We start from the raw sequence: 57,671 nt of genomic DNA, 5'->3' as shown, positions 1-57,671 counted from the left end.
AGGAGTCTGCTGATACTACCCCGCTCGTAACCGAACCTGCTACAGCAACACCCACAGCTACGCAAGTTGAAGACGCTGATCCGCGAAAAGCAGCCGTTGCTGCCGCTATCGCGCGAGCAAAAGCACGCAAAGCCGCACAGGGAACTCAGGAGTCTGCTGATACTACCTCTGTCGTAAACAAGCCTGTTACTGCAATACCAGTAGCAGCGCAAGTTGAAGACGCTGATCCGCGAAAAGCAGCCGTTGCTGCCGCTATCGCACGGGCAAAAGCGCGCAAAGCTGCACAGGGAACTCAGGGATCTACTGATACTGCCCCAGTCGTAACCGAACCTGTTACGGCAACACCCGCAGCTACGCAAGTTGAAGACGCTGATCCGCAAAAAGCGGCCGTTGCTGCCGCTATCGCGCGAGCAAAAGCACGCAAAGCTGCACAAACTACGGCAGCACAAACAGATAACTGCAGTACCATTCATACTGAAATGCGTGAGGAAGAGACAAACCGATGATCTTTAAAATTGCCAGCTCCCCTTACACGCATAACCATCAAAGCACCAATATGCTGATGCGTCAGGTGATTATGGCCTGTATTCCCGGTGTAGCGGCACAGTGGTTTTTCTTTGGCTGGGGCAGCTTAATTCAGATTGCCATTGCTATCGTAACGGCAGTTATTGCAGAAAGTCTGGTGCTGTTTTTGCGGAAAAAACCTATCCGGCAAACACTGCAAGATAATACCGCCATACTCACCGGCTTACTGCTTGGAGTCTGTATTCCACCGCTAGCACCTTGGTGGATTATGGTAATCGGCATTATTTTTGCCGTAATTATTGCCAAGCAGCTGTATGGTGGTCTAGGGCAAAATCTGTTTAACCCAGCAATGGTTGGTTATGTTGTACTGTTAATCTCTTTCCCTGTACAGATGACATTATGGCTACCACCATTACATCTACAAACAGAGCCTGTGTCACTCACTGACAGTGCAATGGTGATCTTTAGTGGTCATACACTTGAAGGTAGTACTATGCACCAATTGTTGCTTGATGCGGATGGTGTGACTCAAGCAACCCCTCTAGACACACTAAAAACTAACCTGAAAAATGGCTTAACAGTACATGAAATTATGCAAAAGCCCTTTTTTGCACAAGGTGGCAGTGTTGGTTGGTTATGGACAAATATCGGCTTTTTGCTAGGGGGCCTCTACCTGCTATACCGCCGGACAATTCAGTGGATGATTCCCGTCAGTTTTCTGGCCAGTTTAACGGTAATTAGCACGCTTGGCTGGCTTATTTCAGCCGACTCTGCGGCAACACCGTGGTTTTCCCTTTTTTCTGGTGCCACCATGTTCGGTGCATTTTTTATTGCAACTGATCCAGTCACCGCCTCGACAACCGTCAAAGGTCGGCTGATTTTTGGTGCGTTAATTGGTTTATTAGTCTACCTGATTCGAACATTTGGCGGTTACCCTGACGGTGTTGCATTTGGTGTCTTAATTGCCAATATGGCCGTACCATTGATCGATCATTATACCCAACCTAGAGTTTACGGGCGCTAAGGATTTTACTATGTTAAACACAATGCGTCGTCATGGTATGACTCTCGCTATTTTTGCTCTGGTTACTACAGGAATGATTGTCGTTGTACACTCTTTAACTAATGATAAAATTGCAGCACAAGCTAAATTACAGCAAGCCAACCTGATTAATCAGGTATTACCACCAGAGCTATATGATAATGATCCGTTAAAAGAGTGTGTGTTAGTCACCAACCCTACTCTGCTCGGTACCACCGCTCCTCATAAGGCTTATTTAGCACGGAAAAATGGGCAGCCCGTTGCTATGGCGATAGAGAGCACCGCCCCTAATGGCTATTCCGGTGCAATTAAACTGATTGTCGGGGCTACACTGAGCGGAAAATCGCTTGGTGTTCGAGTATTAGAGCACCATGAAACACCGGGGTTGGGTGATAAAATAGAGCTACGCATCTCTGACTGGATTTTAAGTTTTAAAGATAAAGTACTCAAAAGTGATACTGATTCTCGCTGGGCTGTACGTAAAGATGGTGGTATGTTCGATCAATTTACCGGTGCAACTATTACCCCACGGGCGGTGGTTGGCAGTGTTAAAAACACGCTAATTTATACTCGCCAATACGGTGCAGCACTATTTAACCAAACACCAGATTGCGGTCAGTAAATACACACTAATTTAGTGGTTAATGGAGTGAACAAGTGAGTAACCCACAAGAAATTTTGTTGCAAGGGTTGTGGAAAAATAACTCTGCACTTGTACAATTATTAGGGTTGTGCCCTTTACTTGCAGTGACCTCAACAGCAACGAATGCACTGGGTTTGGGTTTGGCTACCCTGCTAGTGCTTATTTGTACCAATATTACTGTTTCAGCGATTCGCCACTGGATTCCTAGTGAAATCAGAATACCTATTTATGTGATGATCATTGCCTCAGTAGTCACCGTTGTGCAGTTACTGATGAATGCTTATGCCTTTGGTTTGTATCAATCATTGGGAATTTTCATTCCACTTATCGTTACAAACTGTATTGTTATTGGTCGAGCAGAGGCTTTTGCCGCTAAAAACTCTGTTGCTCACTCAGCACTTGATGGATTAGCTACAGGTTTAGGTGCAACATTGGCTTTGTTTATTTTAGGGGCATTACGCGAAATTATAGGTAAAGGCACACTCTTTGACGGTGCAGATCTTTTACTTGGCTCATGGGCTACCGTATTGCGTATTGATATTTTGCATCTAAACAATAGCTTTTTGCTCGCAATTTTACCTCCTGGTGCATTTATTGGGCTTGGTTTTATGTTAGCGGGAAAATACGTAATTGATCAAAAAATTAAAGTACGTGGTTATTCCACAACCTCTTTTGAACATGGTGAGTTGAAAAAAACAAACAGTTGCCATTAATCACTACTGTGCAAGAGAAGCCATATATGAATCAGAAAAAACGAGTCGAAATTCTACAGCGATTACGAGTACAAAACCCAAAACCAACCACCGAACTTAACTTTACTTCGCCATTTGAGCTATTAATTGCGGTAATGTTGTCAGCGCAAGCCACTGATGTCAGTGTCAATAAAGCAACAGACAAACTCTACCCTGTTGCTAATACTCCACAGGCTATTTTTGATTTGGGTGTTGATGGCTTAAAAAATCATATAAAAACTATTGGTTTATATAATACTAAAGCAGAAAATGTTATCAAAACCTGTCGAATTTTACTTGATCAGCATAATAGCCTTGTACCTGAGAACCGCGAAGCACTGGAAGCATTACCTGGTGTAGGAAGAAAAACAGCCAATGTAGTTCTCAATACAGCATTTGGATGGCCAACAATTGCTGTAGATACACATATCTTCCGTGTATCCAACCGTACAGGCTTCGCTCTGGGAAAAAACGTCAATGACGTTGAAAAGAAACTTCTTAGTGTTGTGCCTGCTGAGTTTAAACTCGATGTGCATCATTGGCTTATTTTGCACGGGCGCTATACCTGTATTGCACGAAAACCACGTTGTGGCTCATGTATCATTGAAGATTTGTGTGAATATACCGAAAAAACCGAATAAAAAATCACAAAGACATCCTATTCGCCGCACAAATAGATAACACTACAAGATGTAAAATCAGATAATATTGTCTTATCACAAATTGATTTTGTGGTAGATTAACCTCGTGTGTTGCGCATTTGCACTTATTTCTTCATGCTAACGCTTAGAGATAAATTGATTATTTATTCAGTGACGCATTAGTGCGTCACTTTTTTTACCCACAACCCTATAACATCGCTTCAGGTATTCACATTTTATTGGCGAATATGGTGAATGATACTTGTTACAATACCAACAATATGTAGTGTTGCATGGGTATCAAGATTTGGGTGATCTGGATTTAATGACAACAAACAGGCTTCATCACTACAGCTATCACGACTCTGTTGCATTTCGTACACGACCATCTCCCCTTGCTGCATAATCACCACTAAATCGCCCAGTTTTGGCAGTAATATACGATCAACGACCAGAATATCACCTGAACGAATACCCGTATTTGTCATTCCTGATCCAGTAATTCGCATAAAAAAAGTATCATCTGGTCGCTTAATACAATGCAGATTCAGATCAAGACGCTCACGTCCGGAAAAAGGGTGAGAAGAAGTCGGTGAACCTAACGCTGTATCATTAAAAAATGCCACAGGGCGGTAGGTGAACAGATCATTGGGGAGCGAAATGTTCAGTTCCATGATAGCCTCATCTATACTGTACGTTTATACAGTATAAGATAAGGAGTATCGGTGTTAGATGCAAGTATTTCTGAGCAACTAAGACAACTTTTTTATCTTATAGATAACAAGCATAAAAAAACCTCTGATATACAGAGGTTTTTAATATATACCCAAAAGAAATACTTAATCGGCTAATTCATTTTTAGCCGATATGTGTCAAACCGCCCATATAGCTGCGTAATACTTCAGGGATCTCAATTCGGCCATCTGCTTGCTGATAGTTCTCAAGAACCGCGACTAATGTACGCCCTACCGCCAAACCAGAACCGTTTAAGGTGTGCACCAAGCGTGGCTTTTTATCACTCTTAGAGCGGCAGCGAGCTTGCATACGGCGAGCTTGGAAAGCCCCCATATTAGAACATGAAGAGATCTCGCGGTAAGTATTTTGCGCTGGCAACCACACTTCTAAATCATAGGTTTTGTGTGAGCCAAAACCCATATCACCAGTACATAGCAGCATAGTACGGTATGGCAAACCCAACAATTGCAGCACTTTTTCTGCATGACCAGTTAACTCTTCAAGTGCCTGCATCGAGTCTTCTGGGCGAACAATTTGCACCATTTCAACTTTATCAAACTGGTGCATGCGGATCAGACCACGGGTATCACGGCCATATGAACCCGCTTCAGAACGAAAGCATGGTGTATGTGCGGTCATTTTCAGTGGCAATGACTCTTCTTCAAGAATATCACCACGAACCAAATTCGTTACTGGTACTTCTGCTGTTGGGATCAGAGCATAAGTCGGATCACCCTCTTCCAGCGGCATTGTATGGAATAGGTCTTTACCAAACTTAGGCAACTGGCCAGTACCGTACAGCGTTTCATGGTTTACCAGATACGGAACATATGTTTCCAAGTAACCGTGTTCTGTCGTGTGTAAATCCAACATAAACTGGGCAAGCGCACGGTGCAGTTTTGCAATCTGGCCTTTTAATACCACAAAGCGCGCACCGGTCAGTTTTACAGCGGCAGCAAAGTCCATACCACCGGCCATCTCACCTAGATCTACGTGATCACGTACAGTGAAATCATAACTGCGAGGTGTACCCCAACGGCGAACTTCACAGTTATCAGCTTCATCACGACCACTTGGCACATCATCTGCCGGAATATTCGGAATACTCAGCACAATATCACGCCATGCATCTTGTAACTGATCCAGCTCAACTTTTGCTGCATCGAGCTCACTTCCCATAGAAGCAACTTCATCTAGCAATGGCTGAATATCTTCACCGCGTGCTTTTGCTGCGCCAATCGCTTTTGAACGTGCGTTACGTTCAGCTTGCAGATTTTCCGTTTTCACCTGCAATACTTTACGTTTCTCTTCTAGCGCCCTTAGCGTTTCAACATCAATTTTAAAGCCACGACGTGCCAGCTTCTCTGCCACCACGTCAAGATCGTTTCGTAGCAAATTAGGATCGAGCATTTTTATCCTGCTTTTATCGTTATTTAAAGAATTTAATCTGAGCTATCTGTGCAACAGAGTACTCACCTATCTTATTTTCGCTGTTTTAGAGCATAGGGTCTATTGTAAATGGCAGTGAAGGTAATATATTTCGCCATTTGTTATCACTGCTCTGCATTTCTTTTAATTGTTAATCAAACAGATACAGTAAATTGCACGCAATACGATTTTATCAATACTATTGTCAGTGGGTTTAAAATTAAACGAGATACCGTACACATCTATTTTATACAGGAAATATAATACCTTAACGTAAAGCAATATATTACGGATAGCGTTTTATTGGGCTATTTTGATCTTGTTGTACTAACCAGCGTAGTTTTTCAGCAATTTTGCCCTCTAAACCCCGCTCAGTAGGATAATAGTAACGCGTTTGTTGTATCTCTTGGGGTAAGTAGCTTTCACCTGCAGCATAAGCATGCGGTTCATTATGCGCGTAACGGTACTCTGCACCTAATCCCATCTGCTTCATCATAGTTGTTGGTGCATTACGCAGATGATCGGGCACATCGTAATCGGGATGATTCTTGGCATCAGCCAGTGCAGCATTAAAAGCGGTATACACGGCATTACTTTTAGGTGCACATGCCAAATAAACAACTGCTTGTGCTATTGCTCTTTCACCTTCTGCAGGACCAACACGGGTGAAGCAATCCCATGCGGCCAACGCAATTTGCATACCTCTTGGGTCCGCATTTCCTACATCTTCAGAGGCAATAGCCAATAATCTGCGCGCAACATACAACGGATCACTGCCGGCGGTCAGTATTCTTGCATACCAATACAGCGCACCATCTGGTGATGAGCCTCGAATTGATTTATGCAGTGCTGAGATAAGGTCGTAGTAACGATCACCTTTATTGTCAAAACGCGCACTACGCTCTCCGACCACATCCGTTAACAATTGCGGGGATAGTACCTTCTGGCCATTGGCATTCTCTACAGCCATATCTACCATCAGCTCAAGACAGTTCAGCGCCATACGTGCATCACCATTGACCAGCCGCATCAGCTGTTCGCGAGTCTGAGGCAGCAGTTGCAATGGCTGAGTGCCTAAACCACGTGCGCTATCGTGCATCGCCTGATCAAGCACTGTTCCAATCTCCTCTTCCGTTAGGGATTTGAGCAGATAAGTCCGTGCACGTGATAACAGCGCGTTATTAAGCTCAAAAGAGGGATTTTCGGTTGTCGCACCAATAAAGGTAATCGTGCCATCTTCAATGTGTGGCAGGAACGCATCTTGCTGACTTTTATTGAAGCGATGCACTTCATCGACAAACAAAATAGTGCGACGAGCGCGATCACGGTTACTGTGTGCCCGCTCAATCGCTTCACGGATCTCTTTGATGCCTGATGTTACCGCAGAGATGCGTTCAACATCAGCATCGGCATAACGGGCTATCACTTCGGCCAGTGTTGTTTTGCCTGTGCCTGGTGGGCCCCACAAGATCATCGAGTGTAGATGACCTGCTTCAATTGCTCTACGCAGCGGTTTTCCCTGTGCTAAAAGGTGGGATTGCCCGATATACTGTGCCAAGGTTGTTGGGCGCATTCTTGCAGCCAGCGGTTGAAAGTCAGCAGCAAAATCTAACGATAAATTACTCACCGAATGGCCTTACTGACGCTGATCGTCAATTTCTACACCTTTAGGTACATTAAATGTATAGGTCGCTTTATTTACTGATGTGGTTGAGAGATTTGATAATGTGGTTTTACTGGTTTGGCCATCTTGTTCAACCACTGAAAAACCATTAATAATGCCCACAGAGGTCACATTTAACTGAAACTGTTTAATATTACCACTATTTTTAATAGGCTTTAGGGTAAATAGATCCCCTTTTTGACTGACGTTATACTGTGCCCAGTCAGACGGGTTATTACGGGTTAGCAAAACAAAAGGGGTATTACCTGTAACATCTTTTAAATTGCTGATAGTTACTTGCTCAACAAAAGGGTTAAAAAACCACACGGTTTTGCCATCTGTTACGAGTAGTGTTTCATCTGGCGTTTTGCTTTCCCAACGAAACAAATTGGGGCGAGATACTGAAAGAACACCATTCCCTTTTTGCAACGTTGTACCATTAGCAGCCTTAACCATTTGCGTAAACGAAGCACTAAAGCTGTTCACTTTGCTTAACCGGGTTTGTAGATCACTACGTGCATCAGCCCAAGCACTTGATGATATAAGACTCAGTGCCAAACCACAGACCATCACACCTGCGGCTATCACTGTTTTTATGCTTGCGGTTTTCCTGTTTGTTTGTGCTTTCATTGTGATTCTCACCTTTACGCTCAATCATATAACTTGCGATTTTGCACATTATTTTGCAGGTAACACCTCTGCATTCTGATCGTTATATGCACATTAAATATGTTGTGCACATCTGGTTCAGAATGCAGATTTTATTATTTTAATTTCTAATTCAGTGGCTACCCGTTTACTGATTTAACCTCGCACTGGTGGCGGTGCTAAAACTTCACGGTTACCATTGTGTCCTTGAGCACTCACAATACCCTGACTTTCCATCTGCTCAATAATGCGGGCAGCTCGGTTATAGCCAATTTTGAATTTACGCTGCACACCAGAGATTGAACCTCGACGAGTTTCAGTCACAAACGCGACTGCTTGATCAAACAGGGGATCGAGCTCTTCATCCATGCCATCGTAACCTGTACCACCTTCTGCACTGTCACCGGCTAAAATAGCATCAATATATTGCGGTCGGCCACGTGCTTTCCAGTCTTGTGCGACAGCATGCACTTCCTGATCGCGCACAAATGCGCCATGCACACGTTCAGGAATAGAGGAGTTTGGTGGCATATACAGCATATCTCCCATCCCCAGTAAACTCTCTGCACCGCCCTGATCAAGAATGGTACGTGAGTCAATTTTACTTGATACTGTAAACGCAATACGGGTTGGAATATTGGCTTTAATCAAGCCAGTAATCACATCCACTGAAGGGCGCTGAGTTGCCAAAACCAAATGAATACCGGCCGCACGCGCTTTTTGCGCAAGACGCGCAATCAGCTCTTCAATCTTCTTACCCGCCACCATCATCAGATCAGCAAACTCATCAACCATCACTACGATATAAGGCAGTTTGGTGAGTGCTGGTGGCATCGGTTCCATGCTATCTCCTGGTCGCCATAATGGATCAGGAATCGGCTGTCCCATCTGCTCGGCCATCACCACGCGCTCGTTATAACCGGTGATATTTCGAACACCAAGCAGTGACATCAGCTTATAACGACGCTCCATCTCGCCAACGCACCAACGCAGTGCATTCGCGGCATCTTTCATGTCGGTGACCACTTCAGTCAGCAGGTGCGGGATCCCTTGATAAACCGAGAGCTCCAGCATTTTCGGGTCAATCATGATGAAACGAACTTCATCAGGGGTTGCCTTGTACAAGATGCTGAGGATCATGGCATTAACACCGACTGATTTCCCTGAACCTGTTGTACCTGCAACCAAAAGATGTGGCATTTTTGCCAAGTCAGCCACAACAGGCTCACCGGCAATATCTTTACCTAATACCACTGTTAGTGGTGATGTGCTTTGGCGGAACGCATCACAATCAAGCACTTCACGCAAAAAAACAGTTTGTCGATTTTTATTTGGTAACTCTAAACCTACATATGATTTCCCAGGGATCACTTCAACGACACGTACAGCAGAGGTAGACAATGCACGGGCTAAATCACGCGATAAGTTGGAAATACGCGCTGCTTTAACTCCCGGAGCAAGGTCAAGTTCAAAACGGGTAATTACCGGCCCCGGTGAAATTTCTGCAACATCTGCTTTAATACGGTAGTCATTCAAACGCTCTTCAACCAAACGCGCTGTGGCTTCAAGCTCTTGATCACTGACTGGTTGTTCGGTATTGGTTGGTTTTGCCAGTAATTCGAGTGTGGGCAGCGGTGTAGTTGGCTTTGGCATCGCCTCTTCTTGCTGCATTAAAAAAGGGTGCAAAAAAGCTAAGTTCTCTTGTTCTGCACGTTTGCGCATGCGAGCTATCTCTGCAGCTTGCGCTTGATAGTGCAATGCTTCCTCTTCATCTTGCTGGTTTTGTTGATCTTGAACGTCTATTTTTTGTTCAATCGCTTGATCAAGATTTAGCGTTGCCAACGCCTGCAACGCTTTCTCTTGACTTTCTTGAGTTATACGATGCTCAGATGCCCATGATGTGCTCATTGTCGGCTCACTGCGCTCTGATCCTGCTGAATGCTGTGCCTGTTGTAGCTCTAACTTTGTGACTAACTCTGGCACAGGTTCAAATGTAAACAGAGGCTCAGGCTCTTTATCAGCAACAGGCTCAAACGTAAATGTCGGTTCTGTTCTGCCAAGCGATGCAGATGACACCGATGTCGATACCTGCAATGGCTTACGTACAGCATCAACCGCACGCTGTAAGCGAGCATTTTCATGTGCTTCAAATTCGGCCTGCAAACGTACATTGAGTGTCGCTTCATCATCAACATCATCAACACGGTCAGCCGTTTGAGTGTGTCTTACTGATGCACGGGTATCATTGTGTAAACGCTCAGAAGTACGTGCAACCGGTCTTTGTAAGGTTGATGGTGATGTGAATTGGCGATCTAGATTATCAGCCTTATTTTCTGTTGTTTTTTCGTCAGTAGACACAACAATGCTTGGTGCTTGATCTGTATGTTGAGCACCCGCCTCATCACGTGCTGTAAAAGAGTACCCATGTGCAGGATCACTCTCTTGTGGCTGAGTAAAAAAGGTTGGAACATCTACACCCGGTATCAGTGGATTTTCACGTTTGAGCGAGTCCTCAATCTGTTTATGCTGTTCACGCTCTTGCTTTTGTTGCTCAATTTCACGTTGACGTTGTTCAGCTATACGCTCAGAGGGCAATTTAATACCTAGCGATGCTAATGTACGACGCGTTGGAATTTTGACCGGATTTGGACGCGGCATTTCAGGCACGTTAGGCTTAACTTGTGGTTTTGGTGTGTATGCTGTATCGCTATCATCATTACGCTGCGCACTAAAGCTGTGAGTAGATATATCATGAAGATGGTTACTCTCTGTTGCTGTTTTTATATTCCCCTCTTCGGTATGCGCAGAAAAACTAAGTGGTGAGCTACTTACCAAATCAGCCGCTATAGATGCCGTTGTTGTTGCTGTCACTACCGCAGGTATAGAGGCATTTGACATTGCACTAGCAATCGCGCCCCCTGTGACAAGGTTGCTAATTACAGGCGAATCATCAGAAAATGCTGAACCAAATGGTGTAATACCATCATCTAAGCCTGGATTTATATATTGCTGATTAAATGCTTCACTCTTGTTAACTGTGTGCATGTCAGCTTGATTTGGTGAAGGATCCATCGCCATGAGCGCATCTAGCCCATCGAGATTGATCTGAGGCTCAAATTCGTTATCTATATCTGCTGCTTTTGTCGATGCTGTTACAGTATCTGATGCTATTGCCGCAGCCCCAGCAACAAAAACTGCTGTCTCAGCTGGGTTGATCGCTAACTCTTGCTCAGATAACCGTTGTTTTACCGCGTCAATCACTGAATTAGCGTGCGAGTCTGCACTGATAGTAATGTCATCATCCATGCGATGGGCATGCAAAGATGGCATGACAGTATCCTTGTCACCCTCATCAGACTTTTTTGTAACGGATTCACTATCAACAGGTGTTTCTGTTAGCTCATTTTTTTTTACTCGACGTGGTGATTGTAGCAGTACATCATCACTGTCTATCTCATCTTCTTCATCTGCATTTTCTTCTAATAATGGATCATGCATTTCAAGATCACGTCGCGATTTTTTATTTTTCTGTGGCTGTTTTTTACTGTTTTTTACTTTTGATGTAGTGCGATCATCTTGCTCTTGAGATTTTTCATCATGATCTTCATCATTAATATCTCCATCATCATCTTCATCATGATCATAGCCTTGTTGATCAACATAATCGGTATCATCAGCATAACGCGCTGCCTTTTCTGCTGCTTTTTTAGCCAGCATTTCACGGCGACGAGTACCACCACCAGAAAAAAAGGCTACAGGGCTTAAAATTGCAGCACCAATATTTTCAGCCAATGTTAGCCATGACAAGCCTGTAAATAACGTCACTGCTGATGCCCAGATGCACAGCAAGATTAACGTTGCACCGATTCGAGAGAACCAAGGCACACTATAATTGCTGATTGCTGCACCAATAACCCCACCAGAAGGGAAATAGTAGAAATCATCAATACTAATAGCGGCTAATCCACACGATGCGCCGATTAACAACACCACACCAATCAGGCGTAACGACAAATTTAAAAAGTCAAATGGCTCATCATCACTGCGGCGACGGAATATCACCCATGCCGCAATCACCATAATAGGTGGCACAGCATAAGCCAGTATCCCGATAGATAAGAACAGTGTATCTGCAACCCATGCCCCTACCGCACCCGTAATATTTTGGATTGCTTCATGCCACGAAGCCTGTGACCAACTTGAATCTGAGGGATCAAAGCTCAGTAATGCAAGCATCATATAGACAGCAAAAATAACACCTACAATCAGGAGTGCCTCCATCAAACGGTGTAATCCACTTAATCTTTTATTGGTTCTAGCTTTTTTTTCTGCGAGTACCTGGCTCAAAAATGTCTCTCCAGGAGTCAATATTAACGACCAAAAATACGCTCGAGCAGTTTTATACCACTCGAGCGTTTTGATCTGGATGAATGGCCAGTATTTTAACTAAGCTGAACGAGTTTTGCACCCTTCATGCTCATCTTCTTGCTTAACGTGTTTTTATTACCAAACGATTGGTCTGTTTTACCTCTTCCATTACAACGTAAGTTCGTGTGTCATTAACACCCGGCAAACGCAGTAAGGTTTCACCTAATAACTTACGATACGCTGACATATCAGGTACACGTGTTTTTAGCAGGTAATCAAAATCACCGGAAACCAGATGACACTCTTGGATCTCTTCAAGCTTTTGCACAGCGGCATTAAATTGCTCAAATACATCAGGTGCACCACGGTTTAACGTAATTTCAACAAACACCAATAAAGAAGCATCTAAATAATGTGGATTTAATAATGCTGTATAGCCATTAATAAACCCCTGACGCTCTAATCGCCGTACTCGCTCTAAACAGGGAGTTGGTGATAAACCGACGCGCTTTGATAATTCAACGTTGGATATACGCCCATCCTTTTGTAGCTCATTCAGAATATTACGATCTATTCTGTCGAGATCTTTACTTGGCCGCTTTTTATTTTCTGTCATTTTATTCCACCCGTTTACGTCCTTGCGTGAATTAATGCTGCATCCTAACTCAAAAAAGAAACACTACACCAACCTAGTCGTTATATACTAGCAACATATACAGATGATTCACAAACCTTCAGTGTTATACACCATTTACTGCGAGGTACTCAGATGATTATTGGTATTCCTAAAGAGATCAAAAACCATGAATATCGCGTTGGGATGACTCCTGCAGGCGTGAAAGAACTCTCTGTTCATGGCCATCAACTGCTTGTCGAAACTCATGCAGGTAGCCAGATCGGTTTTACTGATGCTGACTATATTGCCGCAGGAGCACGTATCGTTTCTTCTTCAGATGATGTTTTCGCAAATGCAGAGATGATTGTCAAAGTAAAAGAGCTACAAACAGTAGAACGTTCCAAACTTCTCTCTTCTCAGGTGCTTTTTACCTATCTCCATCTGGCTGCTGATGTGGAACAAACTCACGCTTTACTGCAAAGTGGTGCAATTTGTATTGCTTATGAGACAGTGACTCATGCTCTCGGTGGACTACCACTTTTAGCCCCTATGTCAGAAATTGCTGGACGTATGGCGGTACAAGCAGGTGCACATGCACTGGAAAAATCACAAGGTGGATCGGGTATTTTACTTGGTGGTGTTCCAGGTGTTCCTGCGGCAAATGTTATCATTTTTGGTGGCGGTATGGTTGGTGCCAATGCTGCACGAATTGCCGTTGGGATGCGAGCGAATGTTACTGTATTTGATAACAATATAGAGACATTACGCCGCCTAGACACTGAGTTCGCAGGCCGTGTTCAACTGCTCAGCCCAACCCATGCCGCGATTCAGTCTGCGATAACCCACGCAGATTTAATTATTGGTGCTGTGCTTATTCCAGGTGCGAGCACACCTAAATTACTCAGTCGTGATGATCTTAAAATCATGAAAGCAGGAACGGTACTGATTGATGTTGCTATTGATCAGGGGGGATGCTTCGCAACTTCGCACCCCACCACACACGATAACCCAACGTATATCATTGATAATATTGTGCATTATTGTGTAGCAAATATGCCCGGTGCTGTTGCTAAAACTGCAACGTTAGCCCTGTGTAACGCGACGTTACCTTATATCATACAACTTGCAGATCAGGGCTGCTTAGTGGCAATGCAAAACAACCCTCATTTGGCAAATGGGCTGAACATCTATCACGGAAAGCTGACTTCCCGTTCGGTGGCTGATAGCTTAGGTTTACCCTTCTCACCATTAGATCGTGTTTTATACGGTAAATAATCCTCACCATTATTCGAGCTGTTTTAGTGGATAGATGAAGAAAATCTTCATCTATATTCCTATAAAATCACATTTTTTCTGCACTAAATGGCACTTTGCTAATAATACACGAGTCTGAGATTAGGTATTGTCAGTACAAAGTGCCTTTTTTTACTGTTTTTGCTGACACAATTTACCTACAATCGGCAGCACACCTGTCGTACGTGGAGAATAACAATGACATCGACAAAACATTGCAAATTATTGATTTTGGGCTCAGGCCCTGCTGGATATACCGCTGCAGTTTATGCAGCCCGTGCAAACCTTAATCCGGTTCTTGTTACCGGTATGCAGCAAGGCGGACAACTGACCACCACGACGGAAGTAGAAAACTGGCCCGGCGATGCCGATGAGCTTACCGGCCCGCTGTTGATGGATCGCATGAAAGCACATGCAGAAAAATTTAATACTGAGATTATTTTTGATCACATTAATAGCGTTGATCTGCAATCTCGCCCACTACGTTTATTTGGCGACAGCACGGAATATACTTGCGATGCGCTGATTATCGCGACTGGGGCTTCTGCCCGTTATTTGGGCATGCCGTCTGAAGAGGCATTTAAGGGCCGTGGCGTTTCAGCCTGCGCAACCTGTGATGGTTTCTTTTATCGTAATCAGGCTGTTGCTGTGATTGGCGGTGGTAACAGTGCTGTTGAAGAGGCATTGTATCTCTCGAATATCGCATCTGAAGTACACTTGATTCACCGCCGCGACACTTTCCGCGCTGAAAAAATCCTGATTTCTCGCTTGATGGATAAAGTGGCTAACGGCAACATTGTATTGCACACCAACCATACACTCGATGAAGTTTTGGGTGATGATATGGGTGTAACAGGCTTGCGTCTGCGCGGTATCGAAAGTGATACAACCAACGAGTTGACGGTAAACGGCTTGTTCGTGGCCATCGGGCATAGCCCGAACACTGAGATTTTCCAAGGTCAGCTTGAGCTGAACGGTGGCTATATTAAAGTACAGTCAGGCACTGCAGGTAATGCAACACAAACAAGCATACCAGGGGTATTTGCTGCCGGTGATGTCATGGATCACATTTACCGCCAAGCCATTACCTCTGCTGGAACCGGTTGTATGGCGGCACTGGATGCTGAACGCTACCTTGATGCCCTCGGAAAATAAGCACCATGACAACGGGAGTAAATGCTCCCGTTGACTCATTCGTTAGTAACGGCCACAAAGCCGTATTTCTAGGGCTGTTAAGACACTGCACTCATGGATAAACTCAAACAACGCGAACTGACCCGCTGGCTAAAACAACAAAGCAAACTGGCGCGCCGCTGGTTAACGCTGACGATGCTGCTAGGGTTATGTTCAGGGCTTCTCATCGCACTGCAAGCGTGGCTACTGGCTACTCTACTCAATGATCTGATTATTCTTAATCAACCGCGTGAATCATTACACAGCTACTTTATAGCCTTAATAGGCACTGTTTTTGTTCGTGCGCTGGTCACTCGGCTGCGCGAACGCTGCGCATTTCAATGTGGCGTTGAAGTACGCACCAAAATTCGCTCACTGGTGCTCAATCACCTAGATTCACTTGGCACAGCGTGGATTAAAGGTAAACCAGCCGGTGCATGGGCTACCATGGTGCTTGAACAAATTGAAGATATGCAAGATTTCTTTGCACGTTATTTGCCGCAAATGTATCTGGCTGTATTCGTACCATTGATTGTGCTCTGTGTCGTGTTCCCAATAAATTGGGCCGCTGGCTTGATCCTTCTGGCCACTGCCCCATTGATCCCCTTTTTTATGGCACTGGTCGGCATGGGTGCGGCAGATGCTAACCGCCGTAACTTTAAAGCCTTAGCCCGTTTGAGCGGCTCATTTTTAGACCGTTTGCGGGGGCTGGAAACACTGCGTATTTTCAATCGCGCTCAAGCTGAAGTTGACCATATTCATGCTGATGCAGAAGATTTCCGCCACCGCACGATGGAAGTGCTGTATATGGCATTCCTCTCTTCGGCAGTACTGGAGTTCTTTACCTCGCTCTCTATTGCCGTGGTTGCCGTCTATTTTGGCTTCTCTTTCCTTGGTGAGCTGAATTTTGGGCATTATGATCAGGGTGTTACCCTCTTTGCCGGTTTTTTAGTCTTAATTCTTGCACCTGAGTTTTATCAGCCTTTACGTGATTTAGGTACGTTTTATCATGCCAAAGCCCAAGCCATTGGTGCGGCAGAAACACTGGTTGAATTTCTTGCGGTAGAAAAGCCTGCGATAGAAAAAGAAGCTAACAATACCCATGAAACAGCAACCACTGACGCAGCTGATAAAACCCATTACGCACACTCCACCGAGCACGTGTCTCGCCCTTCTGCTGAGTTGTTTTCTCTTCAACCACTACAGCCGTTTTCTCTTGTTGCTACTGATCTTGAGATCCTCTCGCCACAAGGAAAAGTGTTGGCCGGGCCTCTGAACTTTACGATTGATGCTAGCCAGCGTATTGCACTTGTTGGAAAAAGTGGTGCAGGTAAGACCTCATTAATGAACGCGTTACTTGGGTTCTTACCGTATCGCGGCTCACTGCTTATTGCAGGGCAAGAACTTAATCGGCTGGATAAAGCCTCATGGCGGCAACATTTGGCTTGGGTCGGGCAGAACCCGCTGCTGCTACAAGGATCTCTGCGCGATAACCTCACACTGGGGTTAGATACTGTTGATCAGCACAGCATCGAACAGGCACTGAATGCTGCCTATGCCAGTGAGTTTATCGATAAACTGCCGCAAGGCATTGATACGCTACTGGGAGATCATGGTGTCGGTCTGTCAGTCGGACAAGCGCAACGCCTTGCCGTTGCTCGTGCACTACTGCGTGATTCCCACTTTTTATTGCTCGATGAACCGACGGCCAGTTTAGATTCCCGTAGCGAACAACTAGTTATGTCAGCTCTAATGCTGGCCGCAGAAAAACAGACCACCTTTATGATCACGCACCGTATTGAGGATATTAAACACTGCGAGCAAATCTGGCTGATGGATAACGGAATGCTGGTACAACAAGGTGATTTTGCCACTCTAAGCCAAGCTGATGGCCCATTTGCGACTCTGCTGGCTAATCGGCATCTGGAGATTTAACCCATGCGTGTTTTGTTACCCTTTCTGGCGTTATACCGCCGCCATTGGATCCGTATGGCGCTCGGTATTGCACTGGCTATCGTGGCGCTTGCTGCCAGTATTGGCCTGTTATCGCTATCTGGCTGGTTTTTAGCGGCCTCCGCTATTGCCGGTGTAACACTGACGGGTGTTCCATTCAACTATATGTTACCGGCAGGTGGTGTGCGTGGGTTAGCCATTTTTCGCACAGCATCGCGCTATTTTGAGCGCGTAGTGAGCCATGATACGACTTTTCGGGTATTGACCCATCTGCGCGTATTTTGCTTTCGCCGTATCATTCCACTCTCGCCTGGTGGATTAGCAAAATACCGCCAGACCGAGTTACTCAACCGACTCGTGTCAGATGTCGATACCCTTGATCATATTTACCTACGCCTGCTCTCACCGTTGGTCTCTGCCCTACTGGTTATTATTAGTACAACTCTCCTGCTCTCTTTACTTGACGTACGTTTAGCACTCACTCTTGGCGGTATCATGCTGGTGCTTTTGCTGGTGATCCCGGTTATTTTTTATCAGGCAGGAAAACCTGTCGGGCAAAATATTCACCGTCAGCGCAGCCTCTACCGTGTGCAACTGGTCGAATGGCTACAGGCCCATGCCGAGCTGGTGATTTTTGGCGCAGCTAACCTGTACCGCGATAAACTCGATCACACCGAGCAACAATGGCAACAAAGTCAGAAACAAGAGGCCAGCCTTGCGGCATGGGCACAAAGTCTGATGGTGCTCGCCTCAGGTCTGACACTGGTGCTGATGCTGTGGCTGGCAGCCGATAATATTGGCGGAATAAAACATGCAGGAGCAATGATAGGCCTGTTTACGTTTGTCACGCTTGCTGCATTTGAGGCATTAGCTCCCGTAGCCGGCGCATTTTTACACCTTGGTCAGGTTATCGCCTCGGCTGAACGGGTAAACAATGTTATCTCACAACAACCCGATGTCGTATTTATCCCTGAAACACAAGCTACAGCAACACCTCCTGCTCATTACGCTTTAAATGACAACGTATTGCATTTGCAGCGGGTGAGTTTTGCCTACTCGCCAACAGAATTACCTGTATTAAACAAGATCTCATTAACACTTAACGCTGGGCAACATATTGCGTTATTAGGGAAAACCGGGTGCGGAAAATCAACATTATTGCAATTGCTAACGCGTGCTTATGATCCACAAGCAGGCCATATTTTGCTCGGTAATCAACCCTATCAATCACTAACTGAAACCCAACTGCGCAGCATGATCTCTGTTGTCTCACAGCGAGTACATATCTTTAGTGCTACATTGCGCCAGAACCTGTTAATGGCCGCGCCTACCGCCTCTGATAATCAGCTTGCCAACGTGCTAAACGCCGTTGACTTAACTGCACTGCTGGAGGATGAGGGGCTTGATATGTGGCTAGGTGATGGTGGGAGGCCGCTCTCTGGCGGTGAGCAACGCAGACTAGGACTAGCACGCGCCTTACTGCACGATGCCCCTATCATGCTGCTTGATGAACCCACAGAGGGGCTAGACGCAGAAACTGAGCAGAGAATACTGGCACTGCTAGCAGAACATACTCAAGGGAAATCGGTCATTTATGTCACCCACCGCCTGAGCGGGTTAGCCGATTATGATCAGATCTGTTTAATGGAAGAGGGTCAGATCATTGAACAGGGCTCGCATCAGCAGTTAATGACCGAACAGGGGCGCTATTATCAATTACATCAACGCCTGTAAGCCTGTTTTCAAAGAGGGTAATTATCTGTAATGCGATTAACTCAACTCTCTCTTACAGATACGTGTTTTCCTTCCCCCGAACTTGCATTGACAGATCCAGATGGTCTGCTTGCGTATGGGGGAGATCTGCGGCCTGCACGCCTGTTGGCCGCCTATCAACAGGGGATATTCCCCTGGTTTAGCGATCAAGAACCAATCCTCTGGTGGTCTCCGAACCTAAGGGCGGTGTTTGTTCCTGCTACGCTGCACCCTAACCGCAGCATGCGGAAATGGCTGGCTAAAACGCCGTACAAAATTACGCTGAATCAGGCATTTTCTGCAGTAATCGAACAGTGTGCGGCTGTTCGGCAGGGAAATACATGGATCTCTGCTGATATTTGTCAGGCTTATATCTGCTTGCATCAACAAGGCATTGCCCATTCTGTGGAAGTTTGGCAGGGTGATAATTTAGTCGGCGGTTTGTATGGCATTGCCATGGGTCAGCTATTTTGTGGTGAATCTATGTTTTCACTGCAACCTAATGCTTCAAAAACTGCATTGCTGGTATTTAATCACCATTTTCAGCAAGCACAGGGAAAACTGATTGATTGTCAGGTGATGAATCCGCATTTAGCCTCATTGGGTGCTCAGACTTTACCTCGGTCCGAATTTTTACAGCAATTACACACATACCAACATGCTATGTTATCGCAAGGTTTTTGGCGTGCACGGCAGCTTGATTATCCACATATACCATTGTGCAATAATACCTATGCTGCTGTTGCGCACAGTATTCAAACCTGCAATGAATAATTATGTCATCAGATTATCAAAGTACACAGCAAAAACAGATCCAGCTCTGGCTAACACCGCCAAGCACATGCAGCTATTTGCCTGAGCAATCTGAACAGATAGGGGTTGTTTCTGGCACTGAGTGGCACACCACTGAGGGATACTCACAACTTTTGGCACACGGCTTTCGTCGAAATGGTGATGCCATTTATAAACCACACTGCCCCGTATGCCATGCTTGTAAACAATTACGTATTTCAGTGGTTGAATTTCAACCTAGCCGCTCACAAAAACGGGCATTGCAACATTGGCATGCCGTGTCATGGCAGATTTGTGATAAACTACCACCTGAGTTTTTTACTCTTTATGCCAAGTATATTAATGCTCGGCATGCCAGTGGCAGTATGTATCCACCGAATAAAGCGCAGTTTGAATCTTTTACTCAGTGTCACTGGTTAAGCGTGGCCTATCTTTGTATGTATCAGGGTAGTCAGCTCATTGCAGTTGCGGTAACAGATGTTCTACCCGACTCTCTAAGTGCTTGTTATACATTTTTTGATCCTGGATTTAGCCAGCACTCTCCCGGTGTTGCTATGCTGGTAAAACAGCTTGAATGGGCACGACAAATTGGGAAACGCTGGGTCTATCCCGGTTATCAGGTTGATGCATGTAAGGCGATGTCTTATAAAAAACGATTTCGCCCAGCACAAGAGTTAACACCGACAGGTTGGCAATGGATTGATAAATGCTGAGTTTTAACCTGCTTTATGCCATGTTGCCTTTACACTACCAACGTTTTTCGGCATTATCTGCCGGTTATTATTCAGGTTGTAAGCCTTAACGAGGAATCAATGTCTAAAGAAGACAGCATTGAAATGCAAGGCACAGTGCTAGACACGCTGCCAAACACCATGTTCCGTGTAGAACTGGAAAACGGTCACGTTGTGACTGCTCATATCTCTGGTAAAATGCGTAAAAACTACATTCGTATTCTGACTGGCGATAAAGTGACTGTAGAAATGACACCGTACGATCTCAGTAAAGGCCGTATCGTGTTCCGTAGTCGCTAATTGCGGTGATAAAAAAAACCCGGACCTAAGTATCCGGGTTTTTCTTTTTTAGCGTGATAACATAATACTAAAATAAGCCGCCAGCTTTTTTGCTGACGGCAAGAGAGCATGAATGATATTCCAATCAGTGTAATGTGCTCTCTTCTTCTTTATCTTTACGAGCATGTGCACTACTGAATGTATAAGTAAGCTCATTTGCAACAAGACTGACATCCACTTTCACTACACCACCGTGTGTTAAAGAACCAAACAGCAACTCATTCGCTAACGGTTTTTTCAAATTATCTTGGATAATACGAGTCATTGGCCGTGCCCCCATCGCTTGGTCATAACCTTTTTCTGCCAGCCAATCACGGGCTTGGGCACTTACTTCCATCGATACCCCTTTCGCATCAAGCTGTGCTTGTAACTGCACGATAAATTTATCAACCACTTGATGAATAATTTCCGGCGTTAAATGATTAAACCAAATGATATTATCTAACCGGTTACGAAACTCTGGTGAAAACACTTTTTTAATCTCACCCAGTGCATCGGTGCTGTTATCTTGTTGTTTAAAACCAATAGATTTACGTTGGGTTTCTTGAACGCCTGCGTTAGTAGTCATCACCAGCACGACATTACGGAAATCAGCCTTACGCCCGTTGTTGTCGGTCAACGTGCCGTTATCCATGACCTGTAACAACAGATTGAATACATCAGGGTGTGCTTTTTCAATTTCATCAAGCAGTACCACAGAGTGCGGGTGCTTAATGACAGCATCGGTTAGCAAGCCCCCCTGATCAAAACCCACATAGCCCGGTGGCGCACCAATTAAGCGGCTAACGGTGTGTCTTTCCATGTACTCTGACATGTCAAAACGCAACAGCTCAATGCCCATAGCGCGGGCTAGTTGCACAGTAACTTCGGTTTTACCTACACCGGTTGGGCCGGCAAACAGGAATGAACCCACCGGTTTATTGTCTTGTGAAAGACCTGCACGGCTCATTTTGATGGCTTCGGTGAGGACTGAAATGGCTTTATCCTGACCAAATACCAGCATTTTTAGCTTGTCATCGAGTGAACGCAGCACATCTCGATCGCTGGAGGAGACCGATTTTTCAGGGATACGGGCAATCCGTGCAACAATTGACTCAATATCACTGACATTGACGGTTTTCTTACGTTTGCTTAATGGTGCTAAACGGCAACGAGCACCCGCTTCATCTATCACATCAATGGCTTTATCGGGTAAATGACGCTCATTAATGTATTTTGCTGACAACTCAACTGCAGCACGAATAGCTTTGTTGGTATAACGAACATCGTGGTGTGCTTCGTATTTTGGTTTTAATCCCATCAGAATTTTGGTTGTTTCGTCTACTGATGGCTCAATAACATCAATTTTTTGGAAGCGACGCGCCAATGCACGATCTTTTTCAAAAATGTTGGAAAACTCTTGGTAGGTAGTTGAGCCCATAACCCGAATTTTTCCACCTGAAAGCAGTGGTTTAATTAGGTTTGCCGCATCAACTTGCCCACCGGATGCAGCGCCCGCACCAATAATGGTGTGAATTTCATCGATAAACAGAATCGAATTCTCTTCACGCTCAAGCTGACGCAAGATAGTTTTAAAGCGTTTTTCAAAATCACCACGGTATTTGGTACCCGCCAGTAGTGAACCGATATCCAACGAGTAAATAACGCAGTTAAGCATAATTTCAGGGACATCCCCTTGCACTATGCGCCATGCCAGACCTTCTGCAATAGCCGTTTTACCGACACCGGCTTCCCCCACCAGCAGTGGGTTATTTTTACGGCGGCGACAGAGCACTTGTACCGTACGCTCAAGTTCGTGTTCGCGGCCAATAAGTGGATCAATACCGCCCACACGCGCCAGTTGGTTAAGATTGGTAGCGAAGTTCTCTAAACGCTCGTCACCCTCTTCGTTACTGTTGTTTGCAGAAGAGGCATTCTGGTTTTGGTTAGAAGTTTGTGAAGCACTGGTATCAGGGCTGTCTTTACGCACACCGTGTGAGATGAAATTCACCACGTCAAGACGGCTGACATCATACTTTTTCAATAAATAAGCGGCTTGTGATTCTTGCTCACTAAAAATAGCGACCAAGACATTTGCACCAGTAACTTCACTGCGGCCAGAGGATTGCACATGAAAAACTGCACGCTGCAGTACACGCTGAAAACTGAGCGTAGGTTGTGTTTCACGCTCACTCTCTTCGGTGGCAATCAGTGGTGTGGTTTGTTCGATAAAAATGGTTAGATCATTCCGTAGCATGTCCAGATTAACGGAGCAGGCTTCCAATGCCTCACGCGCTGAACCATTGTCAGTCAGTGCAAGCAGCAAGTGCTCGACTGTCATGAACTCATGCCGCAGCTCACGAGCTTTGGCAAACGCTAGGTTCAAACTTAATTCAAGTTCTTTATTGAGCATAGGCACCTCCCCTTAGAAGCTGAAAGCAAAGCCCGTACAACGCTATCAGGCTTTTTCCATTGAACAGAGCAATGGATGTTCGTGCTCACGCGCATACTGATTGACTTGCGCTACTTTTGTTTCGGCAACTTCAGCGGTAAAAATGCCACAGGTTGCTTTACCCTGATAGTGTACGGTTAGCATAACTTGTGTTGCTTTTTCAATATCAAGACTAAAAAATGTGGCTAACACTTCAATGACAAAATCCATTGGTGTGTAATCATCATTATTTAGTATTACCTTATACATAGACGGCGGCTTAACCGTCGTTTTCTCTTCATCTCTGATGAGTTCATCTATTCCTAGCCAATCTAAATTACTCATAACTCTATCGTAGTCTTTACATTCAGTAGATGCGAATGAAATGTTAATTTCAATGACGTTTTAGTGAACAACCCGTCAACACGACCTTCGTCGCCTTGACGTTACTCCCAATTCTACTAGAGTGTATCAACAAGCTGTGTTTATATTTCGACCAATCAGTATAAAAGTTGAGTGATTAGGTCGTAAATTCGAGCGCGAGCGCGCAAATACAGTTTGTACTATCAAATAAAGTATCACTCGAGGGATGTAGAGGTATGGAAACGGGTACTGTTAAGTGGTTCAACAATGCCAAAGGATTTGGGTTTATTTGTCCGGTTGTCGGCGGTGATGATATTTTTGCACACTACTCCATGATTCAAATGGAAGGTTATCGCACGCTAAAAGCGGGGCAAGAGGTGCAGTTTGAAATGCATCGAGGGCCTAAGGGTTGCCATGCGACCTGCATCGTTGTTCCTGTGCTAGAAGCAGAGCTCAGTTGACGCTGATGCATTATTTATGCTGATTGTATATGTCAGCATCTACAGTAAAAAAGCAGACAATTGTCTGCTTTTTGTCATTCATACTAAGACATAAATAACTCGTAAAGTCAGCTCTACGCTTAAACTAAACAGAGCCAACAAATTCAAATACGTACTCAACTATACACACACTGGGGTGCATTCATATTTGTTTGTAATTGATAACAGACGCTTTATTTATACTGCTGGGGCGTTATCTGCGGTAATCTCTTCGCCTGACAGTGATTTATGCCCCTCTTTCAGGTGCACCATATCAATCAAGTCATCACTGCTGACCTGAAATGCCTGGCCAAACCCTTTAACATATAGGCCTTGTTCTGGCACTAAACGGAACAGAATAAAATCGGCCATATTTGACAGATTATCGACAATATCACCATGACGCTGTGCTAAGGCATCAATAGCCGGTTTCCATGCGTTGTTATCACGTGTCACAATTTCTGCTTTTGCATCAAACGTTAGGCGTTGGCGAGCAAACAAAATACGGCTGCTTGCTTCATCTTGAATCATCATTAAAGATGTCCGAGGTACTTGCTGTAAATTACGTGCATGCCGGGCAATTTCAGAGATCAGCACGTAATAACCATCGGCTAATTGCACAAACGGGGCATAGCTGACATTTGGCATACCAGTACTGTCTACTGTGGCAAGGATCAGGGTTTTACACTGCTGACGGAAAGCCTGAATTTCAGGTTCTAGACGGTTTTGTAGGCGCTCTTGACGTTCAGTACTCATGATGATTTTTTTCCTTTTTTATGCTGTAGGATGATTTTTCCTACGCAATTTACTCATGGTAATATCCCACCCGTGGCGCACTATACTGTACGAAACCCGCATGGTGAGGTGGTGATCGATATTGTTACCGTAGTCGCTACAGTGACTCTGCTATTTCATGGCTGTAATAGCTGACTACTCGGCTCGTTCTGATGCTAATATAGGGGCCACTTCACTTATTGCATATGCACTGGCTGCATATTGCTCTCGTAATTGGTTAAAGCGGCTAATTTGTTCAGGGAACAACTGGCGTTTGCTATCGCGCCCCAGATACACTTTAAAAATACAACGGCCTGATTGAGCAAAAAACAGCAGGCTATAGCTCTCTTTACCCATAAATGGCTTTTCCAACAGGGCAATGTGCGAAACCTGATCAAGTTTGAGATGGCCATGTAAACCTTCGGCACTTTTGGTATATAAGTTGAAATAGCCGTGTGCCGGTTTTCCAGCCGGAAACGCACCTTTAAACTCAAAAATGCTGCCTTCAGACTCAATAATGGTGGTCAGTGCCCCCCATTCAGTGAGTGACTCTAGTAATGTTTGCGCATGTTCAGCGAATACCCATGTTGCCATGCCTGCAGGAAGTGCCGCGACCAACTGCTGTTCACTCACTGAAAACTGGCTGGCTAATGCTTGTGTTGATGCACCCAGTTCATGCTCTGAAAGTGCAGCAATCTGGGTTGCAAGGTTTTGTTGTTTGGTTATTGATTGCGCTAACGTAAGTGATTGCATCGGTAATTCCATACCCTGTATATCAAAAATAATCAGTTAAATGTGTTAATAGTCATCGCCATTATCTGCTACGGTTATCGTGCATTATTTTTTGTCCTCTTTTTTGTACAGCCTCTTTTGCTTTGCGTTATCTCGCTTGATTTTCACAATCAAGCAGCCTGTGCTGCAGAAGGTTGGCCTTGTAATGCTTCAATCACTCCCTGAGCCATATTGATACTCCAAAAACTGCCTGCAGTAGTGAGTTGTGCGGTTGAAGTATCAAGTGTTAGTAACCCACGATCTTGCCATGCAGCCAGTAGAGGTTGTATATGTTCAAATAGCTGAGTTTCACTGGCCTGATTCAGAGCGTGGGCTGACAGCATGCCGCGATCAAACCCCGCCTTAATAGCACTGTGTAATCTATGCAGCGGATTGGGTGCCATCATCATTGCCAATGGGAATTGGTTCTCTGCAATGGCTGTATGATAGGCTTCTAAATCACGGGTTTGCATTAGGGCATACCCGTTAATTGAGCCTCCAGCCCCTGCGCCAACCGGTAATACATCGGCGTGTGTTTTAGCCAGATGGTTGTAACGGCTGCGTTCACGTGAATCTCGCGCCCAGTGATTAACACTGAGCTGCTTGATTTGTTGCTGTTGCATAAAGGCAACACCATTGGCATACATCCGTGATTTTTCGGGGGTATTTGCTGGTGGTGGTAACCGTTTTTCACTGACTAGACGTGCCATTGGGGTGTTTTCCATCTCAATAAGCTGATACAGGTCAACACCGTGTGCTCCGCTGGCTAAAAAATCGGTTAAATCACGTTGCCAGCATTCACTATCCTGCCCTGGCAGACCAAACATTAAGTCAACAATGACTGGTGCGCGATCAAATGCGACGAGATGGTTGAGTGTATTTAGCAACGTTTCACGGTTATCCAAACGCTTGGCCTGTTTGCGCACAGCAGTATCAAAACTTTGGACACCAAATGAGAAGCGGTTTACACCACCTTCAACCGCGGCAACGTATTTTTCATCACTAAAACGGTTTAAGCGCCCTTCTAGGGTAATTTCACAATCCTCTGTTAATGGAAAGTGCGCATGAATTAGTTTTCCTAACTGAAATATTTGCTCTGCAGTAAGATCGGTAGGTGTACCACCACCGATATATACCGCAGCAAAAGGGTGTGCTTGTGTCCATGGCATTGCTGCTTTACGCTTTAGCTCTTCGCTCAATGCAACAAAGTACTCTGCTACTAATGTGGCACTGGCGGCATACTGAAAAAATGAGCAAAACGTACAGCGCACGCGACAAAACGGAATGTGGAGATACAAGCAGCGATCGCGTGATACTTTCTCGTTGCCAGTGAGCAGTTGTGTAAACTGTGTTTTGGTCGCTTCAATAGATAGCGGGCGACCACTTGCGCCTACATGTGCCTGACGCTTTCCTGTAAACGCGTATGCTAAGGGATCAGGGCTGTGATAACCCAGAATGTGTTCATCTAATAAAGAGAGATTAATCATCAGAACTGATACCGAACGCCAATTTTGAAATTACGACCTGCGGAATAGAGCTGGTTAAAGGCCTGACGGTAGTATTCGTCGGTAAGATTATCGATACCAATATCCACTTTAACGGCTTTAAAGGCTTGTGGCTGCCATGTGGTATAGAGATCAATGAGAGTGTAACTTGGGTACACTTCAGTGACATTTTCAGGCAGCTTATCTTGCGCTTGGTAGTGGCTAACATTCATGCCAACTTTAAGAGATTTATCCATAAAGTAGTGCCCTGCGCCTAATACCCATTTTTGTGCTGGGATATTTTGCAGTGGCTGGCCATTACTCTGATTTTCACCGTCAGTTTTAGCATAGCTTAGGCTTGTTTCGATATTTTGTAGGTTATAGAGTGCAGTTAGCTCTATTCCTTTAAGTAGCGCATCATTAACGTTTTGGTATTGTGTAGTTAGCCTGTCTACACGCTGATCAATGTAGTTACTGACGTTGTTATGAAAATAGGTGGCATTCAGCGCCAGTTCATCATCGGCCAATACATGACTGAATTTCATGTTGGCTGAGATCTCTTTATTTTTTGCTTTTTCCGGTTTTAAGTCAGGATTTGGTAGGAAGGTGTTACACATATTTGGCCCCATACAAAAATGTGTACCACTGGTGTACATCTCTTCCATACTGGGAGCACGAAATGCTTCGTCGTAACGCGCATTCAATGTTAACCAATCTGCTGCTTGCCAACGTAAACCGACTGACGGCGAAACGTTACTTTCACTGCGCGATGAGTCAGCAATGTTTTTATCTTCAATATTAAAATGATCATAGCGTATTCCAGGTTGCAAACTCCAATTTGTTACCAACGGAATATCAGCTTGTAAATATGTACCCCACACTTGGGCACGGGCATCAGCAGGAATAGGACGATGTGGGCCCTCACGCTGACCTTCTGTTTTATCCTGATAAATATCACCGCCATACACGAGTGTCATGAAATCAAAGGTAGAACGGTTGTTAATGTTCATGCCTAATGTGCGATAATTAACCGTATCATGCTGTGCTTTCTGGATTCGATACTCATCAAACTCTGTTTTATTAAGATAGGTTGTGATATGTGCATCTAACAACGGATTATTTTGTGGATTTACGCGGTAATCCAATGTGGTATTAAAATCACGTGTTTTTTGCTGAACCAGGGGTACAGAAGAGCTGATTGCTTCTGATGGGTTACTCGGTGCATTCTGATGATTTTCAGACTGCCGAACTGAAAGTTGCAAACGCTGTGCATCATCAACTTGCCAACCCACTTTTGCCAACCCACCTTGATTACGATAGCTAGAGTCTGTGAGTTTTTCGCCATTGCCTAAACGCACATTATTTGCATCGACATAGTATCCATTTAATAAAAAGTCAATTGCATCACTTGGCATGCCATACAGTGAAGCACTGGTTCGCGTATCATCATTTGCACTACCATAGCCTTGTTTGATATAACCGCCTATTGGCTGATCAGTCAGTAAATCAGGAGCCGAAACCGTTTGGAGTGCCACTACCCCCCCTAATGCTCCACTTCCCCACAGTGCGCTGCTTGGCCCTTTGATCACTTCAATGCTTGATAGCATTTCAGGATCAAGAAAATAGGTTGAACGATGGCCTGAATTGGTATTTTGACGAGCTCCATCAATGACTTGCAGTAGTTGATTTCCGCTTAAACCTCGAATCGTTGGGCTTTGTGCATTTGCCCGCGGCCCGCCATGAACATCAATGTTAGGTGCATATTTCAGCACTTTTGCGACACTGGCTGCTTGCTGCTGTTCAATTTGTGCCTTATTCATGACCACGACTGAACGCGTTTCTTGTTCGAGAGTTTTATTATCACGTGTGGCAGTTACGATAACTTCAGGCAGTGCCGTTGTCGTAGATGTGCTCTGGGTTGTTTCTGCATTAGCCATTAAAGGCACAGTGAGAATATTTATAACTAGCAAGCTAAGTACAGATCGTTGAAAAATAACCCCATTTTTGCAATTTGTTCGATGACTCGCCATTTGTGCTAAATCCTTTTGAAAATAAAACCACGACCGATTAAACACCCGAATAAAAATCACCCTGCGTAAGGACATCTTTTTTTTTGCGGACATAAAGCCGCAATGATTTGCCATAAGTCACAGGGGAATCAGCACATGTTGAGTTGGAATTTGCAGGTTTATATGTGCCGCATAAAGAGTAACTGAACATTAAATGCGAATGCAAATAATTTTCATTTGATCTTTTGGGGTATCAAAATGTATATTTGCTATCTCGTTAGATGAATTGGGTATGCAAGGGTTGTATCTATGTGGATTTCCTCAGAAAAAAAACGATTATTGGTCGCCTCTGGCATATGCCTTTGTGCGCATACCGTTTTGTTACTAGTAGGATTCCAACCTCTTCAAACACGAGCCATTACCCTTGATACTCTGAGTTCACCAACATCAGCATCTCGTATGGTTTTGACGTTGGCTACGGCTCAACGCGCCGCGGTTAATCCGACAGAGCAAAGGGCAACACTCTCTGATACATCCTTAACGAATACGTTGGAAATGGCCAAACCAGAGTTGGTTAAAAACGCGGTAATAAAAGAGAAAAAAGAGAGAAAAGAAAGTGTTATGAGCTCAAAAAACCGTGCGCTTCAGGCTTTGCCGTTTAAAACGCCTTTAGAAAAAATAACCACTCCATCTAAAACCACACCGGAAAAAAAAGCGGATACAAAACGTTCAGAGCAACCTAAAAAATCAGAGGTAGCAAAAATACTACCAACTAAAAAACAACAAGATGCAGTACAAACCACAACACACAGTAGCCAAAATACACTAACCTCTTCTACAATGGCTCAAACCCATACAACTTCCCCTTCACTGTCGACCACACTCAACAGTGAAAGTAAGCCCCGTTTTCGTATTCCCCCTGCTCCACCAGAGTATCCCACTGCCGCACGTGCTAGGCGGCAAGAGGGAACAACCCTGCTCGATATTACACTTGGCGTACACGGTGAGCTTCTTACTGTGGTGTTAACTCGCAGTAGTGGTTCACTGCTGCTCGATAAAGCGGCGCTAAAAGCCGTACAGAAATGGCAGTTTTTACCTAAAGAGATCAATGGCGTAGGCATAAAACACACGGTGCGTATTCCGATTCGTTTTGAACTAACTTAAATAGGCTTGAGATTAAGATGTTGCTAACTCAACTTGAACAACAACTGGGCATGATGATGTGGCCCTTACTGATTTGCTCATTTTTAACGGGTGTTATTGTGCTCGATAGGTTGTTTAAGCTGCTACAAGCCAGCCGATTTAATGTTCAAACCTCTGGCGCTCTGCCACCGTTAACACGTTGTACCCAGCAAGGGGAGTTTGAGCAGATGCAAGAGGCACTATCTGGTCAGCGTTCACTACTGCTACAAGGTTTGTCGCTGTTGATTATGCACAGGGCTGAAAACAAATTATTGCGTGAAGAAATTGCTGCAATTTGGCTGCAAAACAAACGTCGCCAACTGAGTTTTGGCTTAAAAATGCTGACATTGATTGCAGCAATTAGCCCATTACTGGGTTTGCTCGGCACAATTTTAGGGCTGATTCAGATGTTTCAGGATATCGGCATCAGTAATAGCCCTGTCACTCCTGCTCTGCTCGCCAATGGTTTAGGTATCGCCATGTATACCACCGCCGCGGGTCTGTTGATTGCCCTGCCTGCCATTATTGGCGCGCAGCTATTTAGCTTGTGGATTGACCGGTTAATCCACAGTGCCGAGCACGGTATGAACCAGTATAACTTGTGGTTAGAGGGTATCGCGCTGAATCAGGAGTTTCATCAATGATCCGCGATCGCTCATCTGATCACATGCAACCGAGTGTCGGTATCGATTTGACACCGCTGCTCGACATTATCTTTATTGTGCTGGTTTTTTTGCTGCTCACAGCCAATGTGCGTTTACAGAGTATGGAGATAGATCTACCAGAAATAGACAACACACAATCTGCTGCACCAACAGAACAACAACCATTAACACTGCACTTATTGGCCAGTGAACCTTATTGGGCACTGAATGATCACACTTATCGCTCGTGGGAGATGTTTAGCCAAGCTCTGTTACAACGCCACCAGCAGTTACCCAACGCCAGCATAATTATTGCGGCCGATCGTAATGTAAGTGCCGAACGTTTACTAAATTTGCTTAATTTTTTACAACAACAACACATTCCCGCAGCACAAATTTTGACGAAAGGAACAAAATAAATGGTAATGCCAACGATATTGAGACTACGCAAACAGATAAAATCGGCTCTGTTTGTGTGTAGTGTGACTCTGCTCAGTGGTTTCGCTGTGCCTGCTGTTGCTGCTGATCGTATTATCTCAGCAGGAATGGGTGTTACTGAAATCATTGTTGCACTCGGTGGCCAAGATCTTTTGGTAGGTACAGATAGCAGCAGTGAGCTGCCTATAAATAGCTCTGCAAAAAAACTGGGATATATTCGTCAACTGCCTGCTGAGGGCATGTTAGCTCTACGCCCGAATCAACTAATTGGTACTGATGAAATCGCACCGCAGTCATCGATTGATATGCTTAAACAAGCGGGTGTTACTGTCACTGTATTACCTTCAGGATCAGATATTGAGAGTTTAAAACAGCGTATTACTTTACTGGCCCAGCAGTTAAATAAACCATCCGAAGGCACTGCATTATTACACAAAACAGACACTCAACTGGCTGAACTGGCGAAAAAACGCCAGCATATTCAGAGCAAAAACAATCTAAACGTTATTTTCCTCCTGCTTAATGAAGGGCGCGCCCCGATGGTTGCTGGGGGAAATACACCTGCAAATACGTTGATATCTCTGGCTGGAGCAACAAATCCGGCAGAAAAAGTGAAAAACTATCAAACAGTTTCTAGCGAAAGCCTGTTGGCTATGCAACCCGATATCATCATCATTAGTCAACGTAACTGGAAAGGTAGCGCACAAGCAGCATTGGCACAATTCCCGATACTGACTCATACACCTGCAGGGAAAAACTTAGCTGTATACCCTATCAATGGTAAGGCTTTAATTGGCGGGTTAGGCTTAACAAGTTTGCATGAGGCTGACCGTTTGGCTGATTATTTTCTTCGCTATAACACCCCTCTGTCATCTAGCCACTAAGGTGTGCCGATGTTACGTTTGAAGTTATCACTTCTGAGTAGCACAGGGCTGCTACTGCTTATCGCTGCGGCACTGTTCTCAATGGCTACAGGCCCCATTAAACTGCCAATGAGTGAGAGCCTATTTGCACTATTTCATTCACCAAAGAGTGCAAGTGAACAAGCGAATGCATTGATTATTCAGAGCATTCGCCTTCCACGTACCCTACTGTGCATCAGTATTGGTGCAATACTGGCCATGTGCGGAGCTGTATTACAGGGGCTATTTCGTAATGCCTTAGCTGACCCCGGTATCATTGGCGTCAGCGGTGGTGCAGCTCTGGGCGCAGGGCTATCCATTGTTCTACTGCCAGCCGGTTGGGCGTTGTCATGGCCGTTACTGGCCGATATTGCCAGTTGGTTAACACTTGGCTCAACAGCTCTATTTGCATTCGCCTGCGGCATGCTGACCACCTTACTGGTTTATCGTATCGGGCGAACACCTTTTGGTACATCTGTCAGCATGATGTTGTTAGCAGGTGTAGCCATTGGCGCTATTGCCTTTTCTGGTTTAGGGCTGCTGAGTTATTTAGCCGATGATCAACAGTTACGTGATCTTTCACTCTGGCAAATGGGCTCATTAGCCGGGGCAACATGGCATGGTGTGCTGTTGTCTGTTTTTGTCATGCTGGCTTTATTGATGACTTTTTCTTGCCAACATGCCGCACTGAATGCGCTATTACTGGGCGAATCTGAAGCTCGGCATTTAGGTATTCAAGTAGAAAAACTTAAACATCGGCTCATTATATTATGTGCAATAGGAATTGGTGTTGCCGTTTCTGTATCGGGTATGATTGGTTTTATCGGTTTAATTGTACCGCATATGGTGCGTATGCTCTGTGGGCCTGATTACCGTAATCTATTGCCTGTGAGTGCACTTGGTGGTGCTATTTTACTGCTGGTTGCTGATCTGCTTGCTCGCCAACTGGCTGCGCCTGCCGAAATTCCTGTTGGAATTATCACAGCATTATTGGGTGCACCGTTCTTTATCTGGTTGCTAATCCAGCAAAAAAGGAGTCAGGGATGAGTATATTGCAGATCAATAAATTACAGGTGCAACGAGGGCAACGGCACATTTTAACCGATCTCTCATTAACCTTATTTGCTGGGGAGTTAACTATATTACTTGGGCCCAATGGCTCTGGAAAGTCAACTCTGATCAAATGCATCAGCAAGGAGATCCCTTTTCAGGGTGAAATTACCCTATTTAATCAACCACAACATACATGGAACAGTACTCTATTAGCGCAAAAAATGGCCATCTTGCCGCAAAGCTCATCGCTCTCTTTTGCTTTTTTAGTACACGAAGTCGTTATGCTAGGGCGATTACCACACGCTTCATCACATAGCGAAAATCAGCGAATTGCACACGACTGTTTAACCGTTGTTGGGGCTCAACACTTAGCCACTCGGTTATACACTGAACTCTCTGGCGGTGAAAAGCAGCGGGTACATTTTGCAAGAGTGCTGGCACAACTGGGCGAAAAAAAACAGAGCGCAAAACAGTTTAAGGAAGTAGAGCAATCAGGCTCATTACCAGCAGAACCGCAGTTATTAATACTTGATGAACCCACTTCTGCGCTTGATCTCTGCCACCAGCACCACACGTTGCAAATAGCAAAAGAGCGAGCATTAGCGGGTGACGCAGTGCTGGTTATTTTGCACGATTTAAACCTTGCAGCCCGTTATGCTGATCGCATATTACTGCTCAATAACGGAACACTGTATGCTGACGGTACACCAAAACAGGTCTTAACCCATAACCATATTCAGCATGTGTTTGATATCGAAACAACGATTCTTCCACATCCTGATATTGACTCTGTACTGATCGCCTAGTTTTTTGTGCTTTGTCTAATTTATTCCCCTATCAGGTAAGAACTTTTATCCTGCAAATAAGAAGAGTATCTAGCTCAATACACCACCTCTGGCTCTCTTTGCCCTCCTAAATAGCCTCTTGTGAGGCTATTTTTGTTTCAGCTACGCCCTAAACATATGCCAACGCCTATTAGCAATCTATTTTGATAAATTTTGTATCGCTAATCATGCTTGTTACTGCTAACGCTTGAATATTCACCGTGCAATTTGCATGGATACATTTGTAAAATGACCAGAAAAATTAACCTTCAAGTAATTGTGTCAGTAAAGAGCCGTTATATAGCGCCTCTTTGACCAAACCAACCCCTGCCATCGTGCCTTCATTGTGAAATTGAGTGAGCTGTAACACCAGATTTTCGGTATACGGAGGATAAGAGAGATGTTTGATTGTAGCTTCAATTTCAGGAAATAAAACCGCTTGTGCTTGATGTAATGGCGAGCCAAACAAAATTTTCTCAGGATGAAATAAATTCACCAACGTAGCGAGTAATTGCCCAATATAACGCGCAGTATCATGCAACACACTCAACGCCAGTGAATCGCCCTCAATTGCGGCGTGGCAGAGCGCAGTAATCGTCAATGGAACATGCTGCAATGAACTCTGAATACCTATATCTAGCTGCTGTTGCACCTTTCGCAACAACGCTTGCATACTGATCTCGGTTTCTAAACAGCCACGGTGACCACATTCACAGAGCACACCATCTGGGTTAACAATCTGATGCCCAGCCTCAATCAGATTACGAAACTGACCATGAATCAGCTTGCCATCGATCATCACCCCCACACCAACACCGTGATTAATACTCAGCAAAATAACATTATCGCAGCCCTGAGCATGCCCAAACAGTGACTCAGCCATCGCCCATGCGCAAATATCATGCCGTAAAAAAACCCGTAAACCGGTTTTTGCCGCCAGCTCTGCGGCCAATGGCATCTCTTTTACCTGATAATAAGGCATATGATGAACAATACCGCGCGCAGCATCAATCATGCCTGGTAGCGTCACGGCAATACCAGTTAATCGTTCAAGCTTATTTTGATGACGAGTAAAAAAGAGGTCAATTTCACTGACTAAGCGTTTGAGCAGTGCAACTTGCTGACGCTCAATCACCTCTAAACGCTCTTCAATCAATATCTGACCATTGAGCTCATGCAAAACCAGTGTCAGATAACCGCAGCCTAAGCGCAGAGAGAGGAAATGCCAGCCTGTTGTATCTAATACTAACCCTACGGCTGGCCGACCACGCTGACCAAAGTCTTGGCACTCATTTTCGCAAATTAAGTGAACATCAAGCAATTCACGGGTGATTTTTGTGATACTTGCTGGGGCTAAACCCGCCTGCTTGGATAATTCAATGCGTGAAATCGGGCCTAATTGATCAATTAACCGATATACCACGCCCATATTTATCTGTTTAATTTGATCAATGTGTCCAAGATTGTGCCCTGCTGCCATGCTGCACCACTCAAAAAAATGCATTTCATACTACGAAATATTATTATCATCATGGTGTTAGCTTTAAGTAGCTGCGTCAACCTTACAATGAGTGAAGCGTGACCAAATCTACAACCAGCGTACTTTTTCACTCTTTTGCCAGTGAGCGACCTGATCACTGTAACGTTGCTCGATAACATGACGACGCAATTTTAGTGTAGGAGTCACATCACCACTTTCAATACTCCACGGTGTTGAGATCACTGCAATACCACTGAGCTTCTCGTGGGGTTCAAGCTGGCTATTCACACTGTCGAGGTGCTCAGATAATGCATGAGTTAACATCTCTTGTGGTAATGTGAGCGAGTTTTGTGAAAGCTGAACTAAGGCTATAGGCTGTGATAGCCCGCTGCCTATCACACACAGTTGTTCGATTATTTCAAGTGTGATGAGTTTACCTTCTAGCAATACAGGGGAAACATATTTTCCTTTTTCAGTTTTAAAAATATCTTTCAAACGCCCAGTAATACGTATAAACCCATCAGCATCCATTTCGCCCAGATCACCGGTATACAACCACCCCTCTTTCAACGTCAGTGCTGTCGAAATATCATCGCGATAATAGCCGAGCATTGTACCTTGGCTGCGCGTTAAAATTTCCCCCTCTTTTGAAAGCATAATCTCAACACCTTTAGCGGCATGCCCAATAGAGCCAATTTTATCGCACCTAAAGGGATAGTTGATCGCGCCATATGCAAGATTTTCTGTCATTCCCCATGCTTCAGTAATATTAAGCCCTAACCGTTGATACCAGTGCAATAATGCCGGTGCAACAGGCGCTGAACCACAACCAAGAACCCTTGCACGGTGTAACCCTAGCTTTCGCTGAATAACATATTTAACCACTGAGCTGACAACAGGAATTGCTAATAAACGTGCGAGTTTCTCTTCAGGCATTTTCTCAGCAATACGCAGACGAAATGCACTCCACAACCGTGGAACAGAGATAAAAATTGTCGGTGCGGTGGCTTTAATGTCATCGATAAAAGTATCTAATGATTCAGGAAACGTAATACTGCATCCACCGTATAAACTTGCACCTAGAATATAAACACGCTCTGTAATATGTGATAACGGCAAGTAAGAAAAACCGCGATCATTAGGGCCTAGCTGTACCGTTTTTGCTACCGATTTTGCCGCCCAACCAAAACATTCATGGCTATGCATAACTGCTTTAGGCCGACCAGTACTGCCAGAGGTATATACCAAAGACATCAGGCTTCCCGCGTCAGGAACAGGGTTCTCTTCTAAAGGAAGAAAATCATTGAGCAGCATTTTCCACTGATATTGACACTCAACCGTTGGGTAGGGAAACGCAACACGGATCAGATCATTAGGCAATATAGTGTCAAGCTGTTCTGGATGATCAAGCTTACCAATAAAAATCACCTTACTTTCAGAATGCTCTAGTACATAGCGAATTGTTTCTGCGTTAGCCGTTGGGTAAATAGGCACACTAACAAAGCCACCCATCATCATCGCTAAATCAGCAATAAACCATTCTGCACAATTTTTTGATAAAAGCGCGACACGATCGCCTGCTGTAAGCCCTAATCCACGCAGTGCACTGGCCATCACTCTGGCTTGCCGCCCTACCTCACGCCATGAATAGCAGTGAAACTCTCGATTCACCGGTTGACGTAGATAGGTCTCATCAGGGCGATGAGCCTCCCAATAATAGAGCATCTCAAGCGGTTGTCGTTTTATTATGCTCATACTTCCCCCCAACAAGGCCATTGTTGTTAATCATGATAAGAGTACCACGATTACTTATTATTATTTAACACTATAGCCACAAAATGACAGTGTGATACCCTTTCTTAAACAGATTATGTGTTTTCTTAAACAGACACGATGTAGTTTATCGCGAGATGGCATCAAGTATGATGCACTTTATTGATACAATATTTGATGAAGTGTCGAGAAAAAGAGCAATTTCACTGTATATTTTATTACACGTTAAACCGTTTATTTAAATACACAATAAAAGAAAATATAAATAAAAACCCCTTTTACATATTATACATAATCACATATATAATACGTAAAAGAGGCTTTCATACACACCGTATATATAAATAATATATACAAACACTCATCATCCACTGTTTTAACGCAGTGTAAAACGCGGGCCTAACATTCTGACCAATACATTATTACGCAACATTAAATGATGTTTAATCACTGCGGCGATGTGTAATAAAACCATAATAGCCAAAAACATACAAGCAACACGATGAACAATAAAAAAGAAATCATTAATCGGTTCGGAACTAATTAAATTAGGCACTTCAACTAACCAAAAGAGTGAATAACTCTCTTTAAGCATCAGAAAACCAGAAGAGAACACCACAAACATTGTAAAATAAATAATTGAATGTACCATTTTTGCAATGTTTATCTGGTTCTTAGGAATATTCTCTACTTTAAGGGAGGGCGACACCCGAAAAAAGCTCCAAATCCACCGAAACACAAATAACACCGTGCCTACTGTTGCCAATGACATATTCATAATAGAGAGAAAGCTAAATATTCTTGGGTGTGAATGCATAACTAAATGCATTGCATAACCCGCAATCGTTGCATAGATAATAACAAAAGCCATTATCCAATGCAGAACTCTACTTACGCGATCATAATATTCAACGTTCATTTTATTTCACACCCTTACTTTAATCTTCTTTACAATATTTCACCTTAAACCTAGATGCTCTATTATTAAATTAGAGCATAAGGTTTTCCTTTATCACAAAGCACATACACTTTACTGCATCAATATTAATATAACGATATGACTAATTTATTTAACTGCTGTATTGAGCGGGAGACTGCATATTGATGTGAGGCTTTCAGGTTATTGAGTTTAATATCTATCGTCAATTGAGTTACCGTGATTTATTTTGAATGCAATAAAAATAATCTCAACACATATCATAAAAAACAGCCGTAAAATAAAAATCGCTCTCTTTTATTTTCAGTATCTTAAAGAGACATACGTTATATTGATGTGCGATTAAATACTGACACTGTGATATCAATGAGTGTTATATCATCAATATATCACCACTCAACAGACATATTCAGAAAAAGTTATAAGTAGTCAGACTTAGCAGGGTTTGCGATAATTCACTCTCTTTTTTCTTAACCGCTTAGGCGCTGTATGTTGTACCCAATTAATGAAGTGTTTCAGACCCTACAAGGTGAAGGGGTTTATACGGGTGTTCCCGCAATTTTTGTACGCTTACAGGGCTGTCCGGTCGAGTGTAGCTGGTGTGATACTAAGCATACTTGGGCATTAGACGCAGATAAACGCGTGGCTGAAGATCAGGTTATTGTGAAAACGGGTGATTCTGATCTATGGTGTTCATTACAAGCGAGTGATTTATTAGCTCTGTTTAACCAACAAGGGTATACCGCAAAACATGTGGTGATCACTGGCGGTGAGCCTTGTTTATACGATCTGAGCTCGCTAACGGCTACGTTAGAGTCTGTAGGTTATCAGTGCCAAATTGAAACTAGCGGCACTTACGAGGTGCGTTGCAGTGCACAAACGTGGGTAACAGTATCACCTAAAGTCGGTATGCGTGGCGGTTGTCAGGTTAGGCTTGATGCTTTAGTACGCGCTGATGAAATTAAGCATCCAGTCGCACGCGAAAGTGATATTGATGCACTCGATCAACTATTAATGCTCATTCCTTCCGACGGTAAAAAGCGCGAAATCGCGCTGCAACCTATCAGCCAAAAAGCACTAGCAACTGAGTTATGTATGCGCACTTGTATTGCTCGTAACTGGCGTTTGTCGGTACAGATGCATAAATATTTGTCGATCGCCTAATTGTTATTGAGTGCGTTATCGCATAACAGTATGGCTTTAATAACAGCAACGTATTGGCTAGATACTCTCTGCTGCCAATACGTTCATTTATGGCTTGCTGATTAACACTCTCAACCATTAATCAGCAAACAGTGGCAATTATTCTGCGGTCTCACCACGGTATAGGCAACCTGAAGTACAGGTCTCTTTAATCAAAATACCGGAAAGCAGAGGTAAGCGGGGTTTTAACTGCTGCCAGATCCAACGAGCGAGCACTTCACTGGTCGGATTTTCCAGCCCACTGATATCATTTAGGTAGTAGTGATCAAGCTGATCATAAATTGGTTTAAATGCCTGTTTTATTTCAGCAAAATCAATCACCCAACCAGTATGTGGATCAACGTCACCAGTCACCTCCACACGCACAGTAAATGAATGCCCGTGCAAACGCCCGCACTTATGCCCTTCTGGAACATGTGGCAGGTGGTGGGCCGCTTCGAACATGAAGTCTTTGAACAAAGTGGTTGTCATCACTCTATTCCTATAATGTAGGATAATAAAAAGAAGGCGTGATGGTAGCAGAAAATAATGATGCTGTAGTGCTGATTTACCAAACCATTTATAACGTGGCATATCTATTATGCTATACCACGTTTTTATTCTGTCATTTTAATCAAGATACTGATGTTTTAAAAAATATCGATCTTGACCAAACAGCTCTCTGTGTCACTTACTCAGCTCTGTAGGGACAACCTCAACGTGCTTTGCCAAACGTAATCCATTGGCAATAACCAGCAAACTTGCGCCTACATCAGCAAAAACCGCCATCCATAACGTTGCTATACCTGCTAAAGCAAGAGCGAAGAAGATGGCTTTAATCACCAATGCCATCACAATATTAGCTTTCAATACACCGGCTGTTCGGCGAGCGTGAGCAAATAACTCTGGCAGTTTTTCGAGCTTATCTTCCATCAATGCGGCATCTGCTGTTTCCAGTGCGGTATCTGATCCAGCAGCGCCCATTGCAATACCTAAATCAGCCTGTGCTAATGCAGGTGCATCGTTAACACCATCACCAATCATGGCAACATGGCCATATTGTGTTTGCAGTGCATGGATACGTGCCAGTTTATCATCTGGCAACAGTTCGCCAAGTGCTTGTTCCACCCCGATTTTATTCCCCACTGCAGTGGCAACACTCTGGTGATCACCCGACAGCATAACGGTGTAAATCCCCATGCGGTTTAAACGGTGGATAACGGCCTGTGCCTCATCGCGGATTTTATCTGCTACTGTAATAATCCCCAGTACTGCCTGTTCAGACATCAGCAACAGCAAACCCTGACCTTGCGCCTCTTGCTCAGTGATTTGTGCATTAATCTCTGGGGTAAGTACACCTGTACGTTCTGCTAAACGGCGACTACCTAGCAGGTAACGCTGACCATCAATTGTACCCTGCACACCCAGGCCAATTAGCTCCTGAATATTTTTTGCCTGCATAACGGCTACGTGCTGCACACTTGCTGCATTGAGTACGGCCCGTGCTAATGGGTGAGTTGAGTCTGCATCAAGTGCTGCGGCTAAAGCCAATATGCGATCTTTAGCTGAAGCATCACTCGGCGTTAGAGTCTGCTCAGAAGCCTCTGCTTGCAACGTGGTTTGTAATACAGGAAGTAAAATACCGGTTACTTCTGGCTCACCTACCGTTAGTGTGCCCGTTTTATCAAAGGCAACAACCTTAATTTTTGCAGCCATCTCAAGCGGGGCGCCACCTTTGACTAGCATGCCGTGGCGCGCTGATGATGCCAGTGCACTGACCAGTGTCACCGGAGTAGCAATTACCAAGGCGCATGGGCAAGCAATCACTAACATAACCAGTGCTGTATATACTGATGCTTTTAGTGTCATCAACCCAAATACGGGCAACAACACAGCCACCAGCACCGCAGCAATCACCACTGTGGGAGTATAATATTTGGCAAATTGATCGATAAAACGTTGTGTGGGCGCTTTACTGGCCTGCGCATCGCGTACGGTACTAATAATACGGGCCAATACACTGCTGCTGGCGCTGGCGGTAGTACACACTTCTACCACGCCATCACCGTTAATACTGCCTGCAAATACCGTCGCGCCAACCTCTTTGCTCACGGGCAAACTCTCACCGGTGATCGGGGCTTCATTAAAATGGCTAACACCGTGGCTAATTTGGCCATCCAGTGGCACACGCTCACCGGGGCGTACACGCACGATACTGCCGATTGTCACTTCTGCAACGGCAATCTCTTGCCATGTGCCTGCGGCATTACGTATCCAGGCTGTTTCGGGTGCCAGTGCCATCAATGCTTTAACCGCTTCTCCGGCACGAGTTAGCGACATATCTTCAAGCTTCTCTGCAACAGCAAATAAGAACAAGACCATCGCCGCTTCTGGCCACTGGCCGATAAATACTGCCCCTATCACAGCAACCGACATCAAAAAATGAATATTCATTGTGCCCGTTTTTAGCGCAATCCACCCTTTTTTCAGGATGGGAATACCACCACAAGCTATCGATAACAGTGCCAACAGTGCCACCCAGAGATTCATATCTGAACCACTGATAAACGCTATTGCCTCTGACCCTGCAGCAGCTAAACCAGCTAATGTAAATAGCACCTTTTGCCGCCAGCCTGTTTTGCGCTCTGCAGGTAGTGCGGCCGCTTGTGCGTCTGTCAGCGGGCGCGCTTCCATCCCCACACCACTGATGGCTTTGATCACGGGGCTGATATCGTCAAGATCATGCTCCATCACCATTACGCGTTCAATATAGTTGAACTCCAGTGCTGTTATGCCTTCAATTTTTGCCAGCACTTTCTGGATTAGGGTCGATTCGGTCGGGCAATCCATCGCCAGAATCTGAAATTTGGTCTGATATTTTCCCTGCTGACCACTGGCACTGCGTATAATTTGTTGTGTGGGCATGTCTGCGGTATGCCCACAACAAGTGTGCTCAGTATGCGTGTGCTTATGTTCATGTTCATGTTCATGTTCATGTTCATGTTCATGTTCATGTTCATGTTCATGTTCAGCCAAATTTAACGGTCGAATGGCGGTTAATGCTAATCCTGTTGACATTTGTCGTGTATTTTTTTTATTTAACAGACCGGCCTGTATACTTTTTTTATCTTGGCAGCATGAGGTCATCATCTTACCCTCCTTAAATATCCTGCTATAATTTCACACCCTGTAGTTACTATAGGGTCAAGCATTTTTGGAGAATTAAAGATGAAAATTGGTGAACTGGCCCGTAGTGCAGGCGCTGAAGTGGAAACACTGCGTTTTTATGAGCGTGAAGGGTTGCTCTCTGAGCCGTTGCGCAATGCCTCGGGTTACCGTATTTATCAGGCCCAGCATTTGTCTGAGCTAAATTTTATTCTGCACTGCCGCTCGCTGAATATGTCACTGGCTGAAATTCGCCAACTGGCCCATTATCGCAATAATCCTGCGCTAGGGTGCGTACAAACCAATGAGATGATCGACCGTCATATTGATAATGTGCACCAACAAATCGAAAACTTAAAACGGCTAGAGCAGCAATTGATTATGCTACGTGAACGCTGCCCTGACGGTCATCACAACAGCGATAATTGCGGGATATTAAAAAGTCTGGTCGCCGCTGCAGAGGGTGAACCTTGTGCTTGTCACCCTGATGACTATACAAATAACACTGGCGAAAATAACCTAACCGCTACCCCCAATAAGTGACAGGGTAACAAAATTGGGTGTTTTAAAAGCGCCAACGGCTGATACAAGATGCAGTTATCATATGCAGGTACGAGGTGCATGTGCAATATACAAATGAATACAATGCACTGATGTATCAGCCATTTTAGGCTTATTTTAGATGAGCAAAACGGCGAGCAATAAACTGATCAATCTGCTCACGGCCAGTGGCCGGATTCATGAATACGGCTTTCTCACCCGGAATGTAGGCGTAACGCCCTTTTGCGTTATAGGTTGAGCGCGCAATAAACTCGACCCAGTTGGTATACAGACCAAACTTTCCGCCATCTGTAAATTGCTCACGGTGCCAGTGTGCATTACGCTGCATACGCGCCATGCTGTCTGCATCTATCATGCACTGCTGTTCAAACGCAAACTCGGCATCGGGATTACTCACCCATTGCGGGTTGTAGACTTTAAAGCCAACACTTGGCCCCTGATTTTCCGGCACCATCAGCTTCACGTGGCCAACATCTTGCAAACGCTGACGGAAGTAGTTCGCATTTTGCAAACAGTGCGCCAAAATGATCTGGTATCCCTCAATGCCCATGTGTTGCAGCGCAGAGAATGCGCCAAACATCCCCGCCGCACCGCGCGAACACTCAATGGTTGACTGTAAATGTGTCTGCCCCTGCAAATCATGCTCAAAGTACGAGAAGTTTTCTGGGTCATTTTCCAGCGCATGCATATCATCTTTATTGCGGATCATCACCAGACTTGAGGTATAGGGTACGTATCCCCATTTTTGAAAATCCACCGTAAACGAATCGGCATACTGTACTTCACGAAAGCGTTCAACATTGTGCTGCATACCAGCCAGCGTTGCAGCATTGATCTCTAGCGGGTTTGCTGCAAAATCATAGTTAAGGAAAAACAGCATTGACCAGCCTACCGCTGCATCAGCATGAATGTGCGGTTTTACGGTAATATCGTACTCTTCACATAAGCGGTTACGCAGATCGTACACTGGCTTTATACGGTCAACACCGAACGTATCGGTAGTGCCCAATGTCAGCATAATCGCCGGTATTTTACAGTGCACATCAAAGCAGGCGCGCATTTGGCGCTCAAGATCGATCAGATCGATATCATTGCTTTGCGTGACTTTAATCCGAATCGTTTTATTGCGAATATCCACCCCCAGCAGTGACAAGTTCGTCATGTTGGAGTAGTGCCCGCCCTGCGAATTGATAATGCGGTAATCTTGATCAACACCCATACCGTGGGTACGTGCTTCAGGCAGTGATTTACGAATGCCCAGCAGATAGCCATACAGATTACAGAATGTTCCCCCCTGCGTGAAAACACCCGTTGCCTGTTCCGGATCATAGCCCGCCAGTGTTGCCATCTGCCGAATTACGGTTTTCTCTAGATGGTCGGCCATACCCGCATATTCACAATATGCCAAATTCGGGTTAGCCAGTGAACACATCATCGCGCCATATACTGCCGGATCACTGGGCATAGTAATCACGTTTTCAACTGAACTTGGGTTTTCCCAGTCTTTTGACATTGCTGCGGCAAATGTCAGTAACGGATCTGTGCCCGCACTCGGTGGCTGCATATGTGGCTGAATCTGGCGCATGCCGTCAATCTGCGCAAACATGGCAGCCCCTTGCGGATAAGCGGCCAAACGTTCGGCAGGCGCTAAATGCTTTTGCCGAAAACCGATAATTTGCTGCAAACCCGGATCGTGATAAATCGGCCATTGTTTGGGATCACGGCTAAAAAACCATGCCATAACTTGTTCATAGCGATCTGAAAAATAAGAAGAAACTGTATTTTCCTGCGATGAATGCAGCAACGCATCGTGTCGAGTCATGAGTGTTTATATCCTTAAATTGACCTTTTTCCCCAAAAAATAGGGGCAGTTAATTCAGCACAATTCACTACAAATTAAGCGTAAAATAAAAATAATAGTTCAATTATATGATTTAAAGCAGACTTTAAATTCAAAAAATACACAAAAACTCGACATTTAACACTAACAATAGCTAAATTGATGATATTTACCACTACACCTGCTTTTATACGTCATCCTAAATAAGGAAAAGATACTGAAAACATAAAAAACTCACTTAATGAACACAATTACGCAGAATTTATGCTTGAGTCCTGCGGATCGGCAGGTAACATAAGCAATTATCCTTGCTAGGTGCATTCAGTGCCTAAGAAAAGCAAAAATACGGAGTATGAGAATAGTATGAGCGTAATGCCTGTCGTTGATGTATTGCGTGGCCAGGCCGCGGTTGACAGTGAAGTCACCCTAAAAGGCTGGGTACGAACACGTCGAGATTCCAAAGCGGGGATCTCATTCCTTGCCGTTTATGATGGCTCATGTTTTGATCCTCTGCAGGCAGTTATTGCCAATTCTCTGCCCAATTACGAGAGTGAAGTGCTGCGTTTAACTGCCGGTTGCTCAGTTGAAGTCACCGGTACTGTGGTGGCTTCTCCGGGTCAAGGTCAGGCTTTTGAGATCCACGCTACTGACGTAAAAGTGCTCGGTTGGGTTGATGATCCTGACACTTACCCAATGGCTGCAAAACGCCACTCTATTGAATACTTGCGTGAAGTGGGCCATCTGCGTGCACGTACCAATATTGTAGGCGCAGTAACACGAGTGCGTAACACGCTGGCACAAGCCATTCACCGTTTCCTGCATGAAAATGGCTATCTGTGGATCTCTACCCCACTGATCACTGCCTCAGATTGTGAAGGCGCAGGTGAAATGTTCCGTGTTTCCACGCTGGATATGGAAAACCTACCGCTGACTGACAAAGGTACGGTGGATTATTCACAAGATTTCTTTGGTAAAGAAGCCTTCCTGACCGTATCAGGCCAACTGAACGTTGAAACGTATGCTTGTGCGCTGTCTAAAGTGTACACATTTGGCCCAACTTTCCGTGCGGAAAACTCCAACACGACCCGCCATCTGGCTGAGTTTTGGATGATCGAGCCAGAAATTGCCTTTGCAAACCTTGACGATGCTGCAGCTCTGGCTGAAAAGCTGCTGAAGTATGTATTCAACGCAGTACTGGAAGAGCGTATGGACGATATGGCGTTCTTCGCCGATCGTATCGATAAAGATGCGGTTGCCCGCTTAGAACGTTTTATCAGTTCAGACTTTGCACAAATTGATTACACTGATGCTATCAAGATCCTCGAAACCTGCGGTAAGCAGTTCGAAAACCCAGTATTCTGGGGTGTAGATATGTCATCTGAGCATGAGCGTTATCTGGCTGAAGTTCACTTCAAATCACCGGTTGTCGTGAAGAACTATCCGAAAGATATCAAAGCATTCTATATGCGTATGAACGATGACGGTAAAACCGTTGCCGCGATGGATGTTCTTGCTCCAGGCATCGGTGAAATTATCGGTGGTTCACAGCGTGAAGAGCGTCTGGATGTTCTTGATGCACGTCTAGACGAGATGGGCTTGAACAAGGAAGATTACTGGTGGTATCGCGATCTGCGACGTTACGGTACAGTGCCACATGCCGGTTTCGGTTTAGGTTTTGAGCGTTTAGTTGCCTACGTTACCGGTATGCAAAACGTACGTGATGTGATTCCATTCCCACGTACACCACGCAACGCAGCTTTCTAATTACCCTCTTATTTTAGTCTCTACATACACTGATTATGGTCAGTAATGTCAGAGTGTACTAATACAAAATAACAAAAAAAGCCAACACTATGTTGGCTTTTTTTGTGCTTATTTATCACCATTGTAAAATGCAGCAACAAAAATAAATTACTCACTGTCAAAAAGTTCGATGGAAAACACAAACGTTTACACTCTGTTTCCTTGTGAAAAATCAGACATTAATCGATTCAATAAGTCAATGGAATCAAATCTGCGGAAATGCGACATTACACCCAGCGAAAAGTTCCGGAAAAAAACGTATTTCAACTGCAAGCCGGAGCGATATCATACTTCATACTGAATGAGGGAATAGGAGGTAATAGCATGAAACATTCCGTTCTTGCAGCAATGATCCCTGCAATGCTAACAGCTACTGCGGCAAATGCTGCTGTAATTTACGATAAAGATGGCAGCCAGGTTGATCTGTACGGTGGTATAACTGCCGTTTATCACTTTGTATCTGACCACACAGGTGCTCAAGATAATTACAATGGGTATATGCGTGGCGACCAAACCTATGCACGTTTAGGTTTTAAAGTGAATAGCAAGATCAATGATCACATGCAATCATTCGGTCGTTTTGAATACAACTTTGCAGTGAACCAAAGTAATAACTATAACGGCCCTAGCCAACTTCGTTTTGCTTTTGCCGGTGTAAAAGATGACCGTTACGGTAGCATAAACTACGGCCGTAACTGGGGTATTGCCTATGACATCATGGGATATACCGACATGTTAACCGAGTGGGGTGAAGATACCCAAGGTTATATGTTAGAAACCACCAACAACTACACGGGTTCAGCACCAACCATGTTTGGTACAGGCCGTTCTGACAGCCTATTGCAGTACCGCAATACATGGGATAAATTCAATTTAGCCCTTCAGTTGATGGGGCCAAATGATAATTATAACGGTGACTCTACTAACCATAACTACTCACGCGCAGTAGAAAATGGTACCGGTTATGCTGTTGCAATGAGCTACGATTTTGATATGGGTTTAACGCTAGGTGCAACCTATAACACTGCAAGCAAATCACCGTGGCAAAAAGCAAATATTGGTAACGATAAAAACGCTGAATTAGTCTCATTAGGTGCAAAATACAGCGCCAATAATATTTATGCGGCAATTAACTATACCCAAACAAGAAACCAAATGGCGTATAGTGCTAACCCGCAAAACTCAACCCTTATTGGTACTGACTACCCGAATAGTATTAATGACTACACCTTTGCTTCAACAAGCCAAGCGGTCACTGCTGTTGCACAATACACCTTTAGTAATGGTTTAACATCAAGTCTTGCTTATGGGCAAGGTTGGTTACGTCGTCCTAATGGTTATGTCGGTAACCAAAACTATACTAAATATGTCGATTTAGAGTTAGTTTATGCGCTTGGTAGTAATCTTAACGCATTTGTGGATTACAAGATTAACCTTATGCAAAACAACAGCTATACTGCAACTAATGCGATATACACCAACAATGTTATGGCTGTTGGTATGCAATACTCATTCTAATGTAGTTTTATAATTTCTGTTGTATTGATTGTATTTATCATTCATTGCTCAACAGCAAAAAAGCCAATACTTTTAAAAGGTATTGGCTTTTTTATTTCACTAAAAATGCACTGCCCTCTTGTTTGCCTATCTATGTTTCTCATCTGTTATCCCCTTTATCATTTTATACTCCGCGATAACTGAGTTTTAATTATTAGCGGCTCATCTCTTTATCTCTTTTTTGACTATTTACTGCGCCGTATTTTGCATATTTTCTTGCGTTATCTATATCTACTTGTATGGCGAATTTTTTAATCAGTTCTATGCTTAATGCCTATATGGACATTTTGCATAAATATGAAAAACAGCAGTAATACAGATAAATATCATAACAGACAAGGAAATAGAGTATGAGATACCGTATTTTTACTGTCATCGCCCCTGCTATTTTGCTGGCTCAGACTGCTCATACTGCTGAAATTTATAACAAAGATGGGAATCAACTTAATCTTTATGGCTACATCATGGGTGATTATCATTTTGCAAAAGAAAATTCTGTTTCAACCTATGGTGATCAAAGTAACTCACGTTTTGGTGTTTCAGGCACAACCATCATCAATAAAGAGCTTCATGGATTTGGGCACGTGGAATATAACCAACCCATTAGTAATAACCAAAACCCGTATTGGGGCAGTCAAGGCTCTATTCGTCTTGGTTATGCCGGTATCGCCCATGAAACCTACGGCACACTACAATATGGGCATAACTGGGCAGTAATGTATGATATTGCTACCTATGCTGATATGTTGCCTGAGTTTGGTGAAGATACTTTAGGTTACTTTTCTGAAGTCTCATCGAGCACCCCCATTTCACCAGACTCTATGTTTGGAACTGGGCGTGGTGCAGGCTTACTACAATATCGCTATAGCTACTCTAATTTTGATCTTGGGTTACAATACCTTGCCCAAGGCACTGGGGTGCAAGCTGAAGGTGGCGGTATTTCACTGCAATATACGTTTGCTGATATTGGTTTAACATTCGGTGCTGCTTATAACTCTGGCGGCAAAAATATGCAGGCAATCCGCAGTTTAAGTGATACCCCACTTGCTGCTGATTTTAATGAAGATAACGCAGATATGTGGGCCGTTGGTGCAAAATACAGCATCGATAATATCTATTTAGCGGCTGTTTATGCTGAAACGAAAAATCTACAACCTTATGTGGATATCAACAGCGATAACAATTTTGCTGATGCAACACAAGCATATTTTCTTGTTGCTCAATATACTTGGGATAACGGCATAACACCGGGTATTGCTTATGCACAAGGCAAAGCAAAAAATCTCACCGGTTATGGTGACCAAAATTACAGCCAATATATTGATCTTTCAATCACCTATCTCATTAATGCTAACTTCAATACCTATATTGATTATAAAATTAACTTGCTTGACTCAAATGCTTATACATCTCAAAACAGTATACTTATTGATAATGTGACTGCGGTTGCGGTTCAGTATACGTTTTAACCGTTTACCTATTTTCTTACTTTGCACGATTAAGGCGCATTTGTTCTTTTTTTATTACAGAGTTGATTGTCAAGCACACACGCAAGCGGTATAAGGATAAAGGAACTTGTCTGACTTTCATGGATGCTATTACACATGTTTGAACATATCATTGCTGCACCTGCTGATCCTATTCTTGGGCTTGCTGATACTTTTAAAGCAGATCCTCGCCCTCATAAAATCAACCTCAGCGTTGGCGTATATAAAGATGATGCAGGGTTAACGCCTGTATTGCACTCTGTAAAAAAAGCTGAAACACGGCTGTTAGAAGAAGAGAATACAAAAAACTACCTCGGTATTGATGGTATTGCTGCTTTTGGCACATCAACACAAACACTGCTGTTTGGTGCAAGTAGCCCTATTATTACAACTAAACGAGCAAAAACAGCACAATCACCGGGTGGCACAGGAGCATTGCGTATTGCTGCAGAATTTATTGCTCGACAAACATCCGCAACAACGATTTGGATCAGTAATCCAACATGGCCAAACCATGTCAGCGTTTTTAAGGCCGCGGGTCTTGACGTTCGTGAGTACGGTTATTTTGATGCCAATAATATGTCGCTCGATTTTGATGCCATGCTGACCTCATTAGAGCAGGCCAAAGCCGGTGATGTGGTGTTATTCCACGGCTGCTGCCACAACCCTACGGGTGTAGACCCTACGCCTGCACAGTGGGATCTGCTGGCAAAAAAATCGGCCGAAAAAGGCTGGCTACCGCTATTTGACTTTGCTTATCAGGGCTTTGCAAAAGGGCTGGAAGAAGATGCTTACGGCCTGCGTGCATTCTGTGCAAACCATCAAGAGCTTCTGGTGGCCAGTTCATTCTCTAAAAACTTTGGTTTATATAACGAACGTGTTGGTGCTTGCACCCTTGTGGCCGCTGATCAAGACACTGCCGAGCGTGCATTTAGCCAGATAAAATCGGTAATCCGCGCCAACTACTCTAACCCTCCAGCGCACGGTGCTGCCGTGGTTACCATGATATTAGCTGACAGCCAACTCAAAGCCGAGTGGGAAGCCGAGCTTGCCGATATGCGTAGCCGTATCCACCAAATGCGTGAGCTGTTTGTGGCAAAACTACAACAACTGGGCGCAGACTGTGATTTTAGCTTTATTGCCCAGCAAAATGGCATGTTCTCATTCAGTGGTTTAAACCCACAACAAGTGGCCCGTTTGCGTGATGAATTTGCTATTTATGCAGTTGGTTCAGGCCGTATTAACGTTGCTGGAATTACCACGCAAAATATCGACCCACTGTGCCAGGCCATTGCCAAAGTACTCTAAACCTTGTCGCGTTAAATACAGCAAAAAAGCACTGTAAAGCAAACGCGTATTTAAGGGATACACACCGTTATTTTACGTGATATACACAACAATCAGCCACGTTTTACTCTGTGGCTGATTTTTTTTACTTAAAAATAAGCGTGATAAACTTCTCATTTCTTGCTATTCCACACCATACTGATATTCACAGTTAATTCATCGTGTATGTCTAGCAGGAGAGCCGAATGGAAAGTGTACATATGCGACCCTCCATCAAAAAGCACTGTATCACTCTACTTTGTTCTGGTAGCTTACTTGCTGTTATTACCGCTTTCTTACTGTATACCCTGCAACCTAGTTGGCTTTGGTTATTATCACTGTTTGCTTTAGCTCTCTATCTGGCATGGCAAGGTATAACCCGTTGGCGCGAACCCAATATCGGGTTAACACTGTCAGACATGCACTTGCAATATCATCATCGTTCGGGTGGATGGGCAATTCCGTGGCAACAAGTTCAACGCATAGGTATACCTTGCCACCAGCAAGGGTTACAGTGGGTTCCAATAAATTATCTGGGTATTCAACTTAAAAACCAGGCTGATATTATTGACCGTATGACCCCTGCACTCATTTACCGATTATTACGCGAACAGAGTGAGCTTGTTGATATCGGCCTAGAACAAGAGAACCTTGATGAAGATGTCAGTACTCAGCTATATAACGCAACAACAATAGAGATTAATCAGCGCGTTTATTGTGATGAAGAGGCAATGTTGCTGCACCGTATGCAATTATGTCGGCGTTTATTCGGTTATGACTTGTATATCCCCCTGACAGCCCTTGATCGCTCTGCAGATCAAGTTATCGCATTATCACGTATCTACCGTGATCGTGAAATGCGTGAACTATCTGAAATACATGAAGTAAATACTTTATGATGCTTCTTTAGAATAAAGAATATTATCGTTAATAGGTTGAAGAAATACGTTTCTACATTGCTACAGGTATATAATACATCGCACAACAGAGTGGTATATTCACAGTAATAACACGAGCAATGTTCTCAATTTACAAAACAAAATGGTTCGTGCGTTATCACCAAAAATAAATTCAGTGAAAAATTTGAGTGATAAACCAAACGAACCATTTTTCAACCCATTTTCTAAAAACGCGCTAAATATAAGTACTCAATATGCATTTACCCATTAAGGGTTTCATCAACCATAAAAGGGTTTGTCTGTTTTTCATACCCAATGGTGGAAGTAGGCCCATGTCCTGGAATAAACACGGTATCATCTGCTAATGGCCAGAGTTGCTGACGAATCGAAGAGATCAGTTGCTGATGATCGCCCATTGGAAAATCACTACGCCCCACCCCCCCTTTAAACAACACATCTCCGACAAATGCCACGTTTGCTTGTGTATTAACAAACACCACATGCCCAGGAGTATGCCCAGGGCAATGTAATACCGACAACACACATTCACCAATTGTGATACTATCATTATGGTTTAACCAGTGGTCAGGCACTAACACACCACAATCAGGTAAACCAAACATCTGAGCTTGCTGTGGCAAAGCGTCTAACCAAAATTGATCTGCTTTCTGTGGGCCATAAATAGGCACAGAGAAATGTTTAGCTATTTCATGCGCAGCACCAACATGATCAAGGTGCCCATGCGTTAACAACACTTTTGTTAATGTAACACCAGCTTGAGTCACCGCATGAATAAGTGTTTTAGCATCACCACCTGGGTCAATCAGTGCGGCCTCTTGTGTTGCACTACACCAGATAAGAGAGCAATTTTGTTGGAATGCAGTGACAGGTAAAATATGGTATTTCATAATTAATCCACAATAAAAAGATCTCAATTCAGATTTTGCAATTTTATCTACATAAAAAGCAATTTATTCTCATTAGACTGTGCAAATTGACCATAGTATAAACACAGTATAAATAATGACTAAAAGGATTTATGCCATGTTTGATGCTATCTACACAGAACAAACTGTGCCCGTAGCAGAAATGCAATATTGTATAACTAAAGCCAGCCAGCTTTACAGTGTTCCGGCTATCTTGTTAAAAGCGATCTCTCAAGTTGAAGGTGGAAAAAAATGGACGATCAGTAAAAATAGCAATGGCTCTTATGATCTTGGCCCTATGCAGATAAATACTATCCACCTTCCCCGTTTACAAGCTCAGTTTCCAGGTTTAACGTGGCAAGCACTTGCAAGTAACACCTGTTTAAATGTTGCTGTAGCAGGTTCACTATTACAAGAGCATCTCTACCAGTGTCAAGGTGATGTTTGGTGTGCGGTAGGAAACTATCATTCAAAAACACCTCAATATCATATTACGTATCGAACAAAAGTCGTCAATGCCTATCTGAATTTATTGATAGCCAAACAAAATAAAGCGCAAGCAAGGAAAAAAAACACACTACGTAATAGTGATAAACAATCTTAACTTACGCAATAAATCGTATATAGACTAAGTATTGTGCTGTTATTTTATCTACAGTATAAAACTACCCCTCTTGTTTGTTATCAACATGTCTTTTTACTCCTCTCAATGCCCTTTGCTTTCCCTGTACAATAGTAGTAACAATTCGTTACACCCACATTGGTTTATCCTTAATCTGAAACTGCTACTATATATGTTGAATAAAAGTATAAAGTTGACTATTTTTGCCTAAATTAGCATTGAAATCATGCTCTATTTAGTAACAAACATAAGAAATAGGCATAACAGGAAATAAAAAATGAACCTTTTTTCAGAAACAAATAATGTTACTATAGATGAAAATAACAATATTCTTAGTTTTTTCAAAAAACATGCAACACTTGAAGAGCTAATAAAACTAAACTTTTACAATGAGTTACCAAACATTCTTCATACTAAACCCCATAAAATAAAACCTGCATACAAGCTAAAACGCCATGGGATAACGATACTTGAATATAAAGTTGTTGTTGGTAAAAATGACTTCAGGGCAGCATTTATCATTAATAATAATGATGTTAGCGTCTTTTACATCACTGAAACAACAATCAAAAGAGAGTTTGTGAACGAGTTAAGTAAAACAAACTTAGTTGATCATTAATTATATAAAACGCTTAAAATAACCAGGTGGATTAATGACATTCAAAGCATTTTTATCCAATTATTTATACGTTAGGCCTCGTTTTATTTTTGCCATTCTTTCAGCATGTATGGCTTTTATTATGTTGCCGCATTCAATGAGACCTTTTGCTAAATTAATGATCTCATGGGATGTGTTTGCCTACTTTTATATTCTTTTTTTATTTGGAAAAGTAAGAACAACGCCTATATCAAAAATTCGAGAAGTCACTAAAGGTGAAGATGAAAGTGCCAAAATGGTCATATTATTTGTTGTATGTGGCTGTTTGTTTAGTACATTAGTTTTATTACTAGAATTGGCAACCGCAGGGCAACTTGCTGGACAACAAAAAATAATACATCTGACTATGTCAGCAATGACTTTATTTGCTTCGTGGGCACTTTTGCCTATGGCTTTTACTATGCACTATGCGCATATTTTTTATTATGGTGAGCAGCAGTCAGACGAGCCCTCTCTTTTATTTCCTGATAAAATTGATACCCCCTCATATTGGGATTTTCTCTATTTCTCATTTACCATTGCTGTGGCATCTCAAACTGCGGATGTCTGCGTTGCCTCTCAAGAGATGCGTAAAGTGGTGCTATTGCAGTCAGTCATTTCGTTTTTATTTAATATGACCATTCTTGGGTTATCTATTAATATTTGTGCAAGCCTTTTCTAAACTGTCTTTAATATCTTGCCATTTACTTCTTAAGTGGCAAGATATTTATCTCTGTCTATTTTTTATTCATGGCATTGCTTGTGTAACAGTAAAGCTTTGGGATAAGAGCCTATACCCGATGCTGATTTTCTAAGCTACCTATGCGGCAGTGAACTGTTTTTTTCATCTCTATCTTGCGGCAACTGCTTTCTAAGCTGCCTATGCGGCAGTGAACATCTGGTGCAGCAAAATGATTTCGAAAACGAATTTCTAAGCTGCCTATGCGGCAGTGAACTTATACTTCTCTAATTCGCGAAACATTCGTGTTTTCTAAGCTGCCTATGCGGCAGTGAACCAACTTGTAACGGGAAAATAGAAATAATTGATTTTCTAAGCTGCCTATGCGGCAGTGAACGTATACCGAACTCGCGTATACGGTCATGCAGTTTTCTAAGCTGCCTATGCGGCAGTGAACCTGCATCATCAACACCGAGCTGTTTTCCATCATTTCTAAGCTGCCTATGCGGCAGTGAACTCACTTGCTTCCTCGGCGTCGGCTTTACCCCATTTCTAAGCTGCCTATGCGGCAGTGAACTTTCACATCAAAACCGAGAAGTCTCAGCAGGATTTCTAAGCTGCCTATGCGGCAGTGAACCTGGTATCAACAAGGAGGGCAAGGAATTTGGATTTCTAAGCTGCCTATGCGGCAGTGAACGGCTACCTCGGCTGTTAACTCTTCTGGCACTGTTTCTAAGCTGCCTATGCGGCAGTGAACTGCAAACAGTTCTAAAAGACCGCCTGCTGTCTTTTCTAAGCTGCCTATGCGGCAGTGAACCCGTGACTTTTACAACGGGCGTATGGCTGGAATTTCTAAGCTGCCTATGCGGCAGTGAACCTGTTGTTGGTGATGAGGATGCAATTTATCAATTTCTAAGCTGCCTATGCGGCAGTGAACAGTACGGTTGAGGTTAAAACTAATCTGGGCGTTTTCTAAGCTGCCTATGCGGCAGTGAACTATGTTGCATCGACCTTTCCCCACGCTGGGGTTTTCTAAGCTGCCTATGCGGCAGTGAACCCAGTAATTACACACCTAGTATTACCATCATATTTCTAAGCTGCCTATGCGGCAGTGAACTTACAGTGTAAATAACACGCGCAAAAGAATAATTTCTAAGCTGCCTATGCGGCAGTGAACACTCAGCAAATTGTTTTAGTTACTCAGGATTTTTTCTAAGCTGCCTATGCGGCAGTGAACAAGCAAATTTGAACCCAAAGGAAGCATTGCTATTTCTAAGCTGCCTATGCGGCAGTGAACTCACAGTAATTAATGACTTTGTGTATTGTGTTTTTCTAAGCTGCCTATGCGGCAGTGAACAAAGTCATCATAGGCAACATCAACACGAGTAATTTCTAAGCTGCCTATGCGGCAGTGAACAGGCTGCTGGAATTTCCAGAGTTAAAACATCATTTCTAAGCTGCCTATGCGGCAGTGAACATCAAGCTCTGCACAGCCTCCGATATTTTCTATTTCTAAGCTGCCTATGCGGCAGTGAACCTAAAATGCTGCGTGAGAAAATCATGGGTGAATTTCTAAGCTGCCTATGCGGCAGTGAACTGCTTGCGGCTGGCTTCTTTCCGATCCCCTTCTTTCTAAGCTGCCTATGCGGCAGTGAACTCATTGATGGCGTAACGCTGAGTGAGTAGTAATTTCTAAGCTGCCTATGCGGCAGTGAACTTTCGATAACGCGCCCATTTATCACCGTGAATTTTCTAAGCTGCCTATGCGGCAGTGAACTGATATCTCCGTTCACCTGAACATCAGCAACCTTTCTAAGCTGCCTATGCGGCAGTGAACGTAAACCGGTCATTTATCGGAGAGTGGATAACTTTCTAAGCTGCCTATGCGGCAGTGAACTGTTTGTATTTGATAAGGAAAGGAGAAGTTATTTTCTAAGCTGCCTATGCGGCAGTGAACACGGCGAAAGCCATCAAGGCAGTCAATGATGTTTTCTAAGCTGCCTATGCGGCAGTGAACTGGAGGGCGATTTGGACTGGGAAGCGATTGAATTTCTAAGCTGCCTATGCGGCAGTGAACCGTGAAACCGTTTATCAGGGGTTGTGATTTCATTTCTAAGCTGCCTATGCGGCAGTGAACGGGTAGTGGCACAGAGGTAAAACCGTAATGCTTTTCTAAGCTGCCTATGCGGCAGTGAACGTCTGCCACATGTTGTGGTTTATCACGTTACTTTTCTAAGCTGCCTATGCGGCAGTGAACACTCAAAAAGCCTTTCTACAAAACGTTCAAATTTTCTAAGCTGCCTATGCGGCAGTGAACCCATATCAGCCATCAATAAAATGCTATCAGTTTTTCTAAGCTGCCTATGCGGCAGTGAACTTTTTCATGGATTG

The 57,671-nt window shown here is 43.9% G+C and carries 48 protein-coding genes and 1 CRISPR repeat array (2 of these 49 cut by a window edge); of the genes, 29 read left to right on the top strand and 19 right to left on the bottom strand.

The annotated features are described in order from the left end of the window. The 5 genes in view from rsxC to nth are tightly spaced (at most 35 nt apart) and all read left to right on the top strand, a layout consistent with a single transcriptional unit that may run on beyond the window. On the top strand, positions 1 to 506 hold the final stretch of the coding sequence (gene rsxC, locus ACRC53_RS04005; protein ID WP_438642269.1) for an electron transport complex subunit RsxC. The gene continues 2,011 nt to the left of window position 1, outside the view; only the last 506 of its 2,517 coding nucleotides appear in the window; its start codon lies off the left edge, out of view; it ends in the stop codon at positions 504 to 506. Further along, on the top strand, positions 503 to 1,549 hold the full coding sequence (gene rsxD / locus ACRC53_RS04000; protein WP_438642268.1) for an electron transport complex subunit RsxD: 1,047 nt from the start codon (positions 503 to 505) through the stop codon (positions 1,547 to 1,549). The genes rsxC and rsxD overlap by 4 nt, the downstream gene beginning before the upstream one ends. Positions 1,550 to 1,559: 10 nt before the next feature. Continuing rightward, complete coding sequence (gene rsxG / locus ACRC53_RS03995) at positions 1,560 to 2,189, top strand: electron transport complex subunit RsxG (protein WP_438642267.1); 630 nt, start codon at positions 1,560 to 1,562, stop codon at positions 2,187 to 2,189. A gap of 35 nt (positions 2,190 to 2,224) precedes the next feature. Beyond that, positions 2,225 to 2,923 (top strand): electron transport complex subunit E, encoded by a 699-nt coding sequence (locus ACRC53_RS03990; RefSeq protein ID WP_438642266.1) that lies wholly within the window; start codon positions 2,225 to 2,227, stop codon positions 2,921 to 2,923. A 26-nt stretch (positions 2,924 to 2,949) separates the two neighbouring features. Next, positions 2,950 to 3,582: an endonuclease III gene (gene nth / locus ACRC53_RS03985; RefSeq protein WP_438642265.1), complete on the top strand. Its 633-nt coding sequence runs from the start codon at positions 2,950 to 2,952 to the stop codon at positions 3,580 to 3,582. Positions 3,583 to 3,818: 236 nt separating this feature from the next. Here nth and ACRC53_RS03980 read toward each other — a convergent pair whose 3' ends face one another. The 6 genes from ACRC53_RS03980 to lrp form a co-directional block, all read right to left on the bottom strand. Beyond that, entirely contained in the window at positions 3,819 to 4,256 is a 438-nt protein-coding gene (locus ACRC53_RS03980; protein WP_438642264.1) for a LexA family protein, read from the bottom strand. 184 nt (positions 4,257 to 4,440) lie between these two features. Next, the gene (serS, locus tag ACRC53_RS03975; protein WP_438642263.1) at positions 4,441 to 5,727 is read right to left on the bottom strand and encodes a serine--tRNA ligase; all 1,287 of its coding nucleotides are present in this window, start codon (positions 5,725 to 5,727) and stop codon (positions 4,441 to 4,443) included. A gap of 304 nt (positions 5,728 to 6,031) precedes the next feature. Next, a complete protein-coding gene (locus ACRC53_RS03970; protein ID WP_438642262.1) occupies positions 6,032 to 7,372 on the bottom strand; it encodes a replication-associated recombination protein A in 1,341 nt (446 codons plus the stop codon). Positions 7,373 to 7,381: 9 nt separating this feature from the next. Then, entirely contained in the window at positions 7,382 to 8,038 is a 657-nt protein-coding gene (lolA, locus tag ACRC53_RS03965) for an outer membrane lipoprotein chaperone LolA (protein ID WP_438642261.1), read from the bottom strand. 174 nt (positions 8,039 to 8,212) lie between these two features. Then, entirely contained in the window at positions 8,213 to 12,403 is a 4,191-nt protein-coding gene (locus tag ACRC53_RS03960; RefSeq protein WP_438642260.1) for a DNA translocase FtsK 4TM domain-containing protein, read from the bottom strand. Positions 12,404 to 12,545: 142 nt separating this feature from the next. After that, on the bottom strand, positions 12,546 to 13,040 hold the full coding sequence (lrp, locus tag ACRC53_RS03955) for a leucine-responsive transcriptional regulator Lrp (RefSeq protein ID WP_438624054.1): 495 nt from the start codon (positions 13,038 to 13,040) through the stop codon (positions 12,546 to 12,548). A 153-nt stretch (positions 13,041 to 13,193) separates the two neighbouring features. On the opposite strand from lrp, the gene ald reads away from it, so the two are divergent. From ald to infA, 7 genes are all read left to right on the top strand, one after another. Continuing rightward, entirely contained in the window at positions 13,194 to 14,315 is a 1,122-nt protein-coding gene (gene ald, locus ACRC53_RS03950; protein WP_438642259.1) for an alanine dehydrogenase, read from the top strand. Between the two features lie 216 nt (positions 14,316 to 14,531). Then, on the top strand, positions 14,532 to 15,488 hold the full coding sequence (gene trxB / locus ACRC53_RS03945; protein WP_438642258.1) for a thioredoxin-disulfide reductase: 957 nt from the start codon (positions 14,532 to 14,534) through the stop codon (positions 15,486 to 15,488). Positions 15,489 to 15,581: 93 nt separating this feature from the next. Further along, the gene (cydD, locus tag ACRC53_RS03940) at positions 15,582 to 17,441 is read left to right on the top strand and encodes a heme ABC transporter permease/ATP-binding protein CydD (RefSeq protein ID WP_438642257.1); all 1,860 of its coding nucleotides are present in this window, start codon (positions 15,582 to 15,584) and stop codon (positions 17,439 to 17,441) included. Positions 17,442 to 17,444: 3 nt separating this feature from the next. Then, positions 17,445 to 19,193, top strand: a complete 1,749-nt coding sequence (gene cydC / locus ACRC53_RS03935; RefSeq protein WP_438642256.1) for a heme ABC transporter ATP-binding protein/permease CydC — start codon at positions 17,445 to 17,447, stop codon at positions 19,191 to 19,193. A 30-nt stretch (positions 19,194 to 19,223) separates the two neighbouring features. Next, positions 19,224 to 19,985, top strand: coding sequence for a leucyl/phenylalanyl-tRNA--protein transferase (gene aat / locus ACRC53_RS03930; RefSeq protein WP_438642255.1), 762 nt, complete (start codon positions 19,224 to 19,226; stop codon positions 19,983 to 19,985). 2 nt (positions 19,986 to 19,987) lie between these two features. Then, positions 19,988 to 20,716, top strand: a complete 729-nt coding sequence (locus tag ACRC53_RS03925) for an arginyltransferase (RefSeq protein ID WP_438642254.1) — start codon at positions 19,988 to 19,990, stop codon at positions 20,714 to 20,716. Positions 20,717 to 20,815: 99 nt separating this feature from the next. Then, complete coding sequence (gene infA / locus ACRC53_RS03920; protein ID WP_010861786.1) at positions 20,816 to 21,034, top strand: translation initiation factor IF-1; 219 nt, start codon at positions 20,816 to 20,818, stop codon at positions 21,032 to 21,034. 124 nt (positions 21,035 to 21,158) lie between these two features. Here infA and clpA read toward each other — a convergent pair whose 3' ends face one another. Together clpA and clpS are read right to left on the bottom strand one after the other, a co-directional pair. Further along, complete coding sequence (gene clpA, locus ACRC53_RS03915; RefSeq protein WP_438642253.1) at positions 21,159 to 23,465, bottom strand: ATP-dependent Clp protease ATP-binding subunit ClpA; 2,307 nt, start codon at positions 23,463 to 23,465, stop codon at positions 21,159 to 21,161. A gap of 45 nt (positions 23,466 to 23,510) precedes the next feature. Next, positions 23,511 to 23,828, bottom strand: coding sequence for an ATP-dependent Clp protease adapter ClpS (gene clpS / locus ACRC53_RS03910; protein WP_438642252.1), 318 nt, complete (start codon positions 23,826 to 23,828; stop codon positions 23,511 to 23,513). A gap of 254 nt (positions 23,829 to 24,082) precedes the next feature. On the opposite strand from clpS, the gene cspD reads away from it, so the two are divergent. Beyond that, entirely contained in the window at positions 24,083 to 24,307 is a 225-nt protein-coding gene (gene cspD / locus ACRC53_RS03905) for a cold shock domain-containing protein CspD (protein ID WP_438642251.1), read from the top strand. A gap of 216 nt (positions 24,308 to 24,523) precedes the next feature. Here the strand turns inward: cspD and hutZ are convergent, their stop codons facing one another. The 4 genes from hutZ to ACRC53_RS03885 form a co-directional block, all read right to left on the bottom strand. Next, a complete protein-coding gene (gene hutZ / locus ACRC53_RS03900) occupies positions 24,524 to 25,081 on the bottom strand; it encodes a heme utilization protein HutZ (protein ID WP_438642250.1) in 558 nt (185 codons plus the stop codon). 174 nt (positions 25,082 to 25,255) lie between these two features. Beyond that, positions 25,256 to 25,852 (bottom strand): heme utilization cystosolic carrier protein HutX, encoded by a 597-nt coding sequence (gene hutX / locus ACRC53_RS03895; RefSeq protein ID WP_438642249.1) that lies wholly within the window; start codon positions 25,850 to 25,852, stop codon positions 25,256 to 25,258. A 149-nt stretch (positions 25,853 to 26,001) separates the two neighbouring features. Beyond that, entirely contained in the window at positions 26,002 to 27,357 is a 1,356-nt protein-coding gene (hutW, locus tag ACRC53_RS03890; protein ID WP_438642248.1) for a heme anaerobic degradation radical SAM methyltransferase ChuW/HutW, read from the bottom strand. Further along, positions 27,357 to 29,291 carry a TonB-dependent hemoglobin/transferrin/lactoferrin family receptor gene (locus ACRC53_RS03885; RefSeq protein WP_438642247.1) on the bottom strand — a complete coding sequence of 645 codons (1,935 nt, stop codon included), beginning with the start codon at positions 29,289 to 29,291 and terminating at the stop codon, positions 27,357 to 27,359. Before ACRC53_RS03885 ends, hutW begins: the two co-directional genes overlap by 1 nt. 381 nt (positions 29,292 to 29,672) lie before the next feature. Between ACRC53_RS03885 and ACRC53_RS03880 the strand changes: the two genes are divergently transcribed. From ACRC53_RS03880 to ACRC53_RS03855, 6 genes are read left to right on the top strand one after another with little or no spacing between them, the layout of a single operon-like run. Continuing rightward, the gene (locus tag ACRC53_RS03880) at positions 29,673 to 30,527 is read left to right on the top strand and encodes an energy transducer TonB (protein ID WP_438642246.1); all 855 of its coding nucleotides are present in this window, start codon (positions 29,673 to 29,675) and stop codon (positions 30,525 to 30,527) included. Between the two features lie 17 nt (positions 30,528 to 30,544). Beyond that, a complete protein-coding gene (locus ACRC53_RS03875) occupies positions 30,545 to 31,189 on the top strand; it encodes a MotA/TolQ/ExbB proton channel family protein (RefSeq protein ID WP_438642245.1) in 645 nt (214 codons plus the stop codon). After that, positions 31,186 to 31,608, top strand: coding sequence for an ExbD/TolR family protein (locus ACRC53_RS03870; protein WP_438642244.1), 423 nt, complete (start codon positions 31,186 to 31,188; stop codon positions 31,606 to 31,608). The genes ACRC53_RS03875 and ACRC53_RS03870 overlap by 4 nt, the downstream gene beginning before the upstream one ends. Beyond that, on the top strand, positions 31,609 to 32,511 hold the full coding sequence (locus ACRC53_RS03865) for a heme/hemin ABC transporter substrate-binding protein (RefSeq protein ID WP_438642243.1): 903 nt from the start codon (positions 31,609 to 31,611) through the stop codon (positions 32,509 to 32,511). It begins immediately after the preceding gene. A 9-nt stretch (positions 32,512 to 32,520) separates the two neighbouring features. Beyond that, entirely contained in the window at positions 32,521 to 33,576 is a 1,056-nt protein-coding gene (locus ACRC53_RS03860; RefSeq protein ID WP_438642242.1) for a FecCD family ABC transporter permease, read from the top strand. Continuing rightward, entirely contained in the window at positions 33,573 to 34,388 is an 816-nt protein-coding gene (locus ACRC53_RS03855; RefSeq protein WP_438642241.1) for a heme ABC transporter ATP-binding protein, read from the top strand. Before ACRC53_RS03860 ends, ACRC53_RS03855 begins: the two co-directional genes overlap by 4 nt. 280 nt (positions 34,389 to 34,668) lie before the next feature. On the opposite strand, the gene mlc is transcribed toward ACRC53_RS03855, so the two are convergent. The 3 genes from mlc to ACRC53_RS03840 all read right to left on the bottom strand — a co-directional run bounded on the left by mlc (position 34,669) and on the right by ACRC53_RS03840 (position 38,578). Next, positions 34,669 to 35,886: a sugar metabolism global transcriptional regulator Mlc gene (mlc, locus tag ACRC53_RS03850; RefSeq protein WP_438642240.1), complete on the bottom strand. Its 1,218-nt coding sequence runs from the start codon at positions 35,884 to 35,886 to the stop codon at positions 34,669 to 34,671. 108 nt (positions 35,887 to 35,994) lie between these two features. After that, the gene (locus ACRC53_RS03845; RefSeq protein WP_438642239.1) at positions 35,995 to 37,641 is read right to left on the bottom strand and encodes an AMP-binding protein; all 1,647 of its coding nucleotides are present in this window, start codon (positions 37,639 to 37,641) and stop codon (positions 35,995 to 35,997) included. A 394-nt stretch (positions 37,642 to 38,035) separates the two neighbouring features. Further along, positions 38,036 to 38,578, bottom strand: a complete 543-nt coding sequence (locus ACRC53_RS03840) for a cytochrome b (protein WP_438642238.1) — start codon at positions 38,576 to 38,578, stop codon at positions 38,036 to 38,038. 507 nt (positions 38,579 to 39,085) lie between these two features. Here ACRC53_RS03840 and queE point away from each other — a divergent pair. Continuing rightward, complete coding sequence (gene queE / locus ACRC53_RS03835) at positions 39,086 to 39,760, top strand: 7-carboxy-7-deazaguanine synthase QueE (protein ID WP_438642237.1); 675 nt, start codon at positions 39,086 to 39,088, stop codon at positions 39,758 to 39,760. Between the two features lie 138 nt (positions 39,761 to 39,898). On the opposite strand, the gene queD is transcribed toward queE, so the two are convergent. Next, positions 39,899 to 40,273, bottom strand: coding sequence for a 6-carboxytetrahydropterin synthase QueD (gene queD, locus ACRC53_RS03830; RefSeq protein WP_438642236.1), 375 nt, complete (start codon positions 40,271 to 40,273; stop codon positions 39,899 to 39,901). A gap of 192 nt (positions 40,274 to 40,465) precedes the next feature. Beyond that, entirely contained in the window at positions 40,466 to 42,928 is a 2,463-nt protein-coding gene (locus ACRC53_RS03825; RefSeq protein ID WP_438642235.1) for a heavy metal translocating P-type ATPase, read from the bottom strand. A 78-nt stretch (positions 42,929 to 43,006) separates the two neighbouring features. Between ACRC53_RS03825 and cadR the strand changes: the two genes are divergently transcribed. Beyond that, on the top strand, positions 43,007 to 43,486 hold the full coding sequence (gene cadR, locus ACRC53_RS03820) for a Cd(II)/Pb(II)-responsive transcriptional regulator (protein WP_438642234.1): 480 nt from the start codon (positions 43,007 to 43,009) through the stop codon (positions 43,484 to 43,486). 130 nt (positions 43,487 to 43,616) lie between these two features. Here cadR and ACRC53_RS03815 read toward each other — a convergent pair whose 3' ends face one another. Continuing rightward, entirely contained in the window at positions 43,617 to 45,326 is a 1,710-nt protein-coding gene (locus ACRC53_RS03815; RefSeq protein WP_438642233.1) for a pyridoxal phosphate-dependent decarboxylase family protein, read from the bottom strand. A gap of 381 nt (positions 45,327 to 45,707) precedes the next feature. Here ACRC53_RS03815 and asnS point away from each other — a divergent pair, with 381 nt between their 5' ends. The 5 genes from asnS (at position 45,708) to ACRC53_RS03790 (ending at position 52,416) form a co-directional block, all read left to right on the top strand. Continuing rightward, positions 45,708 to 47,108, top strand: coding sequence for an asparagine--tRNA ligase (gene asnS, locus ACRC53_RS03810; RefSeq protein WP_438642232.1), 1,401 nt, complete (start codon positions 45,708 to 45,710; stop codon positions 47,106 to 47,108). A gap of 363 nt (positions 47,109 to 47,471) precedes the next feature. Beyond that, complete coding sequence (locus ACRC53_RS03805; protein ID WP_438642231.1) at positions 47,472 to 48,665, top strand: porin; 1,194 nt, start codon at positions 47,472 to 47,474, stop codon at positions 48,663 to 48,665. Positions 48,666 to 49,054: 389 nt separating this feature from the next. Continuing rightward, positions 49,055 to 50,173, top strand: a complete 1,119-nt coding sequence (locus ACRC53_RS03800; protein WP_438642230.1) for a porin — start codon at positions 49,055 to 49,057, stop codon at positions 50,171 to 50,173. 135 nt (positions 50,174 to 50,308) lie between these two features. After that, positions 50,309 to 51,499 (top strand): amino acid aminotransferase, encoded by a 1,191-nt coding sequence (locus ACRC53_RS03795; protein ID WP_438642229.1) that lies wholly within the window; start codon positions 50,309 to 50,311, stop codon positions 51,497 to 51,499. A 224-nt stretch (positions 51,500 to 51,723) separates the two neighbouring features. Then, positions 51,724 to 52,416, top strand: a complete 693-nt coding sequence (locus ACRC53_RS03790; protein WP_438642228.1) for a DUF2982 domain-containing protein — start codon at positions 51,724 to 51,726, stop codon at positions 52,414 to 52,416. 260 nt (positions 52,417 to 52,676) lie between these two features. Here the strand turns inward: ACRC53_RS03790 and ACRC53_RS03785 are convergent, their stop codons facing one another. Continuing rightward, positions 52,677 to 53,324, bottom strand: a complete 648-nt coding sequence (locus ACRC53_RS03785) for an MBL fold metallo-hydrolase (RefSeq protein ID WP_438642227.1) — start codon at positions 53,322 to 53,324, stop codon at positions 52,677 to 52,679. A gap of 115 nt (positions 53,325 to 53,439) precedes the next feature. Between ACRC53_RS03785 and ACRC53_RS03780 the strand changes: the two genes are divergently transcribed. The 3 genes from ACRC53_RS03780 (at position 53,440) to ACRC53_RS03770 (ending at position 55,283) form a co-directional block, all read left to right on the top strand. Further along, complete coding sequence (locus ACRC53_RS03780; RefSeq protein WP_438642226.1) at positions 53,440 to 53,946, top strand: lytic transglycosylase domain-containing protein; 507 nt, start codon at positions 53,440 to 53,442, stop codon at positions 53,944 to 53,946. 295 nt (positions 53,947 to 54,241) lie between these two features. Next, entirely contained in the window at positions 54,242 to 54,583 is a 342-nt protein-coding gene (locus tag ACRC53_RS03775) for a hypothetical protein (protein WP_438642225.1), read from the top strand. 34 nt (positions 54,584 to 54,617) lie between these two features. Continuing rightward, positions 54,618 to 55,283, top strand: a complete 666-nt coding sequence (locus ACRC53_RS03770) for a DUF1345 domain-containing protein (protein WP_438642224.1) — start codon at positions 54,618 to 54,620, stop codon at positions 55,281 to 55,283. A 126-nt stretch (positions 55,284 to 55,409) separates the two neighbouring features. Continuing rightward, positions 55,410 to 57,671: a CRISPR direct-repeat array (repeat unit 28 nt; unit sequence TTTCTAAGCTGCCTATGCGGCAGTGAAC) (it continues 2,686 nt past the right edge of the window).

Source organism: Plesiomonas sp. (assembly GCF_051652165.1).
In the GTDB taxonomy this organism is placed as follows: Bacteria; Pseudomonadota; Gammaproteobacteria; order Enterobacterales; family CAMTGL01; genus Plesiomonas.
This window is presented reverse-complemented; position numbering and strand designations above follow the sequence as displayed.

Coding starts and splice junctions, on each gene's coding strand:
- ACRC53_RS03770 (WP_438642224.1), top strand. CDS start 54,618: ATGACATTCAAAGCATTTTTATCCAATTATTTATACGTTAGGCCTCGT.
- ACRC53_RS03925 (WP_438642254.1), top strand. CDS start 19,988: ATGTCATCAGATTATCAAAGTACACAGCAAAAACAGATCCAGCTCTGG.
- ACRC53_RS03885 (WP_438642247.1), bottom strand. CDS start 29,291: ATGGCTAATGCAGAAACAACCCAGAGCACATCTACGACAACGGCACTG.
- clpA (WP_438642253.1), bottom strand. CDS start 23,465: ATGCTCAATAAAGAACTTGAATTAAGTTTGAACCTAGCGTTTGCCAAA.
- ACRC53_RS03845 (WP_438642239.1), bottom strand. CDS start 37,641: ATGAGCATAATAAAACGACAACCGCTTGAGATGCTCTATTATTGGGAG.
- ACRC53_RS03860 (WP_438642242.1), top strand. CDS start 32,521: ATGTTACGTTTGAAGTTATCACTTCTGAGTAGCACAGGGCTGCTACTG.
- hutX (WP_438642249.1), bottom strand. CDS start 25,852: ATGCAATCACTTACGTTAGCGCAATCAATAACCAAACAACAAAACCTT.
- hutZ (WP_438642250.1), bottom strand. CDS start 25,081: ATGAGTACTGAACGTCAAGAGCGCCTACAAAACCGTCTAGAACCTGAA.
- ACRC53_RS03790 (WP_438642228.1), top strand. CDS start 51,724: ATGGAAAGTGTACATATGCGACCCTCCATCAAAAAGCACTGTATCACT.
- aat (WP_438642255.1), top strand. CDS start 19,224: ATGCGATTAACTCAACTCTCTCTTACAGATACGTGTTTTCCTTCCCCC.
- serS (WP_438642263.1), bottom strand. CDS start 5,727: ATGCTCGATCCTAATTTGCTACGAAACGATCTTGACGTGGTGGCAGAG.
- cydC (WP_438642256.1), top strand. CDS start 17,445: ATGCGTGTTTTGTTACCCTTTCTGGCGTTATACCGCCGCCATTGGATC.
- lolA (WP_438642261.1), bottom strand. CDS start 8,038: ATGAAAGCACAAACAAACAGGAAAACCGCAAGCATAAAAACAGTGATA.
- ACRC53_RS03805 (WP_438642231.1), top strand. CDS start 47,472: ATGAAACATTCCGTTCTTGCAGCAATGATCCCTGCAATGCTAACAGCT.
- ACRC53_RS03785 (WP_438642227.1), bottom strand. CDS start 53,324: ATGAAATACCATATTTTACCTGTCACTGCATTCCAACAAAATTGCTCT.
- lrp (WP_438624054.1), bottom strand. CDS start 13,040: ATGACAGAAAATAAAAAGCGGCCAAGTAAAGATCTCGACAGAATAGAT.
- ACRC53_RS03815 (WP_438642233.1), bottom strand. CDS start 45,326: ATGACTCGACACGATGCGTTGCTGCATTCATCGCAGGAAAATACAGTT.
- cydD (WP_438642257.1), top strand. CDS start 15,582: ATGGATAAACTCAAACAACGCGAACTGACCCGCTGGCTAAAACAACAA.
- infA (WP_010861786.1), top strand. CDS start 20,816: ATGTCTAAAGAAGACAGCATTGAAATGCAAGGCACAGTGCTAGACACG.
- ACRC53_RS03880 (WP_438642246.1), top strand. CDS start 29,673: ATGTGGATTTCCTCAGAAAAAAAACGATTATTGGTCGCCTCTGGCATA.
- ACRC53_RS03775 (WP_438642225.1), top strand. CDS start 54,242: ATGAACCTTTTTTCAGAAACAAATAATGTTACTATAGATGAAAATAAC.
- ACRC53_RS03980 (WP_438642264.1), bottom strand. CDS start 4,256: ATGGAACTGAACATTTCGCTCCCCAATGATCTGTTCACCTACCGCCCT.
- ACRC53_RS03870 (WP_438642244.1), top strand. CDS start 31,186: ATGATCCGCGATCGCTCATCTGATCACATGCAACCGAGTGTCGGTATC.
- mlc (WP_438642240.1), bottom strand. CDS start 35,886: ATGGCAGCAGGGCACAATCTTGGACACATTGATCAAATTAAACAGATA.
- ald (WP_438642259.1), top strand. CDS start 13,194: ATGATTATTGGTATTCCTAAAGAGATCAAAAACCATGAATATCGCGTT.
- queE (WP_438642237.1), top strand. CDS start 39,086: ATGTTGTACCCAATTAATGAAGTGTTTCAGACCCTACAAGGTGAAGGG.
- ACRC53_RS03875 (WP_438642245.1), top strand. CDS start 30,545: ATGTTGCTAACTCAACTTGAACAACAACTGGGCATGATGATGTGGCCC.
- asnS (WP_438642232.1), top strand. CDS start 45,708: ATGAGCGTAATGCCTGTCGTTGATGTATTGCGTGGCCAGGCCGCGGTT.
- rsxD (WP_438642268.1), top strand. CDS start 503: ATGATCTTTAAAATTGCCAGCTCCCCTTACACGCATAACCATCAAAGC.
- hutW (WP_438642248.1), bottom strand. CDS start 27,357: ATGATTAATCTCTCTTTATTAGATGAACACATTCTGGGTTATCACAGC.
- ACRC53_RS03865 (WP_438642243.1), top strand. CDS start 31,609: ATGGTAATGCCAACGATATTGAGACTACGCAAACAGATAAAATCGGCT.
- ACRC53_RS03780 (WP_438642226.1), top strand. CDS start 53,440: ATGACTAAAAGGATTTATGCCATGTTTGATGCTATCTACACAGAACAA.
- rsxG (WP_438642267.1), top strand. CDS start 1,560: ATGTTAAACACAATGCGTCGTCATGGTATGACTCTCGCTATTTTTGCT.
- trxB (WP_438642258.1), top strand. CDS start 14,532: ATGACATCGACAAAACATTGCAAATTATTGATTTTGGGCTCAGGCCCT.
- cspD (WP_438642251.1), top strand. CDS start 24,083: ATGGAAACGGGTACTGTTAAGTGGTTCAACAATGCCAAAGGATTTGGG.
- cadR (WP_438642234.1), top strand. CDS start 43,007: ATGAAAATTGGTGAACTGGCCCGTAGTGCAGGCGCTGAAGTGGAAACA.
- clpS (WP_438642252.1), bottom strand. CDS start 23,828: ATGAGTAATTTAGATTGGCTAGGAATAGATGAACTCATCAGAGATGAA.
- ACRC53_RS03825 (WP_438642235.1), bottom strand. CDS start 42,928: ATGATGACCTCATGCTGCCAAGATAAAAAAAGTATACAGGCCGGTCTG.
- ACRC53_RS03795 (WP_438642229.1), top strand. CDS start 50,309: ATGTTTGAACATATCATTGCTGCACCTGCTGATCCTATTCTTGGGCTT.
- ACRC53_RS03800 (WP_438642230.1), top strand. CDS start 49,055: ATGAGATACCGTATTTTTACTGTCATCGCCCCTGCTATTTTGCTGGCT.
- ACRC53_RS03855 (WP_438642241.1), top strand. CDS start 33,573: ATGAGTATATTGCAGATCAATAAATTACAGGTGCAACGAGGGCAACGG.
- nth (WP_438642265.1), top strand. CDS start 2,950: ATGAATCAGAAAAAACGAGTCGAAATTCTACAGCGATTACGAGTACAA.
- ACRC53_RS03840 (WP_438642238.1), bottom strand. CDS start 38,578: ATGAACGTTGAATATTATGATCGCGTAAGTAGAGTTCTGCATTGGATA.